This is a genomic window from Marinomonas sp. CT5 (assembly GCF_018336975.1).
Classification (GTDB): domain Bacteria; phylum Pseudomonadota; class Gammaproteobacteria; order Pseudomonadales; family Marinomonadaceae; genus Marinomonas.
This window is the reverse complement of record NZ_CP025572.1, coordinates 2,520,003-2,576,592: the sequence shown is the minus strand read 5'-3', so window position 1 is coordinate 2,576,592 and position 56,590 is coordinate 2,520,003. Positions and strand designations below refer to the sequence as shown.

Genomic DNA, 56,590 nt, shown 5'->3' with positions numbered 1-56,590 from the left:
TCCTTCAAATACATGGCCGAGGTGGCCGCCACAGTTGGCGCAGACAATTTCGGTACGTCGACCATCGGCATCGGGAACGCGTTTAACGGCATTGGGAATTTCATCATCGAAGCTTGGCCAGCCGCAGTGTGAGATAAATTTATGCTCTGAAGTGTACAGCGGTGCTTCACATTGTCGACAGACATATAAGCCACCTTCCATTTTGTCGGTGTATTCTCCGCTGAACGGACGTTCTGTACCTTTATTCAGAATGACATTGGCTTCTTCTGGGGTCAGCTTGTTGTATGGTTTGCTCATAATACTTGTCCTCCTGTCACTATGATGACGGTTGTGATGCTCAATTATGACATGTCTTATTTGTGCAGACTAAGACAATACATTGCACGTAGAGTTCGATTGATGAGTCTTGGTTTGTTGTGCGTCTGTTTTGTGGGGGAAATACAATGCGCATTTTAGAGTGAATTTTTGCTTGGTTATTTATTGGGTTTGAAACTATACTGTATATTCATACAGTATTTTGGTGTTTTGCTATGCGAGTGACTTATCTTGGGGCTTCTAATTCTGCTGCTTTTATTCCTTCTAATAGTGTTCAAATTCCGCTTTATGTTGAGTCTGTGTCGGCTGGGTTTCCTTCGCCAGCACAGGATTTTGTTGAGCGAACGTTGGATCTTAATGAGCTTTGTATCCCGCATCCTATGTCGACTTTTTTTGTGCGAGCGCAAGGAGAATCGATGGTCGATGTAGGGATTTATTCGGGTGATGTGTTGGTGGTTGATCGGTCTTTAACGGCAAGACATGGTGACATTATTATTGCCAGTATTCATGGGGAAATGACGGTGAAAATGTTGGAGTTGAAGCCTGAGGTTTTATTGCGTCCAAAGAATAAGGCGTATGCCGCTATTCCAATTACTGAGGAGTCGGAGTTTGAGGTTTTTGGTGTTGTAACTAGTGTGGTTCGTCGTTTGGATCGTGCTGGATGAAAACGGTGTTTGCTTTAGTGGATTGCAATAACTTTTATGCCAGCTGTGAAAGGGTGTTTCGGCCAGATTTAAAGCATAAACCGATTGTCGTTTTGTCGAATAATGATGGTTGTATCATTGCTCGATCCAAAGAGGTAAAAGCGCTAGGGGTTAAAATGGGAGGCCCATTTTTTACCTTGCGAGATGAAATTGCACGACATGGTATCGTGTGTTTTTCATCGAATTATGCTCTATACGCAGATATGTCTAATCGAGTGATGACTTTGTTAGAAGAAGAGGCGCCTCAGGTGGAGGTATATTCTATTGATGAAGCGTTTTTAGACTTAACGGGTGTGGAATGTGTTGTTGATTTGTTGTCTTTTGGCCAGCGGCTGAAGCGTAAAATTGATCAGTGTACTGGGATTCCTGTTTGTGTGGGTATTGCTCCAACTAAGACGCTGGCTAAGCTGGCGAATCGTGCGGCGAAAAAGTATTCAAAAACAGGTGGTGTTGTCGATTTAACTGATCCTGCCCGACAGCGTAAGTTATTAGAGTTAGTTGATGTTGGTGATGTTTGGGGTGTTGGGCGTCGGATTTGTGAAAAATTAAAAGCAAGAGGGATTTATACGGCGCTGGATTTGGCTGATACGGACGCAAAGTCCATACGCAGAGAGTTCTCTGTCGTACTGGAGAGAACAGTTAGAGAATTGAATGGTGTTGCTTGTTTGGATATTGAAAGTGTCCGGCCTGTGAAGCAGCAGATTATTTGCAGTCGTTCCTTTGGTCATCGTATCACTACTCAGCAAGAGCTACGGGAAGCTGTTGCGAAATACACCGCTCGTGCCGCTGAAAAATTGCGTGCTGAAAAGCGCCTTTGTCGCGTCATAAGTGTGTTTATACGCACTAGTTCACATGTTCCAAAAGAAGGGCGTTATTCGAATTCTTTGTCAGTAGAGTTACCATGCCCAACGGATGATACTCGAGATTTACTTGATGTGGCGCAGGTGATTTTTGGTCGGCTTTGGCGCTCTGGTTTTCGCTATATGAAAGCGGGCGTTATATTGGCGGATTTTTATGAGCAAGGCGAATATCAGGAAGATTTGTTTCAGGCTGATTTATCTCCTACGAATATTTTTGAGTTGGAAAAACGAAAAGCAAGCGCCAGCAATTTGATGAATGTGGTGGATCAGATAAATAGTAGTGGCTTAGGGAATGTGTTCTTTGCTTCTCAAGGTGTTTCGCCGCAATGGTCGATGAAGCGAGAACATTTATCGCCTGCTTATACAACGAGGTGGAGTGATTTGCCGAAGGTTTGGTAAGTATATAATGAATTTTCCACATGTTTATCATGAAGGTCTTGAGTTTCATTCCTTTTATGGCTTGGTTAGGATGACGACTTATTTCAACGTCAAAGTAAGTTATTAAGAGGTGTTTGCCATGGAATTTATTCCTTTCCGTTCTGATGTTGTGGGCAGTTATCTTCGCCCTGAGTGTCTTCATCAAGCTCGTCGTGACTTTAAAGAAAATAGACTATCAAGAGCGGAGTTAACCGCGGTTGAGGATCGTGCTATTACCGAATTGGTTGCGCAACAAAAAGACGCTGGCTTGAAAGTGATTACAGATGGCGAATTTCGTCGCAGCTTGTGGCATATCGATTTTTTAGAGAATCTAAATGGTATCGAGGGTTATGTGCCAGAATCGGGTTATAACCAGCGATTTAAGGGTAAAGCGGCACCATCTTATAATATTCGTGTATCGGGAAAGGTGTCTTTTAATCCACTGCATCCTTTTTTAACGCATTTTGATTTTCTAAAAAAAGCCGCTGAGACTGGTGATGGCTGTGTTGCTAAGGCGACAATTCCAAGTCCAACTATGATTCTTCGTCAAGAAATTCTTGCTAATGACGGCTCGTCAAGATTGGGTGATATTTACGAAGACGTGAACGAGTTTTATAAGGATTTAGCGCAAACCTATCGTGATGCAATTCAGGCTTATTATGCTCATGGTTGTCGCTACTTGCAGTTTGATGATACGAATTGGGCATTCCTTGTTGATGCTTCTAAGCGAGAATCATTGATAACCAGAGGGATTGACCCCGATGAAGTTAGTAGAATCTGTACGGATATTATTAATCAGTCTTTGGAAGGGAAGCCAAAAGATTTGATTATTACAACGCATATTTGCCGTGGTAATCACGCATCATCTTGGTTGTTCTCTGGTGGTTATGAATTAGTGGCCGAGGCTTTGTTTGCCACTCACTATGATGGTTTTTTCCTTGAATACGATAATGATCGAGCAGGGGATTTTGCTCCCTTACGCTATTGGCAGAATAATGGTAGCCGTGTGGTGTTGGGTTTGGTGACGTCTAAGTTTCCTGAGTTGGAAGAGCCAGAAGCCATTAAAGAGCGAATTAAAGAGGCCACAAGCTATGTGCCTTTAGAAAGCTTATGTGTTAGCCCACAATGTGGTTTTGCTTCTACGGCGGAGGGGAATAAGCTAACGATTGACGATCAGTGGAATAAGATTGGTTTGCTAAATGGAATTGCAAAAGAAGTGTGGAATGACTTTTAGATAAGGTTGGCTCAGATTAAGCGCAAAAATAAGGCCCAATGAGAGGGCCTTATTTTTTGTAGATTCAAACCTGGGTGAGAATCTATTCGCCTTTGAGCATTTCTGCCAAGATTGGGTTCACTAGACCCGGGTTGGCTTTGCCTTGTGACGCTTTCATTACTTGGCCGACAAAGAAGCCAATCATTTTTTTCTGTTTGTCTGCATCTGCTGCACGGTATTGCTCAACTTGAGCGGCATTGGCATCTAGAATGGTTTGAATCATGGCTTCGATTGCACCGGTGTCGGTCACTTGTTTTAAGCCTTTATCTTCAATTATTGTATCTGCAGAGCCTTCACCGTTCCACATGGCTTGCAGTACGTCTTTTGCTGTTTTGCCATTGATGGTGTTGTCTTTGATGCGAACTAATAGTTCACCAAAAGCTGTCGCATTGACTGGCGATTGGGTGATGTCCAATTGTTCTTGATTGAGAAGCTTGCTTAGTTCTCCCATTACCCAGTTAGCGGTAAGTTTGGGGTCTTTGGCAATGTCGTTTGCTTGTTCAAAGAAATCAGCCATGGCTCGCGACGATGACAATACGTTGGCATCGTATTCGCTTAGGCCATGTTCACTTTGAAAGCGAGCGGCTTTTTGGTTAGGTAACTCTGGAAGATTGGCTTTGATTTCATCTACATATTCTTGCGTCAATACGACAGGCAATAAGTCTGGGCATGGAAAGTAGCGATAATCGTTGGCATCTTCTTTTGAGCGCATGCTACGAGTTTCGTTTTTTTCAGGGTCGTACAAGCGAGTTTCCTGAATAATACGGCCGCCATCTTCCAAAATATCGGCTTGACGTTCAATTTCTGTATAAATGGCTTTTTCGATGAAACGGAACGAGTTAACGTTTTTAATCTCTGTACGAGTGCCGTATTCTTTCTGGCCTTTAGGGCGTAGTGATAAGTTAATATCGCAACGCATAGAGCCTTCTGCCATGTTGCCATCACAAATGCCAAGATAGGTGACAATAGAGTGAATCATTTTTACATAAGCCACTGCTTCTTTTGCGGAGCGGATATCTGGCTCGGAGACGATTTCAAGTAGTGGGGTGCTTGAGCGGTTAAGGTCAATACCTGTCATGCCTTGGAAATCTTCGTGCAGGGATTTACCTGCATCTTCTTCTAGATGGGCGCGAGTTATACCAACACGAGATGTGGTGCCATCCTCTAGAGTTACATCTAAGTAACCTTTGCCGACAATAGGGTGATCCATTTGGCTAGTTTGGTAGCCTTTTGGTAGGTCTGGATAAAAATAGTTTTTGCGAGCAAAAACCGATGTCATGCCAATTTCTGCATTTACTGCATGGCCAAACATCACCGCCATGCGCAAGGCTTCTTTGTTGAAAACCGGTAGTGCGCCGGGCATACCAAGATCAACTAATGTTGTTTGGGTGTTTGGTTCTGCGCCAAAGCCAACTGCGGCACCTGAAAATAATTTCGATTGAGTAGAGAGCTGAGTATGAATCTCAAGGCCAATAACAACTTCCCAGTTCATGCTTATGCTCCTTTTGCCATCGTTGGTGTTTGTAGGTGCCAATCGGTGTGTTGCTGATACTGATGGGCGACGTTAAGTAGCTTAGCTTCGGCAAAATAATTGCCCATGATTTGCAGGCCAACAGGCATACCATCAACAAAGCCTGCTGGTACAGACATAGCAGGAATACCTGCAAGGTTGACAGACAATGTATAGATGTCTTCAAGGTACATGGCAACGGGGTCATGAGTTTTACTGCCAATGCCAAATGCAGTTGTTGGGGCAACAGGCCCCATGATGACATCGACTTCGTCAAGCGCTTTAACGAAGTCTTCTTTTATGAGGCGACGAATTTTTTGTGCTTTTAAATAGTAAGCGTCGTAGTAGCCCTCGGATAGAGCGTAAGTGCCAACCATAATGCGTTTTTGTACTTCTGTGCCAAAACCTTCGGCGCGAGTCCGCATATACATATCAAGCAAGTCTTTAGGGTCTTCACAGCGATGGCCGAAACGAACGCCGTCAAATCGGGATAAGTTAGAAGACGCTTCCGAAGGAGCGATCACGTAATAAGAAGGGATGCTTAGTTGTAGATTTGGTAATGAAATTTCTTTTACTGTCGCACCGAGCTTTTCAAATTCTTTTACTGCAGCCATTATGGTGTCGGCTACTTGTGAATCCAAACCGTCGCCAAAGTATTCTTTTGGTAGGCCAATTTTTAAGCCGGTAAGGGGGGCTTCTAAACCACTAACATAATCTTCAGTAGCTGTTTCGGCTGAGGTGGAGTCTTTTTCATCAAAGCCCGCCATCGCCTGAAGAAGATGCGCGCAATCTTCTGCGCTTTTTGCCATTGGACCAGCTTGATCTAAGCTCGATGCATAGGCAATCATGCCGAAGCGCGATACGCGTCCATAGGTCGGTTTGATGCCCGTGATGCCACAGAATGAGGCGGGCTGACGAATCGATCCACCAGTATCTGTCCCCGTCGCGGCAACAGCTAATCCTGCTGCGACGGCTGCAGCAGATCCACCAGAAGAGCCACCCGGCACTTTATCAAGATTCCATGGGTTTTTTACCGCGCCATAGAAGCTGTTTTCGTTTGAAGAGCCCATAGCAAATTCATCCATGTTGGTCTTACCCAACATAACCGCTCCAGCTTGTTGGATTCGATCAGTAACGGTTGACTCGTAAGGGGGGATAAAGTTGTGAAGCATTTTTGAACCGCAGGTCGTCAATGTTCCTTGGGTACAAAAGAGGTCTTTGTGAGCAACAGGGATGCCCGTTAGGCTTGTTCCTTTACCGCTGCTAAGTAGGGCATCGGCGGCCTGAGCTTGCTCTAAGGCTAGTGTATCACTGATGGTGATGTAGCTATTTAATTGAGGGTCGATTGTTTTGATGCGATCTAAAAATAGACGAGTCAACTCGACGCTAGATATTTCTTTATTGCGCAGCTTTTGCGCCAGTGTAGCAATGCTTTGTTCAAACATAGTTGGCTCTCGTTATTCAATCACTTGGGGTACTAAGAAAAGGCCGGCTTCGGTTTGTGGTGCGTTGGCTAAGAAAGCATCGCGTTGATTGCTTTCTGTAACGACATCTTCTCTTAATCTCTGGGTCATTTCGAGCGGGTTTGAAAGTGGTTCAACGCCATCGGTATTGACCGACTGCATTTGTTCGACAAGAGATAAAACACTGGAAAGTGAATGTTGATATTGGTCAGCGTCTTCCTCGGTAAGGGCGAGGCGAGCCAAGTGAGCAATTTTTTGCACGTCTTGTTTGTCTATGGACATGTTCCACCTGATATTTTGATTATCGTAAATGTTTCTTATTGTATATCTTCGTTGGTAAGCCATAAAGTGAACATGTTGAAAAATAGGGCTTATTTTGTGTTTATTAAAATTTTTTTAGTAAACAATGATGTGCATTTGAAGTTTTTTAATATTTACGCTGAATCAACTTGCCCAATTGCCCCGTGATTGTTACATTTTGACGCTGTTCGTATCGTATTATCAGGGTGTAAGAATTCATGTTTAAGAAAATCAGGGGAATGTTTTCAAGTGATTTGTCCATTGACTTAGGAACGGCAAATACCCTTATTTACGTTCGTGGCCGAGGGATTGTGCTTGATGAGCCATCTGTTGTTGCCATTCGTCATAATGGAAATCAGAAAACAGTAGCGTCAGTTGGTACTGATGCGAAGCGTATGTTAGGCCGGACTCCCGGTAATATTACGGCTATTCGCCCGATGAAAGATGGCGTTATCGCTGATTTTCATGTTACTGAAAAAATGCTGCAGTACTTTATTTCCAAGGTTCACGAAAATAGCTTTTTAAAGCCAAGTCCAAGAGTTTTAGTCTGTGTTCCTTGTAAATCCACTCAAGTTGAGCGTCGAGCGATCAAGGAATCTGCTTTGGGAGCCGGAGCACGCGAAGTTTATATTATTGAAGAGCCTATGGCCGCTGCAATTGGTGCGGGTTTACCTGTTGCTGAGGCGTCTGGTTCTATGGTGATTGATATCGGTGGCGGTACCACTGAGATTGCAATCATTTCCTTGAACGGTATTGTGACATCAGAATCCATTCGTGTGGGTGGGGATCGTTTTGATGAAGCGATTACGACTTATGTTCGTCGTCAGTATGGCAGCTTGATTGGTGATGCAACAGCAGAGCGAATCAAAACGGAAATCGGTATGGCTTACCATACAGGTGAAGAATTGCAGATTGATGTTCGCGGTCGCAACCTTGCTGAGGGTATTCCCCGTTCCTTTGTTCTAAGTAGCACGGAAATATTGGAAGCGCTACAAGAGCCATTAGCGCAAATAGTTCAGGCTATCAAAGGTGTGCTTGAACAGTCTCCACCAGAATTAGCGGCAGATATCGGCGAAACAGGTTTGGTATTAACGGGTGGTGGCGCTTTGTTGCGTGAAATTGACCGTCTAATTAGTGAAGAAACTGGTTTGCCAGTTATTATCGCAGATGATCCGTTAACCTGTGTGGCTCGTGGTGGCGGTATGGCACTAGAACTAATGGATAAGCATGCATCTGAACTATTTACTGCTGATAATGAGTAAAGGTTAGGAGCGCACCATTAATAACTCGCTTCATTTTAGTGGCAAGGTATCCAGCACTAGATTTATTGTGTTGGTTGTTTTGTCGATAGCTATGATCGTTGCCGATGTTCGCTATGGGCTTTTTTCGCAAGTAAGGCCGTATTTGACTTTACTTGTTACGCCTATTCAAGTCGTTGTGAGTACTCCCCAGAAAGTGTTCAATTGGGCGGGTGAGCATTTGGCAAGCCGAGAAGGCTTGGTAAAAGAGAATCAGTCCTTACAAGCTGAAATATTGCTGTTACGTAGTCGTCAACAACGTCTTGACTCATTACAAGCTGAAAACGTCCGTCTGCGTGAGTTGTTGGACGCCTCTCAACGGGTGGATGAGAAAATTGTGATGGCTGAAGTGATTGGTTTTGACCAAAATGCTTATAGCCATAGGCTGATGATTGATAAAGGCTTTTCTTCTGGTGCTTATGTTGGGCAACCTGTCTTAGATGCAACAGGTGTACTTGGTCAGGTGGTAGAAACATCGGCTTATAGTAGCCGTGTTTTGCTGATTGCAGATGCAAGTCACTTTGTTCCTGTTCAGTTAGCCCGAACGGGTTTTCGGGGGGTGTTGAGGGGAACAGGAAGCCTTAAAAGCATGGAGTTGATGAGTGTCCCTCGATCCGTTGATATCAAAAAAGGTGACGTGTTAACAACGTCAGGTTTGGATAAACGTTTCCCTAGCGGTTATCCCGTTGGTGTCGTCAGAAGTGTGAAGTATACCCAAGGAAAGTCTTACGCCGATGTTGATGTGGTGCCTTTGGCACAGCTGGGACGTAGCCGTCATGTGATGCTAATTGATAAGCCAAAGACGGGGCGATAATGAAAGCAATTTTCGTATTTTGTATTACTCTTTTAACGGCCTTAATGCTTGAAGCTGTGCCTTTTCCAGAAGACTTAGTCTGGTTTCGTCCAGAATGGGCTCTATTGGTTATTCTATATTGGGTTATTGCACTACCATTTAGGGTGGGGGTTGGCTTAGCTTGGTTTTTAGGCTTTATGGTTGATTTACTACAGGGCGGTATAATCGGTCAACATTCGCTAACTTACGTCATTATTGCCTATATTTGCGCCGTTTTTTATAAGCGAATTAGAATGTATCACCGCTGGCAACAAGGCTTTTTTGTTTGTGTGTTGGTGAGCGTTAATCAGCTTGTTGATTTCTGGATAGATCATTATCTTGGGCACGCAGAGCCTTCTTTGATGATTTTTATGCCGGCTGTCATCACTGGGCTTTTGTGGCCTTGGGCATTTATTATTTTACGTAGTGTACGCCGTATTTATGCGATCCGTTAGATCGATTATTAGGGAAATATTATGCTTGTTTTGGCGTCAGCTTCACCGAGAAGAAAAGAGCTGCTTAGCCTTTTGGTGAAAGAGTTTGAGGTTTTGCCTGCTGACATAGATGAAACCCCTTTTTCTTTTGAGGGGGCGAAAGAGTACGTTATACGAATGGCGGTAGAAAAAGCTAAAGCCGCATCATTAAAGTACACATACAAAGCGAGCGTTGATGATGTCGCTTTTTTTATTGCCTCAGATACGAGTGTTGTCGTCGACGGTCGTATTTTAGGAAAACCTTCATCTCTTGAAGATTCTAAGATTATGCTAAGGCTGCTTTCTGGCCGTTCCCACCAAGTCCTAACCTCGCTTTGTATTTGTGATCTTAAAGGTGATCATGTTGCCACGGATTGTGTTGTGAGTGATGTGTTATTTCGCGAGATAACGGATGTTGAAATTGAGCAGTATTGGAAAACAAATGAGCCGCAAGATAAGGCTGGATCATACGCAATACAAGGTTTAGGTTCTGTTTTTGTTAAAAATATGTCAGGGTCATACTCTGCTGTTGTTGGCTTGCCGCTATATGAAACTGCGCAATTGTTGGCGCAGTTTGGAATTCATTCGTTAGAGGAAATGTCCCATGAGTGAAGATGTACTCATTAATGTTACTCCCATGGAGATTCGAGTTGCTCTAGTTGAAAATGGCGTTTTGCAAGAAGTGTATATTGAGCGCTCTAGCCGTAAAGGAATTGTTGGTAATATTTATCAGGGAAAAGTAGTACGCGTATTACCTGGAATGCAAGCTGCATTTGTTGATATCGGTTTAGAGCGAGCGGCTTTCATTCATGTCTCAGAAGTGGTTGACCGTGATGCGGTTAACCCTAGTGATCAAATAGGTGATTATTTGCGTGAAGGGCAGTCTCTTGTCGTTCAGGTTACTAAAGACCCAATTAGTTCCAAAGGGGCTCGTTTAACAACACACCTTTCCATTCCTTCTCGTTATTTGGTTTATATGCCGGATCAAGCGCATGTGGGAGTGAGTCAGAGAATTGAGGATGAAGTTGAGCGTGATCGTTTAAAATCTTTGGTTTCCGAGGCGCTAACTGATGCCGATGAAAACAGCGGTTATATTTTGAGGACGGCTGCCGAGCGGGCGGGCGAGGAAGAGATTCTGGCTGATATTAAGTTTCTGACGCGCCTGTGGCAATCGGTTAAACGTCGAATGCAAAATGCTAAAGCGCCTTCAGTAATATATGAAGATTTGCCATTGCATCTGCGCACTATGCGAGATCTTGTGAGTTTGACAACAGAAAAAATTCGCATTGACTCCAAGGAAAACTATGCAAAGTTGCGCTCTTTCGCAGAAGACTTTATACCTGAGTTGAGGGATCGTATTGAGTACTACCCTGGTGAACGACCTATTTTTGATCTGTACAGTGTAGAAGACGAAATACATAAAGCATTAGATCGAAAAGTGCAGTTAAAATCAGGTGGTTATTTATTGGTTGAGCAAACGGAGTCTATGACCACCATTGATGTTAATACCGGAGCCTTTGTCGGTAGTCGTAATCTTGAAGAAACCATATATAAAACCAATCTCGAAGCTGCGACAGCCATAGGGCGGCAGTTAAGACTGAGAAACCTCGGTGGTATTATTATTATTGATTTTATCGATATGGAAGATGAGGAGCATAAGCGACAAGTTTTAAGAATGCTTGAGAAAATACTTGATACGGATCATGCTAAAACCAAGATTACAGGGGTTTCCGAGCTTGGTTTGGTTGAAATGACGAGGAAAAGAACGAGAGAGAGCTTGGGGCAAACATTATGTGAGCCATGTCGTTCATGCCGTGGCAGCGGTTTAGTGAAGACTCCAGAAACCGTTTGTTATGAAGTATTTCGAGAAATATTAAGAGCTGATCGTGCATATGACTCTCAAACTTATACCGTATTGGCAGCAAGTACTGTGGTTGAGAGGTTTCATGATGAGGAGAGTGCTGCGGTTGCAGAGCTGGAGGCTTTCATTGGTAAAACTATTCGCTTTCAAGTTGATTCCATTTACACGCAAGATCAATACGATGTTGTGTTGCGTTAGTGATAAAAGGCACTAATATGTTGTGGCTATTGCGTAAACTGGTTTTGCTTAGCTTTTGGGGGGCGGTAGCTTTATCGGTTTTGCTTGCTATTTTCTCAGTCAGTATTGGTAAGTTGTTACCTTATTTGGATCATTATCGCCCACAGATTGAATCTAATTTACAACAAATAACCGGCTATCCGATTACTCTAGACCGTATTGATGGTTATTTAGAAGGAGTTGATCCGACTTTTTCTGTAAGTGGTTTCAAGTTGCTTGCTGGTGGTCAATCTGCTATCAGTATCGATGAAATGCAAATACGATTAGATACGATTAAATCTATCGTCAGCCTGAGTCCACATTTTACTTATATTCGTTTCGTAAGCCCTTCTGTCAATTTAAGAGAAGAGGCAAATAAATGGCGACTGGCCGGAGCGAAGCCATCTAGTGAAGTAAAGAATGAAGTTGGAGTTGAGCGTGTTTTTGATTACTTGTCTGCTCAGCAAAACTTTTCTATCTTTGATGCTAAGGTTCGTATTAATAGTGAGCGATTTGGTCGGCATGAACTGATTGCACCTCATACTTATCTTTTCAAAAAATCGTCCGAATCTTTGTTAAGTTCCAATATTTATTTAGATGATGTTGATTCTCCTGTTGAGCTAAATGCCCGCATAGAGCAGATGCATCCATTGCTTGGCGATTATCGCGTCAAGGCTTCCATTAAAGTACCTGTTATACCTATGCCTTTGCATAGTTTTTTAGAGGATAAGCAGTTTTCATTATCCTCTTTACAATTTGGTGGGAATCTTTGGGTCAATGCTTTGATTGGCAAGGAAGTGGAGGTTCGAGCCGAGTCTACAGTGCTTGATGTTTCTTTTGATGACGGTCAGCGTTATCAATCATCGCCTTCTATAAAAATTCGTTATTCACAGAATAAACCAAATTTACGAATGACGGTTCATAATTTCCGCATCAGGGATGAGGTTAATAATATTTATCCAAGTACGGATTTTATCTATGACTGGTCGTCTGTTACAAAACGTTCAACGGTTAGTTTTAATCAAGCCGATTTGGCGATAATTAATAAAATATCTGCGCATTTCCTGCCAGCAGAAAGCAATGCGGCGCAAATTCTAGGTGGCTTAAACCCGACTGGCATGGCAAAAAACGCTTCTTTAGCATGGTCGCTGGAAGGTGATGATGTGTCCTTTGAATTTCTCAGTAATTTTCAGTCGGCTTCTGTTGATGGATACAATGGCATTCCTGAGGCCAGTAATATCGATGCTGTTTTTAGTTTGTCTGATAAGGGCGGATACATTAATTTTCGAGGCAAGGAAAGTAAGTTAGGGTTTGAGGATTTGTACTCGGCTCCTTGGAAAACAGATTCCCTTGCTGGTCGTGTAAGTTGGCAAAAGCAACAAGATGTTTTCTTAATAAGTGGTCAAGATCTTATTGTTAAACGAAATGGCTCAGATATTACGGGTGGTTTTCGGTTTGAGGTTCGTCAATCTAGACCGGATTGGATTGCATTGGACTTGCATGGGCAAAACCTGACAGTAGTAGATCGTTTAACTTTTATACCTACTGAAGTACTAAGTCGAGATATTCGATCTTGGATTAAGGATGCATTTACCGGAAAAGGAGATATTAAAACAGTCGATGTATTGTTGCAGACTGAGTTAAATAAAGGCTCGGATCCACATGTTCGGGTGCAAATGGCGGTGGATAATGCTGATGTGGATTTTGACAAGAATTGGCCCGCAGTCTCTGAAGTAGATGGTTTTTTTGCGTTTGATGAAGAAGGTGTTTCAGTAAAAGTTGCATCAGCAAATTTAAAAGGGATGCCTGTTCATGATCTTTTAATCACTGTGCCAATTAAGCGTGGCAATGCAGACTGGCTTAATCTAAAAGGAAGTGTCAATGAAGAGGCGTCCATTGTCTTGTCTACATTAAGATCGACGCCTTTGAATGATTTAGTGCTTAAGCCTTTTGCAAATTGGCAGTTGAGTGGCGATATTGACTCCGATTTTGCTGTGTCGATTCCTTTTGTAAAAGACACTGAGCCAAAAGTGCAATTAGGAATAAGGTTTGAAGAGAATAACCTTGTTATAGGTGATATTAACCTTGCTCTTGATATTGAGGATGGAAATCTTAACTACAGTTCGGATCAAGGTATTGCGGATTCAGAGTTTAGTATCCAGGCATTGGGTGGGGCCTCTAACTTGACTTTATCCTCTATGACAACGCCAAGCGGTGAATTTGCTGTGATGGGGGATTTGTCTGGTGAAGTAGGTATTAAGGACGTCGCCAAATGGAGAGAGCTTCCTGAGGGTATGCTGAGTGTTTTATCCGGTAAAGCGGCTTATACAGGAAATTTATCCGTTAATAAGTCTCAGGAAGGTCAGGTTGATTTGGTTGTGGAAAGTGATTTAAGTGGCGTTGGTATTGATTTGCCTAGTCCTGCCGGTAAAACAATAGATGAGGCGAAAGCGCTACGGGTTAAGTTAATGCAGCATGAAAAAGATATTGTCGTTGATGTGGATTATGCTTCTTTTTCCCAAGCTAGGCTTTTATTGCAAGACAGTGCGTTTGTTGGTGGAGAGTTACGGTTAAATGGTAAGGCGAATTCGTCTTTTGCAACTCAAATTCCGAAAGGGTTGGTGTTGACTGGAAGTTTTGAGCGAATAAATATTCCCGATTGGCAATCGACAATGACAGATGTGAATGGTTCGCCAAAGAGTTCCGATGACAGTTTTGAAGTACCAAAATTACCCAAATGGTTAAGTCGAGTAGATTTAATCGTAGATGAAGTAAATGTTAATACTGAGAATACTTGGCACAATTTTAAGGTTTCATATAATTCATCGGCTGATAAGTTGCTCTATGTCAGCTCGGATGAAATGAATTTTTCATTGCAAAATGTAGATGATAAGCCAGATTTGCACTTTGGTTTTTTAAGTTGGAATACGGCGAAAGACAATGATTCTGGTGCAACGAAAGCCAGTTCTAAAAAATCACCGATCTCAGTTAGGCAAATTCCTAATATGTCATTGTCCATAGACCAACTGTATTTTAATGGTAATCCGTATGGTGACTGGAAACTGAATGTTTCCCGTGATGGTGATCTTGTTCAAGTTGATCCAATATCAATGAAATTAAAAACAGGAAGCTTTCTGGGGCGTTTATCTTGGTTAGATAAAGGGGAAAACTCTAAAGTTGATTTGTCTCTTACTGCCAAAGGTGAAAATCTGGCTGAGCTGACGCATAAGTTTTCTAATGAATCGATTGTGTCTTCAAAAAGCTACAATATTGATGTTGGTTTGGGCTGGAAGGGTCATCCTTTTTATTTTGATAGGCAGTCTGTATCTGGGCATATTGATTTCTCGGCTAAAAATGGCAATTTCAATAAGGTAGATGAATTGCCAGCTTTCTTGAAGGTGTTAGGTATATTTAATATTGGAGCATTGAATAGGCGATTGCTGTTGGACTTCTCAGATGTTTATGAGCCGGGTCTGACATACGATGAATTTAAAGGAAAACTTAAGCTTGATAAAGGAATCATAAACACTGCTTTGCCTATCACTATCAGTGCGCCATCGGCTGAACTTGTGGTGGCAGGTAAGGCTGATATTGTTAATGAAACGTTAGATGAAAAATTAACGGCAACTTTTCCTTTATCTGGGACACTCCCATTAGCAGGTCTACTTTGGGGAACTCCTCAATTGGCTGGTCTTTTGTATATTACAGATAAATTAATTGGTGATCAGTTGTCAAAAGTCACAAGTGTCCAATATACCGTGAAGGGACCTTTTAGTGATCCTGTTATGACACCTGTTCAATACCGACCACTAGAGAAAAAAGATTGATGAATACATTACCTGTTGCTGCTATCCAATTAACCAGTACCAAGGATTGGCGTGATAATTTATTGCAGGTAAAGCAATTAGTGGACTCTGCAGTCAAGGAAGGTGCTAAGTTAATCGTCTTACCAGAAAATGTTTTTTTGTTTTATGGCAAAGGTATGAGGGCGCTGGCGCAATCAGATGAACAAGATATTCTACTAACGGAGATATCTGAGCTTGCCAAAGAGTATGAAATTTACCTTGTGGTAGGATCTCATCCTGAATTGTTAAGACCGGATGGATCAGTAGTAGCTAATGGGAGAGTTAGGCAAACTTGTTGGGTTATTGGTCCTGATGGTGTTTTCCTTGAGCGTTACGATAAAATTCATCTATTTGATGTAATGGTTGATGATAAAGCAGCATCTTATAAAGAGTCAGATTTTATAGAGGCGGGTGAACTAGCATTAAAGGTGATTGATATCGAGGGTTTTAAAGTTGGTCTCAGTATTTGTTACGATTTGCGGTTCCCTGAGTTGTATCGAGAGCTTGGAAAATTAGGGGCGGATATATTGTTGGTCCCTTCGGCGTTTACTTATGTGACGGGGAAAGCTCACTGGAATACTTTGCTATCAGCGCGGGCGATTGAAAATCAATGTTATGTGCTAGGTGTGGATCAATGTGGTTGGCATAACGAAACTAGGCAAACTTTTGGCCACAGTGTCTTGTACTCACCTTTTGGTCGTGAGCTAGTAGGCTTGCTAGAAGAACCGGGCTATTTTGTATTTACAATTACCAAGCAGATGCTTGCGGACTGCCGGCAGAAAATGCCTTGTTTAACTCATAGGCGAATGTAATAAGAAGCCTGTGCTCTAAGAGCAAGTCAGTGGAGCACAGGCTTAAAATTATTCTGTTAGGCCAAGGCGTTTTTCTTCTGCTTCACGTAAAAAGCGAAACAGCTTTTTACGGTTTGTTGTATTTCCTCCCTGGGAAACTTCTTTTTGGGACTGACGTATTAATTGTCTTAACAGCTGAATATCTTCGATTTCAGGATTTTCGTCTAAATATCGAGACAATTCTTCTTTGCTGTTCTCACCAATTAGCGCATCTCGCTTAATTTCTAATTGATGAAAAAGCTTATTGTATGCTGCAGATGTGGTGTCAAATAGAGCGACACGCTGTGCAATGGCTTCATGGTCTTCAGTACGCATGATCTTGCCAATGTATTGTAGGTGTCTTCTCATAGCTTCGTGCTTTTTAATGCGATCTGCTTCGGCAAATGCTTCGCGCAAAGTGTCTGACATTTCTACTTTTTTAAGCTGGTTTTTGCTTAGACCTAGCAGTTTTTTTCCAAGATCTTGCAAGGCTTCCATTTCACGCTTGATCTGGGTTTTGCTCTTAGGGATGTCTTCTTCGTTTTCAAATTGATCAAAGTCTGTCATGGGAACCTATATTAGAAAGATAGTGGCGAGACCGAGGAAGGATAAAAAACCAACGACATCGGTCACGGTAGTCAAAATTACGCTGCCAGCAAGCGCTGGGTCGATGCCAAGTTTTTTCAGTAAAATCGGCAGAAGTGTACCAGTGGTTGCTGCAAATAGCAGATTTATTATGATGGCGCCCGCAATGATATAGGCAATCTTGATGTTGTCAAACCAAAGTGCGGTGAGGACGGCAATAACCGTCGCCCATAAAAGGCCATTGAGGAGGCCAACAATCAGTTCTCTATTGAGCAGCCAACCGGTGTTGGTGGAGCCGATTTGATTGAGCGCGATACCACGAATAACTAGGGTGAGTACCTGTGAGCCTGCAATGCCGCCCATACTGGCGACAATGGGCATAAGGATCGCTAGAGCGACAACTTGGTCTAATGTGTCTTGGAATAAACCTATTACATAAGAGGCTGTGAAAGCGGTGATTAGGTTTATACCAAGCCATACTGCACGCCGCTTGGTGGTTTTCATGATGGGAGCGAAGGTATCTTCGTCATCGTCGAGACCCGCCATGCTTAGCATGGAGTGCTCCGCTTCATCGCGGATAACGTCTACCACGTCATCGATGGTAATACGGCCGAGAAGTTTTTTGGTTAGGCTATCAATAACAGGGGCAGACACTAGGTCCATTTTTTCAAAAAGCTGAGCGACATCATTGGCTTTAGTTTCGGCTTCTATCACCGTGTATTCCGTTTCCATAATGTCTCGGACGGTGGCATTAGGGTCTGAAACTAATAATTTGGTTAGGGGGAGGGTGCCAAGAAGCCGATCGGATCGACTAACAACTAAAAGATTGTCAGTCATGTCGGGTAAAGAACTGTGGCGGCGTAAATAGCGAAACACAATGTCGACAGAGATATTTGGACGAATGGTGATGGTGTCCGTATTCATTAAGCCGCCAGCAGAATCTTCTGAATAGCTTAATAGTGCCTCGACCCGCGTTCTATCTTGTGCGGTCATTGAGGCAAGGACTTCTTTAACGACTTTTTCTGGTAAGTGTTGAAGTAAGTCGGCTAAGTCATCGCTCTCAAAATGTTCGGATACGGCGATAAGACGCTCTGTATCCATGTCTTTCATGAATTGAATACCAATATCTTCGCTTAGATATTGTAGGACTTCACCTTCGTTTTTGTCCTCGATTAATTCCCATAGGAGTTTACGTTCTTTTGGTGGGGAGGATTCGAGTAGTCGAGCAACATCTTGAGCAGGCAAAGCGCCGTTAAGTAAATAACGGATTTGCATCGTCGCACCGGATTCTAACGATTCGGTGACAGTTTGGAGATGATTAAGTGTGTTTTGCTCTGACATGAGGTGTATTACTCATCTTCGCCGAAACGATTGTTAATAAGCTCAATGATGGCTTCAATCGCTTCTTTTTCGTCATCTCCATTAGTTTTTATGTGAATTTCAGTGCCTTTACCGGCGGCCAGCATCATCATTGCCATAATGCTTTTGCCATCAACATTTCGTCCTTCTTTTTCAATCGTAATATCACAAGAAAAACGAGATGTTGTTTCAATGAGTTTGCCAGCTGCACGAGCATGAAGGCCAAGTTTGTTGATAATAATTACGGACTCTTCCTGCATGCTATTTTCCTATATAAGGGATTCAAAAATACTTAATAACTCTTCATTAGTTTGTGCTGTACGTAACTTGTCCAACGATTCAGCGGATTGAGCAAGTTCTGCTATTTTCGCTAACGTTGAAAGATGTTGGTCACATTCGTTGGGTGGAACGATAAGTGCGAATATGAGATCAACTGCTCTTTTATCAATCGAATCAAAGTCAATGGGGGTTTGTAAAGACATAACAACAATGGCTGTGTGGTTTGCTGTTTCAAGGCGGCAATGGGGGATGGCTATGCCATTGCCTATTCCCGTACTGCCAAGCTTTTCCCTCCCCAGAAGGGCATCATAAACGTCTTCGTTATTGCAGTGTAGGCGATTTGATGCAACATCAGCGATATTTTCTAAAACACGTTTTTTGCTAATAATGTCTTGCTTTGCAAGTACGAGTTCAGCTTTTAGTAATGATTTCAAGGACATGATAAAATGCTTTCCGTTTAGATCAGTCGTTTTCGTTCATTGGAAGGAGGGATGTTCATCGCCTCTCGATATTTTGCAACTGTGCGTCTAGCGACCTGTATGCCTTGATCTGCAAGGATGGCGGCTAGCTTATTATCACTTAATGGCTTTTTAGCTGGCTCATCAGCAACAAGTTTTTTAATCATAGCTCGTATAGCGGTAGAAGAGCATTCTCCACCTGAAGCCGTGTTGACGTGACTGGAGAAAAAGTACTTCAGTTCAAAAATACCTTTTGGGGTATGCATGTATTTCTGTGTTGTAACCCTTGATATGGTCGATTCATGCATGCCCACTTCTTCCGCAACATCATGAAGTACCATGGGTTTCATAGCTTCTTCACCTAATTCAAAAAAATCGATTTGACGACTTACAATACAACTGGCTACTTTGAGCAATGTTTCGTTACGACTCTGTAGGCTCTTCATAAACCATTTCGCCTCTTGAAGAGAGGTCTTGATGTATGTTGCATCTTCTGACGATGTGGTGGAACTTGCCATAGCCGAATAGGTTTCATTGATTTTTATCGGAGGAAGGGCATCATTATTGAGTTCAACTTGCCATACATCATTACGCTTTTTCACAGAGACATCAGGAATAACATAGTCTGTATCATCGGCATCAATAACTGAACCTGGGCGCGGGTTAAGTTGCTGTATTAAATTAATAACTTCTTTTAACGCTTCGTCTTTTAGTTTTGTTTTGCGCGTTAATTGAGCAAAATCACGATTACCTAAAAGAGGTAAATAATGATCAATCAGGTTGTAAGTGCTTTTATATAAAGGGTGGTTTTGGAATGCTTCGAGTTGCACAAGCAAGCAATCGCGTAAGTCAATTGAGCAAACACCAACAGGATCAAAACGCTGCAGTCTATGTTGGACGGCGATCACTTCTTCTAGGTCTAAGTCTTCAAGTTCGGTGCTAAGAGACTCACAAATATCTTCGGGCGAAATGCTTAAATAACCATCGGGCTGAACACATTCGATAATGGCGTAAGCGATTTCTATATCTCGATCCGAAATGTGTGTCAGATTTAGTTGCCAGATTAAGTGGTCTTGTATGCTTTCTGCTGGTGCATTACGGCTTTCAAAGTCGCTTTCACCCTCAAAACTATTATGGTCACTAACAGCGGCAGAGCTTTGGTAAGTATCGTCCCAATGACTATCAATGGATAATTCTTCAGGGATACTTTCAGTCCACTCAGATTCAATGCGTGGTTCTTCGCTGTTGTCGGCTGAAGTATTGTTATCCGCTGCGGCGCTTTTAGATTCAATGCTGGGTGTGACGTCGACATGAAGTTGTTCATCTTCATCGAGCTCTAAAAGAGGGTTTGATTCAAGAAATTCATGGATTTCTTGTTTTAAATCCAACGTTGAAAGTTGCAGCAAGCGGATAGCCTGTTGCAACTGCGGCGTCATAGTCAGCTGTTGGCCGAGCTTTAATTGTAAAGACTGCTTCATAGAGCAACTCTTTCTATTTGAATGAATTGGAATGAGTTATGCATACTACTCCCTTTCTACTGCAATGATAAGGGGTTACAAACGGAAGTCGTCACCTAAATAGACCTTTTTTACCTGCTCATTGTTGATGACGGTGTTGGCGTCGCCTGATGCAATGATGTACCCATTACCTACAATGTAGGCTTTGTCGCAGATGTCTAATGTTTCTCTTACATTGTGATCGGTGATAAGGACACCGATACCACTTTCTTGCAGATGCTTTATGATTAGCTTGATATCACCCACTGAAATAGGGTCAACACCAGCAAAAGGTTCATCTAGAAGGATGAACTTTGGGTTCATGGCTACAGCGCGAGCAATTTCAACCCGACGTCTTTCGCCACCAGATAATGCCATACCTAAGTTAGTTCGAATATGAGTTATATGGAACTCTTCTAAAAGCTCTTCTAATCTCTCTAGTTTCTGTGCTTTTGACAGCTTTTTGCGAGTCTCTAAAATCGCTAAAATATTATCTTCGACGGACATTTTCCTAAAAATAGAGGCTTCTTGAGGTAAATACCCAATTCCCTTTTGAGCTCTTGTGTGCATGGCATCATTAGTTACATCTAGTCCATCAATAAATATACCGCCAGCGTCGTTGGTTACCATGCCTACGATCATATAAAAGCAAGTGGTTTTGCCTGCTCCATTGGGCCCCAGTAGGCCAACAGCTTGCCCTGACTCTACAGCAATGGATACGTCTTTTACGACTTGGCGCTTCTTGTAGCTTTTGGCTAAGTGTTTTGCTTCGAGTGTTGCCATTTATTTCTTGGCCTCAGGTGCTGAGTTAGACGTTTGTGGCTGGAGTGTCATTTTTACTCGACCAGAATCTTTTTTCTCTGCGGTAAAGGTGCCGTCTTGAATCATATAAAGAATATAATCGGCAGAAATTGAATTCTGCATTCTAGTAAGGTTGCCGTTGCCAAAAATTTCTAGCTTAGATTCGGTCGTAGAATAGTTGATGCTATCTCCTTTACTGATGACAAAGTTGCCACTCCAGTCAATTTGTTGACTGAATTTTGCTGGTTTACCTGTTGCTTTGATACTGCTGAACTTTTTAGTTTGAGTGTCTGTTGTGATTTTTAAATAGTCGGCATGAATTTCAATTGACCCTTGTTTAACAAAAACATTGCCTTTGTATATCGCCTCACCGGAGTTTTGGTCAAACATGGCTTCGTCTGCTTGTACTTCAAGTGGTTTGTTGATGTCATCAGGTAATGCATAAGTGTATTGGGCAAATAAAACTGAGGTAATTAATACACTTAAGTTAATGAATTGTTTCATATTTTCCTCGTACCGACCCTGTCATTAGGACTTCTTCTGAGTTTATAAAAGTTTTAATCGTGTTAGCCGATGTTTCGCCCTGTGTTGAAATAAGGATAGGGTTTCCATAGCTAGTTAATGACTGATCTTTGTCTAAATAGTGGATGCTAGCAGCATTAAGTTTAATGTCTTCAGTTTGAAGGTAATTTTTCGTTGCCTTGGCATGTCCTGTTAATAGGATATCATTACTTCCATCTTCAATAAGCCCTTTATCTGCTTCTGCACTCCAATAACCTGCTTTCGACTGGCGCTTAACATTCGGGCTTTCCAGTATTGTTGTTGATTTTTGAATGTAGTGTAGCGTTTTTCTGGCATCTAGTGTTTCGATTAGTTGTCCATTTTTATCGAACTCTTTTACTTTTACATTAGTAATGAAATAGTCTGGAGAACTGTTGAGAGAGTCCGTTTGAACAAGGTTTATTGTTGGCGACGTGCTAACCCAGAACGTGGCTACCATGACCAATAATACAGCGGTCAGTAAAAGTAGTTTTTTTCTTTTGCTCGATTCTCTTAATATCGGCATTATATCGAACCGTTTGTGCTTATCATAAACAAATAAATTCCATATGAAGCGATTAATGGAAGACCAACCCATCGAGGGATGCTGCTTGTTTTTGATTTTCTGAACATGAAAATGGCCAAGGCTAAGGCGAGTGTTAGGCCTAAAACCCAAGGGAAGTCTCTGTGTATTACATTAGCATCAATGACTCCAGGGGCAAGTAATGCCGGTAGTGGCAATACTGTCGCTAGGTTAAAAATATTCGACCCTAATATATTGCCAATGGCAATGTCATGGTGTCCCTTTCTCACACTACTCACGGAAGCTGCAAGTTCAGGTAGGCTTGTGCCAACGGCAACAATGGTTAAGCCTATTACTAGTTCGCTAACGCCAAGGGCCGTTGCAATACCTATCGCCCCCCAGACCAATAATTTTGAGCTTCCTATCAATACAGCCAAACCGACTAGAGATATCATTAGTGATTTTTGGATTGATGCGCCATCGTCTTCAGGTAAATCTGCTTTAAGGTCGTTTTCGAGGTCTTTACTGCCTTTTAGTAAAACAGTCAAAATAATAATGAATGCAATTATTAAAATAATGCCATCCCATACACCAAGGGTTTGATCATACATCAAGAAACCCGCTAATAGTGTAATGGCAATTACAAGAGGGACCTCTTTTGTTGACAGGCCAGAAGCAATTGGGATGGCAGAAAACAGTAAAGTAACGCCAAGAACAAGAGCTATGTTGGCGATGTTCGAACCAAGTACGTTGCCAACAGCAATTTCAGGTGCATTATCAAGCGCAGCAATAGCGGAAACTACCATTTCAGGGGCAGACGTGCCAAAAGCTACCAATGTAATGCCGATGATCATTGGGTTGACGTTCATTTTTTCGGCGACAAGAGCTGAATGTTCTATAAATTTATCAGAGCTTAGAACCAGAAGAACTAGCCCTACAATTAGGGCAGCGGAAAACAATAGCATGATGTTGAAATTACTCATAAATATTTGAGTCACCATTTAATGAGGTTTGGCTATGAAATTCAAGACTTGATCTTATAAACAAAATGGATTTGCGATGCCCTGATTTTAATTATCTAGGGGCAGTGGTAGTATCTTGGAATATTTTGCATGGATAAAAAGGTGCGCTAGTGGCAGAAGCTTATATAAAAGTTCAAGACCTAAGTTTTCGTAGGGGGGATAGAGTTATATATAAAAACGTTTCTCTCACCATTCCTAGAGGAAAGATTACTGCTGTAATGGGTCCGAGTGGCACGGGCAAAACTACTCTGCTGCGTTTGATTGCTGCTCAGCTAACACCGGATTCAGGTGAGATTTTAGTGGATGGTCAGAATGTTCATGCTCTATCACGATCGGACCTTTACAAAGTTAGAAAAAAAATGGGTATGTTGTTTCAAAGTGGGGCTTTGTTTAGTGATATGTCTGTCGCTGAAAATATTGCTTTTCCTATGGAAGAGCATACGAAACTAGACGCGATTGAAATTGCCGATATTGTTGCAAAAAAATTGCATAGCGTTGGTTTGCGTGGTGCAGCAAATTTAATGCCTTCCGAGTTGTCTGGTGGTATGGCAAGACGTGTTGCTTTAGCTAGAGCCATTGCTTTAGACCCAGAATTGGTTATGTATGATGAGCCATTTACAGGGCAAGACCCTATTTCAAAAGGGGTTCTTGTGAAGTTGATTCGTCAACTTAACGATACAGCCAAAATAACGTCTGTTCTAGTGTCTCATGATGTGGAAGAGTCTCTTTCAATTGCCGATCATGTTTGTATTTTAGCGGGAGGCAGAGTGATTGCAGAAGGTACAGCAGAGGAGATTCAAGCCTCAGAGGATCCAGAAGTGAAACAGTTTTTAAATGGAGAGCCGGATGGGCCTGTTCCTTTTCACTATCCAGAAAAAAATGATTCCGATAAGGTGGCATTATGAAGGGGATTACGCTGTTAGGTAGCGCGTTTCTTGATTGGCTTGAAGCGGTTGGACGAGCCGGAATTTTTTTAGCTCAAAGTCTTATAAGATTACCGGTTAGATACAAAGAAGCGATTAATTTATTAATAAAGCAGCTTTACTCGGTTGGCGTTTTATCTTTGGTTATCGTTGTTGTTTCTGGTGCTTTTATCGGCATGGTTTTGGCTCTTCAAGGCTATAGTATTCTTGCAAAATTTGGTTCTGAAGAGGCGGTTGGTCAATTGTTGGCTTTAGCTTTGTTGAGAGAACTCGGGCCAGTTGTTACGGCGCTATTGTTTGCGGGAAGGGCTGGCTCGTCTTTGACTGCTGAAATAGGTTTGATGAAAGCGACGGAGCAGTTATCAAGTTTCGAAATGATGGGGGTTGATCCGCTTCGCCGAGTGATTGCTCCAAGGTTTATTGCTGGGGTAATTTCACTGCCTTTATTGAGTTTGATTTTTTGTGCAACAGGTATTATTGGTGGATTGCTTGTCTCGGTGCACTGGTTAGGTGTTCATGACGGTGCCTTTTGGTCTCAAATGCAGCAATCTGTTTACTTTGATACTGATATCCTGAATGGATTTGTCAAAGCTGTGTGTTTTTCGATTGTTGTTACTTGGATTGCTGTATATCAGGGTTATGAATGTGTACCAACTTCTGAAGGAATAGGTAAAGCGACAACTCGTACCGTTGTTTTAGGTTCATTGGCTATTTTGGCGTTGGACTTTGTATTAACCGCCGCCATGTTTGGAGATTTTTAGTATGGGAAGTAAACGCACTGAATTGTTTGTCGGATGTTTTATTGTATTAGGTATTTTGGCTTTTGTTTATCTTGCTGTGCAGGTTAGTGGTTTGGCCTTTGCTGGTAAAAAAGATACCTACCAAATTGTCGCTCGTTTTGATGATATTGGTGGACTGACGAATCGAGCTAAGGTAACTATCGCTGGTGTAACAGTGGGGAGTGTCGAGTCTATTTCGTTTGATAAAGAGCTATATATGGGATTGGTTACTATGAACATTGACTCAGATGTCAACAATATTCCTACTGACAGTTCAATTGCTATCCTAACAAGCGGTTTACTGGGGGAAAAATATTTGGGTATTTCTATTGGTGCGGAGGATGAAATGCTTAAAGATGGCGGTGAGATTTTTGATACGCAGTCTGCACTTGTATTAGAGACTTTGATTAGTCAGTTTTTATTCAAATCCGGCGACTCGGAGAAGTAGGATATGTTGAAAGCTTTTTTAAATGTTTTTTTAGCTTTTTGGGTGCTTGGGTCTTCGTCCGTTTGGGCTGGTGTTGAAGGGGCAAGAGATGCCGTTGTTAGTATGGTTGAATCCTTTCGAACAGATATAGTTGCGGATAAAGAAACTCTTGCTAAAGATCCGGTTTTGCTAGAGAAGCGTGTGGATAACATATTAAGTAAAATTGTCGATTTTGATGATTTTTCCAAAAAAGTGATGGGCAAATACTATCGAAGAGCAACGCCCGAGCAACGAGTTCGTTTTGCTAATGTGACCAAAGATACTTTGTTAAAAACGTATGGTTCATCTTTGCTTGATATCGATGCTGATCGAATAAATGTGTTGCCGCTTGGGCCGCAAGGTCGAGGCAATGAAACAAAAGTTGAAGTTGACTTTAAGATGGACTCTGGTGGTGAGCTAAATATTGCTTTCTACATGGAAGAGACTAAGTCTGGGGCTTGGATGCTCAGCAATATCATCATTAATAACATTAATTTTGGCCTAACTTTTCGTAAGCAATTTGGCGTTATGATGCAGCAGAATAAAAATAATATAGAAGATGCAATTTCTGCTTGGAAAGAATCGTTAGCTAAAAAGTCTTAAGCATAAAAAAAGACAGTCTCTAGTCATAAAAGAATCCGAATTTATTTAATGAATTCGGATTCTTTTGTTTTTGGCTAAGCGGTTGTGTCAGTCTTGAATAAAATCTTAGAAAACAAGTGTTTTTTTATTCAGAGTTATACATTGAGGTGTTAAGTAGTTGGACTTACTAATGTAGAATACTGTCAATTACATTATTTTATTTATTGGAGCGACTGTGAACGCAGGTGAAGTAAAAGCACTTTTAGAATCCTCTATCAACAACTGTGAAGTGGTTGCCGAAGGAGAAGGTTGTAATTTTCAAATTGTTGTGGTGTCAAGCGAGTTTGAGGGACTGTCTACAGTGAAAAGACAACAGCTTGTTTACTCACATCTTCAAGAGGCTATTTCCAGTGGTGCAATCCATGCCGTGACAATGAAAACCTATACGCCAGAACAATTTAGTAAGCTATAAAAGCGATTATAAGAGATTAAAAATATGGATAAGCTTCTGATTACCGGTGGTGCTCGGCTTAATGGTGTTGTTCGTGCCTCGGGTGCGAAAAATGCCGCGTTGCCAATTCTAGCGGCAACTTTGTTAACAAAAGAATTGATTACTATTAAAAACCTCCCTCATTTACACGACATCACCACCATGCTTGAGCTTCTTGGTTCTATGGGCTGTGGTGTTGTTGTTGATGAAAAGATGAGCGTGCAATTGGATGTTTCAACATTAAATAATTGCGAAGCGCCTTATGAGTTAGTAAAAACCATGCGCGCTTCGATCCTTGTGCTTGGGCCGCTTGTTAGTCATTTTGGCAAGGCGGTTGTTTCTTTGCCTGGTGGTTGTGCTATTGGCAGTCGTCCTGTGGATTTGCATTTACGTGGTTTGGAGGCAATGGGGGCAACCATTTCTGTCGAGGGTGGTGATATTGTTGCCAGTGTTGATGGTCGTCTTAAAGGTGCACGCATCTTCTTTGATAAAGTAACAGTGACAGGAACTGAAAACCTTTTGATGGCAGCTACGTTGGCCGATGGTCAAACTATTTTGGAGAATGCTGCACGGGAGCCTGAAGTAGTAGATTTGGCTGATTGCCTGATTGCTATGGGAGCAAAAATAACCGGACATGGCACCGATACAATCGTCATTGATGGCGTAGAGACTTTGCATGGTACTAGTTACCCCGTAATGCCGGACCGTATAGAGACGGGTACGTTCTTGGTGGCGGCAGCGATTACTGGCGGTAAAGTGAAGGTTATTGATACAAATGTGAAATCTCTTGAAGCTGTTCTTGCAAAATTAGAGGAAGCCGGTGCTAAGGTGACTTGTGGGGAGGACTGGATTGAAGTCGATATGGAAGGGCGCCGCCCTCAGGCTGTCAACATTAGTACAGCTCCATACCCTGCATTCCCAACGGATATGCAAGCACAGTTCGTTGCGCTGAACTCGGTATCTAACGGCGTTGGTCGCGTTATAGAGAATATCTTTGAAAACCGTTTTATGCACGTCGATGAAATGCTGCGCATGGGGGCGGATATAGAAGTGAATGGAAATACGGCCATTGTCCGTGGTTGTGAGCATTTAAAAGGAGCTCCCGTAATGGCAACGGATTTACGGGCGTCTGCAAGTTTGGTGTTGTCTGCTTTAGTAGCGGATGGCGATACTAAGATTGATCGCATTTATCATATTGACCGTGGTTACGAGTGTATTGAAGAGAAGTTCGGTTCATTGGGTGCGAAAATTTCACGGGTTTTAAATTGATATGAGTAAAACATTAACGATTGCGCTGTCGAAAGGGCGCATCCTTGGTGAAACGTTACCGCTTCTAGAAAAGGCAAATATCGTTCCAGCTGAAGATATTAGTAAAAGCCGTAAATTAATATTTGATACCAACCATGAACATATTAAGTTGGTTATTTTGCGAGCGACAGATGTGCCGACTTATGTTGATCATGGTGTGGCAGATTTTGGGGTTGCAGGCAAAGATGTGTTGATGGAAGCATCAACCAAAAACCTTTACGAGCTGCTTGATCTTAAAATTGCAAAATGCCGTTTGATGACGGCGGGCGTTGTTGATCAGCCACTGCCAAATAGACGTTTGAAAGTCGCTTCTAAGTTTATAAAAACGGCAAAAGCGTATTTTGCTGAGCAAGGTGTTCAGGCCGATGTGATTAAGTTATACGGCGCAATGGAGTTGGCTCCTATTATGGGGTTGGCCGATCTGATTGTGGACATCGTGGATACAGGTAATACTCTAAAAGCAAATGGCCTTGAGGCTCGTGAGTTGATTGCGCCTATCAGTACGCGTTTAGTAGTTAACAAAGCCGCATACAAAACAAAATACTCTGAAATTGAGCCTATCTTAGAAATGATAAGACGTGCGGTTGAAGAAAACGAGGGTAAATAATTGAACCTTAATATTCGAGAATTCACTTCTAGCTCTGCTGGTTTTCGCTCTGAGTTAGAATCTTTGCTTGCATGGGATTCTGTATCCGATGCCGGTGTACAAAAAGCAGTAGCAGACATTGTTGAACAAGTCCGTTTAAAAGGCGATGAAGCGGTTATTGATTACACCAATCGCTTTGATCGTCGGCAAGTTTCCTCTTCAGCAGAGTTAGAAATCTCTCGGGAAGAAATGGCGCTTGCTAAAGACCGTGTTAGTGCTGAGTTGGTCGCTAGCTTGGAAGCGGCGGCCAAACGAGTTAATGATTACCATGAGCACCAAAAGCAGCCATCTTGGCAGTATAGAGAAGACGATGGCACGGTTCTTGGTCAAAAAGTAACGCCTTTAGATCGTGTGGGTGTTTATGTGCCGGGTGGTAAAGCGGCTTATCCTTCATCCGTATTGATGAATGTGATGCCAGCTAAAGTGGCTGGTGTAGGCGAAATTATCATGGTTGTTCCAACACCAGATGGTTTGGTAAATGATATCGTGCTCGCTGCGGCCTATATTGCGGGTGTTGATCGTGTGTTCACTATTGGTGGTGCACAAGCGGTTGCTGCTTTGGCTTATGGCACACAAAGTATTCCTAAGGTCGATAAGATTGTGGGGCCGGGTAATATTTACGTTGCTACCGCTAAGAAGATGGTGTTTGGTATTGTCGGTATTGACATGATTGCTGGCCCTTCTGAAATCTTGGTTGTGTGTGACGGTAAAACCGATCCTGATTGGATTGCTATGGATCTGTTTTCTCAAGCAGAGCATGATGAAGATGCGCAGTCTATTTTGATCTCTCCTGATTTGGCTTTTATTAAAGAAGTAAAAGCATCGATGGAGCGTTTGATTGAAACGCAAAGTCGTAAAGATATTATTAAGTCGTCGTTGGAAGGTCGTGGTGCTTTTATTCATGTTGAAAACATGGATGAAGCTATGGAAATTGCGAATATAGTCGCGGCTGAGCACCTTGAGTTATCAATGGATGAGCCTGAAAAATGGGCGGAAAAAATTCGTCATGCTGGTGCGATATTTATGGGACGTCATACTCCTGAAGCGTTAGGGGATTATTGTGCGGGCCCAAATCATGTGTTGCCAACATCGGGTACGGCACGTTTCTCTTCACCCTTGGGTGTGTATGACTTCCAGAAGCGAAGCTCTGTGATTAACTGTTCTCCTGAAGGCGCTAGTGAGTTGGCTAAAGTGGCTGCTCCTTTGGCTCGCGGTGAGTCACTAGAAGCACATGCTATGTCGGCAGAATATCGTATTCTGAAGGATTCTTAATGGCGAGTAATACATCGCATCCCGCCGCGCTGTATAAGTTAAGAAAAATAACTCGTATCGCGGCGTTAGGGATTCTGCTTTTGGTCGTGGTTGGCTTTTTTATGCCGACCGATTATCGCGTGGAGCGTAGTGTTATTATTGATGCGCCTCGTGATGTAGTGATTAAGCAAATGTTTCAAGGTGAGCGCTTGCCAAATTGGATGTATATTCAAGATGGCAAGATTGCTTCATTCGAGGGTGTTCTAGCGGAAGGTGATTCGATTGCTTTGCTATATGATAATTCGGATGAGCCAGGTGTCTTATCTGTGACGGCCTCATCTAATGATGTTGTGCGCTTTGATGTCCGTCCTAAACCAAAGGTAAATTTGGTGCATAATCAAATTGAGCTACAACAAGCAAAGGGTGGCACCTTGGTTAAATGGACTATCGAAGGTAACCTGAGTGCAGGTTTGTTAAGTCCTTATCTTGCTATGTTTGCTAATGATATAGCGGGCAGCAATTTTGAGCGAAGTCTACAAAAACTGAAAGAGCAAATTGAGCTACAAAATAATTAGCATGGGTTAATAAGTAATGCGTTGCATGGTGGGTTGTTTTTCTAACATGATGTTGGTCTGATAGGATTGCTGCCCACGAATACCCACCAAGGAAATGCGTGTTCCCGGTTTGAGTGAAGCGATCAAGCGTCTTACTTGAAAAGGGTCTTCACTTGGGGTGTTGTTGATTTCAAGAATAATATCCCCAACTTCTATGCCTGCTTTCTCTGCAGGGCTTTCTTTTGTTATATCGTTTACTAAAAGGCCGTGATTTGTTGGCAGTAATAAGTTCTTTGCCAAAGACTGTGTGACCTTTTGTGCATCCATGCCTAAATATCCTCTTACGACTTCTCCGTATTTAATAATGTCGGTCATGATGGCGAGAGCATCGTCTACTGGTGTGGCGAAGCCTATTCCTTGTGAGCCGCCTGTGCTTGAATAGATAGCAGAGCTGATACCAATAAGCTCACCTTTTAAATTAACTAAAGCGCCACCTGAATTACCAGGATTTATAGCTGCATCGGTTTGAAGGAAGTTCTCGTAAGTGTTAAGTCCTATACTGTTTCGCCCTTTGGCACTGATGATTCCAGCGGTGACCGTTTGTCCTATGCCAAATGGGTTGCCTATTGCAAGGATTTTATCGCCTACGGAAACGCTGTCGCTGTCACCCATTTTAATGTTTGGGAGGTTTGGGAGATTGATTTTTAAGATGGCTAAGTCTGTGGACGGGTCTGAGCCGATTAGCTTGGCCTTCACGCGTCGGTCGTCGTATAAAGCAATAACGATGCTCTGCGCATTTTGAATAACGTGGTAATTGGTTAGTATGAAGCCATCTTGTGTGGCGATGACGCCAGAACCGAGGTTGACACTATGTTTTGCTTGGTTTGATTCGCTTAGCCCTTTTTGTTGTGTAACTTGCGTATAGATGTTGACGACCGAAGGTGCGGCTATTTTAACGGGAGTGGAATAGCTGTCATCGGAAATCTTTTGTTTCTCCTGAATGAGTAGCACGGCTAGGCCTATACAAGTGCCAGTGAGTATGGAGATAATGGTCGGTATCCAGAAGTTTTTTTGATTCATAAATGTATAAGGAGTTGTTTTGCTACGCAGTGATTTTGAGTTATTGCTTAATAAAATATTGAGCCCGAGTCGATTCAAGGATTATGCGCCCAATGGTTTGCAGGTGGAAGGAAAAAAAGAGATTAACCGGGTGGTAACCGGGGTCACTGCAAGCCAGGCGCTAATTGATGCGGCTGTTGATTATAATGCAGATGCCGTCTTTGTTCATCATGGTTACTTCTGGAAAAATGAAGATCCTCGGATCGTAGGTATGAAGTATCGACGTATTGCGGCTTTAATTAAAAATGATATTAATTTGTATGGCTATCATTTGCCGTTAGACGCCCATCCAACTTTAGGGAATAACGCTGGTTTGGCTGATGCGTTAGGTCTGATGAATAGAGTTGGTTTACAGGCTGGTGTACCAATTGAAGAGGCTATTGGTGTTGTTGGTGAGCTGGCAGAGCCTGTCACTTCTGAGCAGTTTAAAAAAATGGTTGAGTCTGCAGTTGGTAGAGAGGTGCTTTTTGAGTGCGTCAATGAGCAAAAGATTCAACGTGTTGCTTTGTGTACTGGTGGTGCGCAAGGTTACATCGAGCAGGCTGCCATGATGGGAGCGGATGTGTTTATTACGGGTGAGGTTTCTGAGCAAACTATCCATATCGCGCGTGAAATGGAGATTCATTTTATTGCGGCTGGCCATCATGCCACTGAGCGTTTTGGTGCTCGTTCAATGGCGGATTACCTCGCTAATGAGTTTGGTTTAGATGCCGTGTTTATTGATGTGGACAGTCCTGCATAACTTATCGATAATGCTAAAAAAACGGGCTTCAAAGCCCGTTTTTTTTAGATTGTTCGTTTGGGTTCTAGGATGGTTGAATTGTCATCTAATCCAAAGTTTTCACTTAGCATGCCAGGTTCTTTGTCTTTCTTGAGAGCATAGTCTCTAGGCGGCTCAAATGTCGTCGTAGTATCTACCTCTTCCGTTGAGCGGTTTGCTAGGCTGCTGTCAACTTTTACGTTGCTTAATTGATTAGCGTTGTCGGCAAGTGTATTTCTAAGCTCAGCTAAACGTTTTTCAACAGACATTAAGTGTTCGTTGCTGTCAGTGAAGAAGTTGTCGATGATAACTTGTTTGTTATCAAGCTCTTGTTGCAATGACTTCATAGTAATGATGTTTGAGTTTGATGCTGTTTGCTTACTGTTCTTTGAACTGAAATTTTTAATGATAAGCGTGGCAATGCAACCAACAATAATGCCAGTTATAAATATAATAATGTTGAATTCTTCTAAGTTCATGACTTTCTCCAAAAAACAGATTCCTTATTATAGCGAAACCATCTCTACGATAACAGCTTGATAGGTGTTGTTTAAGGCGCAATTTGTTAGAATGCGCGCAATTAATTTATTGGAACGAAAAGTGCTGATGACTCCTATTACACGTTACAAGCAAGATTTAACTAGAGCTGACTTTAATTATGACCCCGCTCAAGAAGAAGCGGTAGAGGCACTTCAGGATTTATTTGATCGTTTAGTGGCTAGACAAAATGATAAATCTACAGATGGGTTTATTGGTCGTTTTCTTAAAAAGAAAAAACCTGCGGTTGAGCAAGGTTTGTATTTCTGGGGAGGCGTCGGGAGAGGGAAGACGTATCTGATGGATACTTTTTTTGACTGTTTGCCGACGGATAAGAAGATGCGCCTGCATTTTCATCGTTTTATGCAGATGGTGCATCAGGAGATGCGAAAGCTGCATGATGTAAAGAATCCTCTTGAAATTGTTGGAAAGCAAATATCATCTAAAGCTCAGGTGTTATGTTTTGATGAGTTCTTTGTCACAGATATTACCGATGCAATGATTTTAGCAGGGTTGCTTGAGGTTCTTTTTGAGAACGGCACGACCTTAGTGGCGACATCAAATATTGAGCCTGATGGTTTGTATAAAAACGGTTTGCAGAGAGCTCGCTTTTTGCCAGCAATCGCTTTAGTAAAAAAATACACCAAGGTAATGAATGTTGATGGTGGTGTGGATTATCGACTCAGAACATTAAAGCAAGCCAAGCTTTATCATTACCCGTTAAATAGGGAAGCAGATGAGGCTTTAAATGAGCGTTTCATGAGTTTAATTACGGATGCTTCTCATATTGTTGAAGGTGGTGATGCTGAAATCGAAGGTCGTAATATTCCTTTGGTTCGAAGCTGTGAGGGGCTTGCTTGGTTTGATATCAAGGCGTTATGTGATGGGCCGAGAAGCCAAGTGGATTATATTGAGCTAGCGCGCCTTTATAGTACGGTAATTATTTCTAACTTGCCGCAAATGGATGCTTCGCGAGATGACCTAGCAAGACGTTTTATTAATTTGGTTGATGAGTTCTACGATCGTCATGTTAAAGTAATTTTTTCTGCTGAGGTGGCTATTCCAGATATTTATCAGGGAACGAGATTGGCGTTTGAATATGATCGGACTGTAAGTCGACTTTTGGAGATGCAATCTGAAGAATATTTATCTTTAGAACATCGCCCTTAAACGTAATCTAGCTTTTATATTCGACTGTCTTGTTGTATACTTCGCTCGCCTTTTTAAAGGTAAGTGTACGTTGATCAGGTAATTTACTACTTGGCCAACCAATAATAATAGGTATAGCGTGTCATTGAACACGTGTATTGAAAGGGTTTTTTGATGAAAACTTTTACAGCTAAACCTGCTGAAGTTCGCCGCGACTGGTTCGTGGTTGATGCTGAAGGCAAAACTCTAGGCCGCTTGGCTACAGAAATTGCTCGTCGTTTACGTGGCAAGCATAAAGCAGAATACACTCCACACGTTGATACTGGCGATTACATCGTTGTTGTTAACGCTGAGAAAATTCACGTTACTGGTAACAAAGCAGCTGCAAAACAATACTACCGCCATACTGGTTACCCAGGCGGCTTGCGTTCTATGAATTTCGAGAAGTTGATTGATCACGCTCCAGAGCGCGTTCTTGAAATCGCCGTAAAAGGTATGTTGCCAAAAGGTCCTTTGGGCCGTGCAATGCACAAGAAAATGAAAGTGTACGCTGGTACTGAGCATCCACATGCTGCTCAACAACCTCAAGAACTTAACATTTAATACGGAAGATCATTATGTCAGCTACTCAATACTACGGTACAGGTCGTCGCAAAACGTCTACCGCTCGTGTTTTCCTTAAAGCGGGTTCTGGTAACTTAGTTATCAATAACCGTACTCTTTCTCAGTACTTCGGTCGTGAAACGGCTCAAATGGTTGTTCGTCAGCCTCTTGAACTTGTTGATGCTACTGAAAAATTTGACGTTTACATCACTGTCAAAGGTGGTGGTATCTCTGGTCAAGCTGGTGCGATCCGTCACGGTATCACACGTGCTTTGATGCAATACGATGAGACTCTACGTCGTACTCTACGTTCTGCAGGATTCGTAACTCGCGACTCTCGTGAAGTTGAACGTAAGAAAGTTGGTCTACGCAAAGCACGTCGTCGTCCTCAGTTCTCTAAGCGTTAATTTTCGCTTTGGAATTATTATTAAAACGCTTGGTGTGTTCGCCAAGCGTTTTTTTTGCTTGAAATAAAGCCTTTAACGGTATTCTTGCAACAAAATGTTTTTTCTAGGAAAAAACAACTGAAAATGATGTTAGAATAATGCAGCTTTGAAAATCATGGTTTTCATAGGTGTTTTCTGATTTTACTGTGTGTGAGTTACTCACTAGGTTAAACTTGATTGTGCGCAATGCAGTCAATTGTGGGGTGAAACTGCAGCTTTGTTTTCTAAAAGCACACAAGTAATTATTCTCAAAGTTTTGTGTTACTGAGGTAGTGAACTTTTTTTATTGCCTCATGGTCATAGTATAGTTTGTTCCCTTCTTTAAAGGGGATGTTGATGTTTTCAATATAGGGGTTAGACATGGGTGTTATTGCAAAGCGCTCCTCAATGACGTTCTTTTCAGATGGGGAAGATCATTATAGCCATCGAGTTCGTATTGTATTGGCTGAGAAAGCCGTCACAGTGGACATCATAGATGTAGACCCGTTCAACAAGCCTGATGAATTAGCTGATGTTAATCCATACAATGAGCTACCAGCATTAGTAGACCGTGATTTGGTTCTTTATGAGCCAAACGTCATGATGGAATATTTGGATGAGCGTTTTCCGCATCCACCATTGTTACCTGTATATCCTGTTGCTCGTGCTGAAAGTCGATTGTTTATGTATCGTATTCAGCGTGATTGGGCTAAATTGGTCGATTTGATTCTGACTAGTAAAGACAAAGAAGCGGTTGCTCAAGCGCAAAAAGAATTGCGCGAAGGTCTGCTGAATGTATCGCCTATTTTCGAAGAAAAGCCTTATTTCATGAGCGATGATTTTACGATTGTCGATTGCTGTTTGGCGCCAATCTTGTGGCGTTTACCTGTATTAGGTGTGGAAATTCCTAAAGAGCAAGCGAGAGCTTTGCATAAGTATATGGATCTAGTCTTTTCTCGTGAGTCTTTCCAAGAAAGCCTTTCCGAGGCAGAGCAAGAAATGCGCTTAGACTAATCGATGCTGTAATGTCGAGAGAAAAGTAGTAAAAGAGGAGCTTAAAGCTCCTTTTTTTTACCAAACATTTATGAGGTGGGAAAATAATGTTACCGAAGAGATCTTATTTGTTAAATGCTGCTTATTCTTGGGTCGCAGATAATGAAATGACGCCTTACCTTTTGGTGGATGCAGAGCAAGAAGGTGTGGTTGTGCCTACAGAGTTTGTGAAAGATGGGCAAATTGTACTGAACATAAGTATGTCAGCGGTTCGTCATCTAATTATGGATAAAGAAGGGGTATCCTTTGAGGCGCGTTTTAGTGGGAAGCCGATGCAGGTGTATGTTCCTATAAAAGCCGCGCTTTCTCTATTTGCTAAAGAAAATGGAGACGGCTTAGTGTTTCCATATGAAGAGTTTCCTAATGAACCTACACCACCAACGCCTCCTGAACCAAAAAAAGGTTTTCAATTGAAGGTTGTTAAATAGCTACGCTTTTCTCTTATTTTAATGTGCTATGTAAAAAGAGTCGCTTAATAAGCGACTTTTTTGTTTCTGTTCGGCTAAGTGGCATGTCTATTTAGTCTTCGCATCCAAATAGCTGGCGTTCAAGTAAGTCAATTAATATATGAATAACAGATAGCTGGCATTCATGTACTCTAGCTGTGCCAAGAAGATTTATTTTGATCTCTGTGTCGTCTTGAGAGGTGAGTGATGAGACGTTCTTTGCTTCAGGGCTGGTGAGTGCAACTATGCTCATTTTACGCTCATGTGCAGCTTGAATGGCTTGTATGATAGGGGAGGTGTTGCCTCGATTGGCAATAACAAACAGTATGTCACCAGGGTTGCCAAGAGCGGTAATTTGCTTAGAGAAAACGTCGTGATAACTGTCATTATGGGTGATGGCTAGTAAGGTAGAACCTTCACCGCTTAGGTTGATTGCCGGTAATCCAGGTCGCTCTCTATCCATTCGATCAAGCATTAAGGTGCTGAAATATTGTGACAAATGAGAGCCTGTACTGTTGCCTATACAGATGACTTTTCCGCCTGATGCAATGCTTGAAAAAATAACTTTAGCAGCATGTTCGATATAAGGGGGTAAGCTTTCCAGAGCTTGTTGTTGAGCTTCAAAGCTTTGGGCAAATTGTGTGTAGATCGCTTCTTGAAAATCCATATGATTAAAATACTGCTTTTAGCCAAGTTAAATGTTGTTTGTCTATTTTTTCATCGAACAGTATCGCATCAAAGCGAGTTGCACTGTTTGATTTGTTATTTTTTTGCAGCCACAAAGCGGCGCTATTGCGAATTTTTTTAAGTTTGGATTGCCCAATACTTTCAGCCGCACTACCATGATTTTTATTTGCCCTAAAACGAACTTCAATAAAAATATAGGTGTCTTGATCAAAGAAAATTAAATCAATTTCTCCGAGACGACAGAAAAAATTTCGTTCCACAAAGCAAAGCCCCTGACTAAGTAGAAAATCTTCAGCTGTTTGCTCTGCTTTTTCGCCGCTATTTTTCGCTGCTTTCCTTTTGTTCAAAAAATTGATGACTGTCTGCATATACCAAATTCCCTTTTCGGTAAGTCATGATTTCTGGTCGCTTATGAAATATGCCATTTTCGTCCATGGTTATGATGCCCGTATTTGCTGATATTTTCGTTGTTGGTAGTAGGGCGAAAAGTTGATATTTGTTAGCAAGTAGATATGAGTCGGCACCTAGTGCTTGTAATCGACGTAAAATGTTTGAGCTCTGCTTGGGTAGGACATCAAGAGACGAATTATTTGGCGTCAAAGCAGGTAATTCTGTAAAAAGTATTCTTTCAATATCTTCAGGTTTGGTTGATTTTTCAGGGGCGCTGTCATTAAGTGTGCTGCTGGCAAGCATTGGAATTTTGTCAGCAAAGTAAAAATCTAAAAGGGGTCTTATTTGTTTGGCATCATTCAGCTTACCGACATAGTAGACATAGTCTAAATCTTCTCGAGAGCGAGCGAGACCTTCTACCTGTGAGCCTGTCCATTGTTCTACTAATCGTTTTCGTGCATGGCTTTCATTAACCAATAAAAGCTTTTGAATAGCACCTTGTCGCCCTTTTGGAGTATCTGAATAAGATTGATTTGATGTTATTTTGACATTCTCTTTAGTGGCTTGAGCGCGAAATTCATCACTTTGTTTTAGTGCCCAGGTGTCCTGTGTGCTAAGGATCGCAGCTCTTGTAGCTCCTTCCTGTTTGGCAAAGGCGATCAGCTCATGTATTTCGTCTTCTGGGTTCAAAGAAAAGTGATATAGATTTTTAGGATGCAGATTAATATCAAGTTGATTCAGTGCGATAACTGGATAAGGCAGGTCTAGTCGACTGATTTGCGCAACATTGTTTTTTTGTAATGGACCAATGATGACATCAGGCTGTTGCTCGTTGGCTGCCGCTAAGGCTTGTTCGATGTTTTTGTAATTGTCTACATTAACAATATTTACTTGAGGCCTTGCTTCTTTTTGATTGTAAAAAGTTGCAAAAAAGCCATCAATTATTGCCTGAGAAGCTCGCTCTAATTTGCCTGTCATAGGTAGCATTAAGACAATTTTCTTTGGTGCCATTTGCTCAACGGATGCCATGATCTTGAAATCTTGAGGGGGTGTTATGGCCGCTGGGTGGCTTGGGTTTTCGGCTTGCCATTTTTTGAACATCTTCAGTTGTTGTTCAATAGACAGTGTTTGGTTTCTTAGAATACTGCTGATGGTTAACCAACCATTAAGTAGCGGCTTTTCTTGTTGAAATAGTTCATCCACTTCATTTTGAGTCAAATTCTGTATGGCTAACCAGAGTTTTTCTTGGTTTTCTTTGCCCTCGTTTAGCGGCAAATTGTAGGTAAGGTCCATACGAATCTTGACGACTTCCAACCAATTGTCAAAGTGCTCAAAAATAGAGGCCTTAGTTTCTTTAAGCTTATTTTGGTTGTCTGGATGGCGCGCCGCAATTAGCTGATTCGCTTGTTGTAAATAGCTTGTAGCAGCCACGGAGTTATCAAGATAAGACGAAGAAAGTGCGGCCAATAAATAGGCTTCAAATTGAATGGAAGAAGTGGTGTTTAATACTTTACTTTCTAAGACATCAATGGTTTTTTGAAACTCATCTTGCTGATAAAAATTCTTTGCTTTTAGATAAGAGTCAGCCAATGTTTTGGAAACATCGGTGGTTTTTTTAGGATGATAAATACTGGGTGGTAGGGTTCTTTCTTGTGAACCATTTTGGCTTGTTTGAGCTCTGTTTTGTGGCTGTTCCATATTTAAATTCATGGAATTACAGGCGCTTAGCAGAAAAGTACAAAGAGTTAATGATATGATGCGGAAATTAAGTAGGCTCATAAGCTTATAAAATGACAAATAAAAGAGGCAACATGTTACCACATAGTTCTGATGATGCGAGAGGGTCGCTGTACATAGTTGCAACTCCAATCGGCAATCTAGATGATTTCAGTAAAAGAGCGGAACAAACTTTACGCGATGTTGACTATATCGCGGCGGAAGATACTCGACATACGAAACGCTTGCTTAATCATTTTGCGATTGATGCGAAGCTGTTTTCTATCCACGATCATAATGAAAAAGACAAAGCAGACTACGTTGCTACCTTGTTAGATGATGGCAAAAATGTCGCGTTAGTGTCCGATGCGGGAACGCCTTTGATCTCGGACCCTGGTTATCACGTCGTTCATGCACTGCGTGAAAAAGGCCATAAAGTTGTTCCTATTCCGGGCGCTTGCGCCTTGATCGTCGCTTTGTGTGCATCGGGTTTACCCACTGACCAATTCTTTTTTGCGGGATTTGTGCCAGCAAAATCAAAAGGGCGTTGTGATTTATTTGAGTCTTGGAAGAAGCAAACGGGTACCGTGGTGTTTTATGAGTCGACTCATCGTGTTTATGATTCGATTGCGGATGTTCAAAAAGTGTATGGTGATGATGCTAAGCTAGTCTTGGCGCGTGAAGTTACTAAAACATTCGAAACATTTTTGTCTGGAACCGCTTCTGAAATCCTTGCCAAGTTTGATGAAGATGCCAACCAGATGCGTGGTGAATTCGTTGTGATGCTGAGTTTTACCCAAGAAAGCGGCGATGAAGCAGAATTAGAAGCCAAGCGTATTCTGACCATTTTATTAGAAGATTTACCGGTCAAACAAGCCGCTGCAATGGCCGCTAAACTGACTGGTGAAAAGAAGAATGCGCTTTATAAAATGGCGCTGGAAATGCAAGGCGAATAAGTTACCCTCCAGTATGGTAGTAAACACCCATGCTATTTCTGGGTGTTTACATTCCGATAAGACTGAGTATACTCAGCTCTACTTGTCGGAGTGCCATTTGGCTGAGATCGCATAATTAAGTGCGGGATCCGCAGAACCTGATCGGGCTAATACCCGCGTAGGAAACAAGAAAGTCTCTATTTTTCTTATCTGCATCGAATGAACTCCTGATTTTTATGGAATCGATGCTGTCATATTGTTAAAGCCTCCTTTCATATAATCAGGGTTCATGTTTTGCAATAAACGCCCCTAGTGCGTTTGCCTGTAAAGCAGCACCCCAGACAAGCAATTCTCCATTTTAATAATAAGGGAAGTGCTCATGTCGACGAATAACGAAATAGCAACACCATTAACGACCCCATCTAAAAAACAGTCTCGTGAAGCGTCTCGCCAAGCAGCGAAATCTTTTATTGAGTCTTTGCAAGCCAAACCTTTTCCAGCTTCAGAGCGAATCTATTTAACCGGATCCGATGAGTCGATTCGGGTTCCCATGCGCAAGATCAATTTGACTGATACGCCTATTGGTTCTGACCCTGACAATTTAACCTTCGAACCAAATGAAGCCATTTATGTTTACGATTGTTCTGGTCCATACGCCGACCCGCAAGAAAACATTGATGTCTATAAAGGTCTTAAGCCAATGCGTGAGGCCTGGATAGAACAGCGTGACGACACAGAAATATTATCAAGTGTCTCTTCTGAGTTTGCGCAGTCCCGTTTAGACAATTCTGCTCTCGACGAGCTGAGATTTAAAGCGTTACCAAAAGTCCGTAAAGCGCGCCAAGGTAAATGCGTTACGCAAATGCATTACGCTCGCCAAGGGATTATCACGCCAGAGATGGAATACATTGCCTTGCGTGAAAATCAGAACATCGATGCCATTCAAAGTGAGTTGCTATTAAAGCAGCACCCGGGGCAAAGTTTTGGTGCTAACTTGCAGACGCGTATTACGCCAGAGTTTATTCGTGACGAAGTGGCAAGAGGCCGCGCCATTATCCCGAATAACATCAATCACCCTGAATCTGAGCCAATGATCATTGGTCGTAACTTCTTAGTAAAAGTGAATGCCAATATTGGTAACTCTGCGGTGACCTCTTCTATTGAAGAAGAAGTAGAGAAACTGGTGTGGTCGACTCGTTGGGGAGCCGATACGGTAATGGATTTATCGACAGGTAAAAACATCCATGAAACTCGTGAATGGATTTTACGAAATTCTCCTGTGCCGATAGGAACCGTGCCTATATATCAAGCATTGGAAAAGGTAGATGGCGTTGCTGAGGATCTAAACTGGGAAGTATTTCGCGATACCTTAATTGAACAGGCGGAGCAGGGGGTAGATTACTTTACCATTCACGCGGGTGTTTTGTTGCGTTATGTGCCTATGACGGCAAAACGTCTAACAGGAATTGTTTCCCGTGGTGGTTCTATTATGGCGAAATGGTGCTTGGCTCATCACAAAGAAAGCTTCTTGTACGAACGCTTCCGTGAGATTTGTGAACTGTGTGCAGCGTACGATGTGGCTTTATCACTGGGAGATGGCTTGCGCCCAGGTTCTATCATGGACGCCAATGACGAAGCGCAAATGTCGGAGCTTCGTACTTTAGGGGAGCTGACTCAAATTGCTTGGGAATACGATGTACAGGTGATGATTGAAGGCCCTGGGCACGTGCCGATGCAACTGATCGAAGAAAACATGACGGAGCAACTTAAGCATTGCCACGAAGCGCCGTTTTACACTTTGGGGCCATTAACTCAAGACATCGCACCTGGTTACGATCACATTACCTCTGGTATTGGGGCTGCACAAATTGGTTGGTACGGCTGTGCCATGTTGTGTTACGTGACGCCAAAAGAACATCTCGGTTTGCCTAATAAGGAAGATGTTAAGGAAGGTTTGATCACTTATAAAATTGCGGCTCATGCGGCGGATTTGGCAAAAGGTCATCCGGGAGCGCAAATTCGCGATAATGCGTTATCGAAAGCCCGTTTTGAATTCCGTTGGGAAGATCAATTCAACTTGTCATTAGATCCTGAAACGGCTCGTTCTTACCATGATGAAACCTTGCCCCAAGTCTCAGGAAAAGTGGCTCATTTCTGTTCTATGTGCGGGCCCAAGTTCTGTTCAATGAAGATCACTCAAGAAGTGCGCGACTATGCGAAAGGACTGGAAGACGCACAAGCCATTGACGTGAGTGCTTTAGAGGCAAGCGATGCACAAGCCGGTATGCAGCAAATGTCTGAGCAATTCCGTGAACTAGGTAGTGATGTGTATTTGACGACTGACAAGCTAAAAGAAAAGTCGCTGTAAACGAAGGGGGATTTATGACAATAAAACCTCCTGTTGTTTGGTGCGTGGGTGGATCGGATTCGTCCGCCCACGCGGGACTTCAAGCGGATTTACGTACGGGGCAAGATTTGGCTTGCCACGTACAGACTATCATTACTTGCATCACAGCGCAGAACTCCAAAGAAGTGCGTTCGGTGGAGCCTGTGTCGTTGGCTATGTTTGATGAGCAGTGGCAGACCTTGTTGGATGATGTGCCGCCGGATGCGATTAAGATCAGCTTACTTCCTTCCATTGCTATAGTAAGAGCCTGTTCGAATTGGTTAAGGCTGATTAAAACCTATATGCCTAATGTCCCTGTGATTTTTGATCCTGTGATGGCGGCGAGTAGTGAAGCGGGTAATCAATTGCAACAAAGTGATGTAGCCGCCAACTTATTGGATTACGTCTTACCCTATGTGGATGTTATTACGCCAAATCTGATGGAGTTTTCTATCCTGACAGGCTTGTCGGGTGAACGTCCGGTCGAAGAAATTCAGTCAAAGCTGATGCCTTATTTAGAAGGTGCTGAGCGACACTGGTTAATTAAAGGTGGACACAGTGGTGCTGAAGACGTGGCGACTGATTGGTTGATTGGGCGGAACTCTATCCTAGGTTATGCTTGCCAGCGACTCAGCGTGCATAACACGCGAGGCACAGGTTGCACTTTGTCGACCGCTTTAGCCAGCTTTATTGCTCACGGTTATGACTTATTGGATGCGATGACCATGGCGAAGGCCTATATCACTGGAGCATTAAAAAGTGGTGTGCAGATCGGAGCAGGAGCAGGGCCATTGGGTCGCCCTGGTTGGCCTCTACAAATGGAAAACATGCCAAGGATTGTGACGCCACAGCAAGATATTCGATCGGTGAGTCAAACATTCGTACCAATAAATTCAGATCAAATGGGCTTGTATCCCGTGGTAGATTCCGTTGACTGGCTTGCGTTGGTGCTTGAGCAAGGAGTGAAAATCGCCCAATTGCGTATTAAAGACCCCAATGCAGTGGATTTGGAAAATACGATTCAACAAGCCATTGCTTTGGGTCGTCAATATGAGGCACAAGTGTTTATAAATGACTACTGGCAAGAAGCGATTCGCTTCGGTGCCTATGGGGTGCACCTTGGTCAAGAAGACATAGAGGTCGCCGATTTAGCCAAGATACAAGCAGCAGGCTTGCGATTGGGGATTAGCACCCACGGTTACTATGAAATTGCGCGAGCTCAATCCATTCAACCCAGCTATATCGCTTTGGGTCATATTTTCCCTACACAGACGAAAGATATGCCATCCCAGCCGCAAGGTCTTAAACGACTTAGTCACTATGCCTCCTTATTAAAAGGTGTGTATCCGACGGTGGCAATTGGTGGCATTAATGCCGACCGTCTTCCTGCTGTCGCTCAAACGGGAGTGGACAGTGTTGCCTTGGTTACTGCTATTACCAAAGCCGCAGAGCCAGAACAGGCGACCCGTTCTTTAGTGGCTTTGTTTGAACAAAATGCCCGAGGTGATCAATGAAACTATTAGTAAACGATATGGCTCATGAGTTCTTAGGTGAAACCTTAGAAGACCTGCTTTTAGAGCTAGGGAAAAATCAGCAGGGTATTGCTGTTTCGATTGATCTGCAAGTGGTGCCCAAGAGTATGTGGGCCAGCACGGTGTTGAGTGAGCACAGTCAGGTTTTTATTTTTGAATCCATTGCAGGAGGCTAACATGTCATCACTTATTATTGCTGATCATGAATTTCATTCTCGACTTTTTACCGGAACGGGGAAGTATGCCAGTGCGGATGCCATGATGGATTCGCTAACCGCCAGTGAAAGTGAATTGGTTACCTTGTCTTTGCGTCGCATGGATTTAAAAAATCAATCCGACAACATACTTCAGCCATTGCAGCGACAAGGACTGAAACTGCTGCCCAATACATCGGGTGCACGTACCGCAAAAGAGGCAGTATTCGCCGCTGAACTCGCCAGAGAAGCGTTAGAAACCAACTGGGTCAAGCTGGAAATTCACCCCGACCCACGTTACTTAATGCCAGATGGAATGGAAACTTTATTGGCGGCGGAGCAGTTAATCCAAAAAGGCTTTGTGGTCATGCCTTATGTTCATGCGGATCCTGTGCTTTGTAAAAGGCTGGAAGAGGTGGGGTGCCAATGTGTGATGCCACTAGGTTCACCCATTGGTTCGAATATGGGGCTAGCGAGTCGCCCATTCTTAGAGATCATTATTGAGCAGAGCCGAGTGCCAGTTATTGTCGACGCTGGCATCGGTGCCCCATCGGACGCGTCATTGGCTATGGAAATGGGCGCGGATGCGGTATTGGTCAATACTGCTATGGCTGTTGCCAAACAACCTGCTCAAATGGGTAAAGCCTTTCGTTTAGCGGTAGAAGCGGGTCGCATGGCCTATGAGTCGGGGCTGGGGGAGCGACGTCTACGAGCGCAAGCCACCAGTCCTTTGACAGACTTTATCGGAGCCTTGTCTTGATGAACGAAAATGCTCATAAGATACGCCTGCTAGAACAAAGTCCTGCTGTAAAAGGTCAATTTAGCGACTTTGTTGAACAGGCGGATTGGCAAGCCATGACAGACTTGCATCAAACGAAAACAGAACAAGACGTTCTGCGCGCGCTGAGTAAAACTAAGCGAGATATTGACGACTTTGCAGCATTAATTTCTCATGCAGCAGAAGCCTATTTATTCGACATGGTGGCCAAAAGTGAACAGCTTACTTTGCAGCGCTTTGGTAATACCGTGAGTTTATTTGCGCCTTTGTATTTATCTAACACTTGTGCCAATGAATGCACCTACTGTGGCTTCTCAATGAGTAATGCCATTAAACGTCTCACTTTAGATGAAGGTCAAATTCAAAGTGAAATCCGTGCGATTAAAGAAAAAGGCTTCGATCATATTTTGCTGGTGACTGGAGAGACGAAGAAAGTCTCTATGCCTTATTTTGAGCGCATGTTGCCCTTGTTTAAACCTGCCTTTAGTCAACTTTCGATGGAAGTTCAGCCATTAGAGGCAAGTGAATATAAGCAGCTGCAAGGAATGGGATTGGATGGTGTGTTGGTCTATCAAGAAACCTATCACCGTAAGACCTATCTTGAGCATCATTTAAGAGGCAATAAATCCAACTTTAATTATCGTTTGGATGCTCCAGATAGAATCGGCCAGGCGGGTATTCATAAAATTGGTTTGGGGGTGTTGTTAGGCTTAGAGGACTGGCGTACCGATTCGGTGATGATGGCGCATCACTTACGCCATTTGCAAAAGCGTTATTGGCAAAGCCGGTATAGCGTTGCATTTCCCCGTATTCGTCCTTGTGAAGGGGGGATAGTTCCCAAGTCGGTGATTTCGGATCGTCAATTGGTTCAGTTGATCGCGGCTTGGCGTTTGTTCGATGCCGACTTGGAACTGAGCTTATCTACCCGTGAGTCTCCTGAGTTTCGTGATCATGCCATACGTATGGGGTTTACCACCATGAGCGCAGAGTCAAAAACTCAACCTGGCGGTTATGCCAAAGAGTCACCGCAAGCCTTAGAGCAATTTGAAATCAGCGACGAGCGCAGTGTGGCACAAGTGGCCGCCGCCATTCGTTCACAAGGACGCGAGGTGGTTTGGAAGGATTGGGATGCATCGCTTAACCTTTAGCCAGCTAAGAACATCAAATAGGAGCATAGAGCCTTACAAAGTTACGTTTAACAGAGGATAATCAGTGGTTGGAATAAGTATCAGGTATAAGGGTGATATGAAGTATGCCGCTGATTATTTTTGATTGTGATGGGACGTTAGTTGACAGTGAGCTTCTCTGTAATTTAGCACTAGAATATCAACTGGCAGAATTGGGAGTTGAATGCCAAGCGAAGGAATTGCTGAAAAAATTTCGTGGTGGGAAATTGGCAAACATATTGGTGAGTTTGGAAACGGAGTTTTCTATTCAGCTACCTAAAGCATTTGAGAAAGAGTACAGGTTGAAAGTGACAGACTTGTTCGATAAGCATCTCAAAGCAAATGATGGTGTTAAAGGTATTCTAGAGTCATTGAGCGTACCTTATTGCATAGCGTCATCTGCCCCCCAAGCAAAAATCCAGCAAGCGCTAAAAGTAACCGGTTTAGCTAAGTACTTTAATGAAAATATTTTTAGCTCATACGATGTGGGGTCATGGAAGCCAGAACCTGGATTGTTTTTGCACGCAGCAAAAGTAATGGGAGTAGCGCCCAATGATTGCTGGGTGATTGAGGACAGTTTGTTAGGAGTGGAGGCCGCGAATAGAGCATGTATGAAAAGTATCTACTACGCACCAGAGGTGAATGAAATAAATAAGTTTGGCGTCCAACAGATCCAACATATGTCACAGCTATCAGAACTTATTCTTTAATACCTAGTCGACTGTAAAAAGTTAGTTGGTATGAGAAGCTTGATACTAAAAAGCTACTTTACTGCCTGTTGATCATTCTATTTTGAGTGATCGATTAAAGCGGTTTCGAATACAACTGATTGAAGTTGATATGCGATGAGGGTCTTAGAGTTTGGCTAAAACATTGGATTAAGGAAGGAGCAATGAATACACGCGTGACGCGGGCTTTAGTTTGGCTCAAGCAGATTTTTAGTAGTGAGCAAATTGAGTATCAGATTGTTGGCGGTTTAGCCGCGACTGTTCATGGCGGTAGTCGTGAGGTTGCAGATATAGATCTTTATATCTGCAAGAGTGACGTGAATAAAATTTTGCCTCATGTTGCTCAATATATTTCTAAGCCGTTAGCTCGTTATACGGAATATGGTTGGGATCTTGAATATTTGCAATTGGTTTATGAGAACCAAAAAATTGAAATCGGCTTGTCCGAATACACTAGGATACAGTCACATGAAGATGGCACTTGGCACCTGCTCGACATCCATTTTGCTGAATCGGTTATCAAGCCGTATCAAGGTCTTGAGTTATCAGTTATTCCGATCCATCGTTTGGTCCAGTACAAGCGAATATTGGGGCGTGAAGTGGACTTGATTGATATTGAAGAATTAACTTCGCTCAGTGATTCATTATAAATAAATGGCTCAAATCTGATCAAATTACTCCAGTCGTCCGATCCTAATATAGCGACTCCTTTCTTAATGAATGTTTAACCCTGAGTCCTTTTTCTGAGAAAAAGGACGTAACGTCAATTGAACCAGTCTGTAGCCTAAGAATATGTTCGCGTGTGCGCGGTTGGCAGCAAAAAACGGCGAATGCGCATTCTCCCTTACACTCTCATGACAAGTTGTGCATCTCGATTCACTCTCTTTGATTCGGTTTGACAGATAAATCGACATAATAGATTTCATCCAAACAGGAAAAGAGCTTAAGGAGCTAACTATGTTTAATCGTAAGAAAGCAGGAATTGTTGGTGTGATCGGTTTGAGCGCCGCGATTATAACTGGCATAGCCGTCAATGCGTATGCAGGCACAAAATCACCTGAAGTGGGTGCTGAAAAAGGCCAAGCAGCGCAGCAAGCTCCAATGAATTCTGCCCCAAGCCATGAACAACTTGCTAGCCGCTTGGCTCAGCAACTTGGCTTAGACGAAAAAACACAAGCTAAAGTAGCGGATTTATTTGAGAAAGATGGAAAAGCTATTCGTAAAATTCAAGAGAAGCTACACAGTACTCAAGTTGAAATAAGCAGTTTATCGCCTAGTTCAAAAAATTATATGGATAAAGTTGATGATCTTGCTGAAGAGAGTGGTGAATTAACAGAAGACCTAACGGTTGCTTATGCGAAAAATCGTGCTGGACTTTATGCATTGCTAACACCAAAGCAAATTGAAAAATTGGAAGCCCCAGTTCAGCCTCAGTCTTAATATTTCATTGATACATTTCCCTTTGTATTGAGAGAGCCTTGCCCCAGCAATAAAATGCTGGGGCTTTTTTATCTTCGATTAATGTTTAGTCATAATGTGTCTTACAACTGTGTAGTCTTCTAATCCATACATGGACATATCTTTGCCATAGCCAGACATTTTCATTCCACCGTGAGGCATTTCTGTTGCTAGCAACATGTGAGTATTTATCCATGTGCAGCCATACTGAAGTCGTGCGGCTAGTCTTGCAGAACGGCTGGTATCTTGTGTCCAGATAGACGAGGCTAAGCCGTATTGAGAGTCATTGGCAAAGGTCAATGCTTCATCTTCGTCTTCGAATGGTGTTATAGAGATGACTGGCCCAAACACTTCTCGTTGAACAATTTCGTCATTCTGTTTTGCATCTGCAATAACGGTAGGAGCGTAAAAATATCCATTGCCAGGAATAGGGTGCCCACCTGTGGTAATGCGAATATGCTTCTGCGATTTTGCTCTTTCAACGAAGGCACTTACTTTATCAAAGTGTGCTTTGCTGACTAAAGGTCCCATTTCAGAGTCTTCATCATAAGGTGCACCCACTTTTATTGATGCAACAGCCTGGGTAATTTTGCTAACAAACTCATCGTAAATGTCTTTTTGAACATAAATACGACATGCTGCCGTGCAATCTTGACCTGCATTATAAAAACCAAATGCACGAACACCTTGAATCGCTTCCTCGAAATCAGCATCGTTAAACACAATAACGGGCGCTTTACCACCGAGTTCCATATGGAGGCGCTTCATATTGGAAGCACTAGCAGCCGCGATATTTTGTCCTGTTGCGATGGAGCCTGTTAGGGAAACCATGCTAACTTTGTCACTCGTTGTTAGGTGTGCTCCTACGCTTTTACCCTGACCAAAAATGATATTAATAACCCCAGCCGGAAAAATGTTATTAATTATTTCCGCTAATTTTAATGTCGCAAGAGGTGTAATTTCAGATGGCTTTAATACGACAGTATTACCGGCCGCAATAGCGGGTCCTAGCTTCCACGCTAACATAAGAAGTGGATAGTTCCATGGAGTAATGGAGGCGATGACTCCTATTGGATCACGTCGAATCATTGAGGTATGACCTTCCATGTATTCCGCAGAAGCAGAACCATTCATGCAACGACAAGCTCCAGCAAAGAAGCGGAAAGCATCTGCGATAGCTGGAATTTCATCGTTTAACATGCCGGCATAAGGTTTGCCTGTGTCATCACACTCTAAGCGAGATAGGGTTTCGCTGTTCTCCTCAATTGCATCTGCTAATTTCAGTAGAAGTAGTGAGCGATCTTTAGGTGTGGTTCGAGACCAAGACTTGAAGGCCGTTTCAGCAGCATCAATAGCAGCATCGACTTGTTCCAAGCTGGCTTCAGGGATGCTTAGCAATACTTCTCCAGTCGCAGGGTTGTATATATCAAATTCTTCTCCTTTTCCTGCTATCAGTTGTCCATTAATCAATAATTGATTTGTCATAACAAACTCCTTTAATTGTGTTTGGTGTTAACTGTTTTTATTTACCACTACCGCCAACATCTTCTGCGCCGCGAGTTAGGAGGTGGGCGACTAAGACTGGAATCATGGTGGCCAGCATGACAAAAAGCGCGACAACGTTCGTAATAGGAACGTCTCGTGGTCGGGTAAGCTGATTGAGCAGCCAGAGTGGGAGAGTTTGTTCGTGCCCTGCTGTGAAGGTTGTAACGATTAGTTCATCAAAAGAGAGAGCGAAGGCCAACATGCCACCAGCCAAAAGAGCAGAACCTAAGTTGGGCAGTACAATATAACGAAATGTTTGAAAGCCATCGGCGCCTAAATCCATAGATGCTTCAATTTGGCTGTAAGAAATTCGTCTTAGTCTGGCAATAACATTGTTATAAACCAGCACAACACAAAATGTTGCATGTCCGATCACAATCGTTAAAAGTCCTGGGTCAATATCAAGTCTTTTAAAGGTGCTTAATAAAGCTAGCCCTGTCACTATGCCTGGTAGGGCAATAGGGATAATAAGAACTAAGGTAAGAGTGTCTTTACCAAAAAAAGCTCGACGATACATAGCTGCAGCAGCCATTGTACCCAGAATAATAGCGATAATGGTGGCCATAAAAGCCACTTTCATAGAGAGTCCAAGCGCATCGAAAATGTCAGCGCGCTGCATGGCTAAATCAAACCAATGCAAAGTAAAACCTTTTGGTGGAAAGCTGAAGGCGGACTCTTCTGTATTAAAGGCGTAAATGCCAATAATCATAATCGGGAAATGGAGAAAGAATAATCCTCCCCACGCTAAAGAAGTTAGCCACCAAGGAGCGCGTGTATTAGAGTGCATCGAAAGCCCCCAAACGTTTTGCTAAGCGAAGATAAATGGCAATCAAAATAATAGGTACCATTGTAAAAGCGGCTGCCATTGGCATATTACCAATCGAGCCCTGTTGTGCATAAACCATGTTGCCAAGGAAAAAGCCTGGAGGCCCAACCAATTGCGGAATGATGTAGTCGCCTAAAGTGAGACAAAAGGTAAAAATCGAGCCCGCAGCCACACCTGGAATCGACAGGGGTAATATGACATGTCGAAATGTTTGTGATGGTTTCGCTCCAAGGTCAGAAGAAGCATTGAGAACGGAGTGTGGTAAACGCTCCAATGACGCTTGTATTGGGAGAATCATGAAAGGTAACCAAATGTATGTGAATACAAGGAAACGCCCTAAATGAGAGGTGGAAAGCGTATTACCACCAATGTCTGGAATGTCCAGAATCATTTGTAAAACATGGTTTAGTGCAAGAAAGTTAATAAACCACTGCAATACCCCGTCATTACTCAGCATGAGCGTCCATGCATAGGCTTTTACAATGTAGCTTGTCCACATTGGTAGCATGACTGCAATATAGAAAAATGCTTTGGTCTTGCCGCTTGCATAGCGAGCCATGTAATAAGCTATGGGAAAGGCAATAATGGCGCTAAAAACTGAAACACTAATGGCCATGGTTACTGTACGAACAATGATGTCGTAGTTACCTGGCTGAAAAAGGTTTTTAAAGTTTGCTAGGGTCAAGTCCGGCATGACCGTCATGGTGAAGTCGTCAAACGAATAGAAACTTTGCCAGAGTAAATTGAGCAATGAGCCGATATAAATGAGGCCAAACCAAAGTAGTGGAAGCGACAATAACAAGAGCAAATACGCGTTTGGATGACGGTATAATGTATCCGAGAAACTTTGTAGGATGGATCTTTTGTTACTTGTAAGCTGAGACATGATCTTAGGCTTCCTCATGTAACATAATCATTGAGGATTCAGGCCAGCTGACACTGACAGTACTACCACTTACCAAACTTTCAGATAGGGCATTATTGGGGCGTTGGGAGCTGATTGTTTCTCCCGATTTTAGCTTGATATCAAATCGAGTATTGGCCCCGTGATAGAGAATTTCGCTGATGGTGCCTTCGGTAGTGATGAGTTTTTCATCACTCTTTTCATTGAGCATAATATGTTCTGGCCGGATCGAAAAAGTGCGATTTTGCCCGATTAAAGAATGTGCGAAAGAGCCTGAAATCACATTTGAAGTACCAACAAATTCAGCCACAAAACGTGTTTTTGGCTGATTATAAAGGGCTCTTGCCGAATCAACCTGTTCAATTTTACCGTTATTAAAGACAGCAACTCGATCAGACATAGACAACGCTTCACTTTGGTCATGGGTGACAAAAATGAAAGTGATTCCTAATTTTCGTTGTAATGATTTGAGTTCAGACTGCATTTGTTCTCTGAGTTTTTGGTCTAGTGCACCTAGGGGCTCGTCTAACAGTAGCACTCTAGGTCGATTGACCAGTGCGCGAGCAAGAGCAACACGTTGACGTTGGCCACCAGAAAGCTGCGAGGGTTTACGGTCTCCATAATCATCTAGTGCTACCATTTTTAGAGCTTCTAGTGCTCTGCTGTTGCGCTCTGATCGAGAGACGCCTTTTACCATCAAACCATAAGCGACGTTGTCATGAATGTTCATGTGGGGGAATAGTGCGTAGTCTTGAAAGACCGTATTAACATCTCGCTGGTAAGGTGGCTGTTTGGTTGCATCTTGGCCGTGAATCAAAATGCTTCCGCTGTTGGCTTGTTCAAAGCCAGCTATGAGTCGAAGGCAAGTCGTTTTTCCTGATCCAGATGGACCGAGCATAGAGAAAAACTCGCCTTCGTTGATCTTGATGGACACATCGTTAACGGCTGTCACATCTCCAAATTGGCGACGGACATTAATAAACTCGACAGACGTATTCATTTTATTCCTCATTGATTGATATGCGCCTCTGGTTGTGAATTTGTAGCGTTATAAGTCACAACCAGAAGCGATAAGACGTTTTTATCATTAAGATTGAGAGAAGAGGGCGGCTATCTTCCGCCCATTATTGCGATGTAGTCTTGAGTCCATCTGCTATATGAAACGCACTTTCCTTGGGTCGAACAATTTGATACTGGTGTTTTCCAAAACGACACTTTTTCAAAATCATTAGAGCCATTGCTTTCACAGCCATTTTCCCCTAATAACGCATTGTTTTCGCAGGCTTTAGGTACCGCAGGGACAGAGCCAAACCAAGCCGCTACGTCGCCTTGTACTTTGGGTTTGATAGACCAGTTAAGCCATTTGTATGCACAGATAGGATGTTTAGTGTTGCTAGCTAGCATGGTGGTATCAGCCCAACCTGTAACGCCTTCTTTAGGAATGGTTGTGGCGATGGGTTCTCCTGATGCAATTAAGCTGTTGGCTTGGAAAGGCCAAGCGCTCGAGGCAACCACACCTTCGTTTTTGAAGTCGCTCATTTGAACGTTGTAATCATGCCAATAGCGATGGATTAGTTTATGTTGCTGGCGAAGAAGTTGAAGAACCGCAGCATACTGTGTTTCATTTAATTCATATGGGTCTTTGATTTCTAAATCTGGGCGAGTGGATTTCAGGTAAAGTGCCGCATCGGCAATATAGATAGGTCCATCATAAGCTTGTACTCGACCTTTATTGCTTTTGCCATCAGGAAGAGTCATTTCTTTATAGACAATATCCCAACTGGTTGGAGCGGTTTTAAACGTATTCGTATTGTACATTAAAAGATTTGGCCCCCATTGAAAAGGCACACCATAATGCTTGCCCTTAACGGTATGCCAAGGCGCATTTTGTAAGCGAGGGTCAATGCTCTGCCAAGAGGTGATTTTCGAGGTGTCTATAGGTTGTACACGCTTGCCATAGATCAAGCGCAAAGAGGAGTCGCCGGAGGCCGTAACAAGATCGTATCCACCTTTTGCCATCAGGCTTACCATTTCATCAGAAGTGGACGCCGTTTTGACATTAACGCTACAGCCTGTGTTCGCCTCAAATTGAGTGACCCAATCATAAGCAGGGTCAGAACTGCCGCGCTCAATGTAACCAGGCCAAGCAATAATATCTACTTGGCCTTCTCCTTTTGGTGTGTCTGCAATGGCTTGGAGTGACAGGGGAGCACTGCAAGCTAATAAGCTGACGCAGAGTATCTTTGTGAGTGGTCGTAGTTGTGTCATTTTGAAGGTCCTTTTGTAGATATCTGTTTTTGAGAGCAACCCTCTTCTTGATTCATAGAGGGTTAATATCTAGTTATTTGCACAGAGCAAGGAATGGCGTATTCACTTTTTTATCCTTCATTCTGCTAAAAACAGAATATCGATAGGTAAAAGCTCATAGCAAATATAAAATAAAGATCCTAGCTATCGAAAAAAACGATAATGGTAGTGAAGGGCTTTATGATATATCTGTTAATACAATGAAATTACTAAGGAATAAATGACAGTGGAACCTTCTTTTTTTATTGCTGTTATGGGGGTGCGCTTATGATGTCTCTTCGTCAAATCCGCTATTTCATTGCGATTGCAGAGACAGGGTCAGTTTCAGCGGCTGCAAGCACCGTTTTCATTTCACAATCGACATTGACCATGGCATTGAGACAACTTGAGGATGAGTTGGGTGTTGAGCTTTTTGTTCGTCATGCGAAAGGTATGGAGTTAACGCACTCTGGGCATCAGTTTTTGCGTCAGGCGCATTTGATTATGAGTGCCGTTGATAATGCCAAGCGAAGTCTACAGCAAAGTACCGATGACATCGTTGGGGAACTGAACATTGGTGTGACTAGTCTCGTGGCGGGCTACTATCTTGCGGATCTATTGTCTCGTTTTCAGCGAATTTACCACAAAGTAAAGATCCGAGTAGTGGAAGACGAACGCGAATACATTGAACATTTGCTTGTCAGTGGAGAGCTGGATGTGGCGGTATTAATGCTTTCTAATTTAGAACATCGCTCGGCGTTAAACACGGAAGTATTAACCTATTCTCGTTACCATATTTGGTTGCCTCCGGAGCATCAACTGCTTGAAGAAGAATCCCTTAGTATGGATTTGATTCTAAAAGAGCCGCAGATTTTATTGTCCACAGACGGAATGGAACAACGTATTAGAGATATTTGGCAGGATACTTGTGCAATGCCCGATATTGCCATGAAGAGTAATTCGGTCGAAGCTGTACGCAGTTTGGTTTCTGCTGGTATGGGGGTGGCTGTTATGCCCGATATGACATATCGACCTTGGTCAGTTGAAGGCGATAGGGTTGAGGCCAAGCGTATTTTAGATGTTTCTAAGACTCTGGATATCGGTCTTGCATGGCGCCGCGGAGGTATACGTAATCTGCTTGTAGATCATCTTTTAGAAGTGGCCCGTGAGTCTATGTCCAAACCTTCTTTGCTGAATCAATAGGTTTTTGTAGGAGTTTATTATGAGTGATGTATCGATCACATATTCTAAAGAGTTGTTGATTAATGGCGAATTGATTGCTGGAGAAGGTAATCTAGAAAAAATTGTAAACCCCTCAACGGCAGAAGACTTAGTGTTGATTCATGAGGCTTCTGGTCAGCAGATTGATGCGGGTGTTAAGAGCGCACAATTAGCTGGAAAAATGTGGTCGAAAACGACGCCTAAAGAGCGTGCAAATTATTTGATAAAGATAGCCAATCTTATCGATAAGCACGCTGACTATTTAGCTCGATTAGAAGCGTTAAACTGCGGTAAGCCCTTGCATTTTGTCATTCGTGATGAGATTCCAGCCGCTGCGGATGTCTTTCGTTTTTTTGCTGGGGCAGTCCGATGTAGACCTAGTCCTACGGCGAATGAATACCTGGCGGCAAATACGAGCATGATTAGAATGGCGCCTATTGGTGTTGTCGCAGCCATTACGCCTTGGAATTATCCGTTAATGATGGCGGCATGGAAATTAGCGCCTGCATTGGCGGCTGGTAATACCGTGGTATTTAAGCCTTCAGAGCAAGCGCCGCTGACAACCTTAGCATTTGCTAAGTTACTTAATGAAGTGCTCCCTCCTGGGGTCGTTAACGTGTTGTTTGGTCGTGGAGAAAGCGTTGGCAGCAATATGATTAAGCATTCAGGGGTGAGAATGGTGACCTTAACTGGCGATATATCAACAGGGCAAAAGGTGCTGCAGGCGGCGTATCGAACCGTTAAGCGAACCCATTTAGAACTGGGGGGGAAGGCTCCAGTGATTGTTCTAAACGATGCCGATCTGAATAAAGTCATTAAAAGCGTGACAAAATATGGTTATTACAATGCCGGTCAGGATTGTACTGCGGCTTGTCATATTTATGCAGAAAAAGGAATTTATGAAAGATTAGTAGCGGATCTTGCCGATAGCGTTGCTAAGTTAAAGTTCAATCAGGAAGAGGATAAGCAAAATGATTTAGGTCCGCTTATCAGTGAACGCCAGAGAAACAGTGTTGCTAGTTTTGTTGAGCGAGCAAATGAATTGCCTCATTCAGAAATCCTTGTAGGTGGTGTCGTTCCAAATACGTCTGGCTTTTTTTATCAGCCAACATTGATTGCAGGCGTAAGAATGGATGACGAAATTGTACAGCGGGAAGTGTTTGGCCCGGTTGTATCTGTTACTTGTTGTGAAAACGAGGAGCAAGCAGTGCAATGGGCTAATCAGTCTGAGTATGGTTTAGCCTCTTCGGTGTGGTCTGGCAGTATCAAGCGGGCCATGCGTATTGCATCACAGTTGGAGTTTGGCTGTACTTGGATAAATAACCATTTCCTTTTACCCAGTGAAATGCCCCATGGTGGCTTAAAGCGTTCAGGTTATGGTAATGACCTTTCGATGTACTCACTGGAAAATTACTCCATGATGCGTCACATCATGATTAGCCATGATTAGCATTAATATGTCTTATTTGCTGTGTTTGTTATTTGCT

Annotated in this window: 59 protein-coding genes and 1 riboswitch (1 of these 60 running past the window's edge); of the genes, 36 read left to right on the top strand and 23 right to left on the bottom strand. The window is 42.7% G+C overall.

Going from position 1 to position 56,590, the window contains the following annotated elements; translation table 11 throughout:
* Positions 1–297: the 5' portion of a methionine-R-sulfoxide reductase gene (locus tag C0J08_RS12100; RefSeq protein WP_212652224.1), read on the bottom strand. The gene continues 69 nt to the left of window position 1, outside the view; the window shows 297 of its 366 coding nt (coding positions 1–297); the start codon lies at positions 295–297; its stop codon lies off the left edge, out of view.
* A 233-nt stretch (positions 298–530) separates the two neighbouring features.
* Between C0J08_RS12100 and umuD the strand changes: the two genes are divergently transcribed.
* From umuD to C0J08_RS12085, 3 genes are all read left to right on the top strand, one after another.
* Positions 531–980, top strand: a complete 450-nt coding sequence (gene umuD, locus C0J08_RS12095) for a translesion error-prone DNA polymerase V autoproteolytic subunit (RefSeq protein ID WP_212652223.1) — start codon at positions 531–533, stop codon at positions 978–980.
* Positions 977–2,278 (top strand): translesion error-prone DNA polymerase V subunit UmuC, encoded by a 1,302-nt coding sequence (umuC, locus tag C0J08_RS12090; protein ID WP_283247043.1) that lies wholly within the window; start codon positions 977–979, stop codon positions 2,276–2,278. Before umuD ends, umuC begins: the two co-directional genes overlap by 4 nt.
* Before the next feature lie 118 nt (positions 2,279–2,396).
* A complete protein-coding gene (locus tag C0J08_RS12085; RefSeq protein WP_212652222.1) occupies positions 2,397–3,530 on the top strand; it encodes a 5-methyltetrahydropteroyltriglutamate--homocysteine S-methyltransferase in 1,134 nt (377 codons plus the stop codon).
* 82 nt (positions 3,531–3,612) lie between these two features.
* On the opposite strand, the gene gatB is transcribed toward C0J08_RS12085, so the two are convergent.
* Genes gatB through gatC form a run of 3 tightly spaced genes read right to left on the bottom strand, consistent with a single transcriptional unit; the run spans position 3,613 to position 6,824 of the window.
* The gene (gene gatB / locus C0J08_RS12080) at positions 3,613–5,061 is read right to left on the bottom strand and encodes an Asp-tRNA(Asn)/Glu-tRNA(Gln) amidotransferase subunit GatB (RefSeq protein ID WP_212652221.1); all 1,449 of its coding nucleotides are present in this window, start codon (positions 5,059–5,061) and stop codon (positions 3,613–3,615) included.
* A 2-nt stretch (positions 5,062–5,063) separates the two neighbouring features.
* On the bottom strand, positions 5,064–6,524 hold the full coding sequence (gatA, locus tag C0J08_RS12075) for an Asp-tRNA(Asn)/Glu-tRNA(Gln) amidotransferase subunit GatA (protein ID WP_212652220.1): 1,461 nt from the start codon (positions 6,522–6,524) through the stop codon (positions 5,064–5,066).
* Between the two features lie 12 nt (positions 6,525–6,536).
* On the bottom strand, positions 6,537–6,824 hold the full coding sequence (gene gatC / locus C0J08_RS12070) for an Asp-tRNA(Asn)/Glu-tRNA(Gln) amidotransferase subunit GatC (RefSeq protein WP_212652219.1): 288 nt from the start codon (positions 6,822–6,824) through the stop codon (positions 6,537–6,539).
* Positions 6,825–7,060: 236 nt separating this feature from the next.
* Between gatC and C0J08_RS12065 the strand changes: the two genes are divergently transcribed.
* The 7 genes from C0J08_RS12065 (at position 7,061) to C0J08_RS12035 (ending at position 16,179) form a co-directional block, all read left to right on the top strand.
* On the top strand, positions 7,061–8,104 hold the full coding sequence (locus C0J08_RS12065; protein ID WP_012069640.1) for a rod shape-determining protein: 1,044 nt from the start codon (positions 7,061–7,063) through the stop codon (positions 8,102–8,104).
* 67 nt (positions 8,105–8,171) lie between these two features.
* On the top strand, positions 8,172–8,954 hold the full coding sequence (gene mreC, locus C0J08_RS12060) for a rod shape-determining protein MreC (RefSeq protein ID WP_249344264.1): 783 nt from the start codon (positions 8,172–8,174) through the stop codon (positions 8,952–8,954).
* Positions 8,954–9,427 carry a rod shape-determining protein MreD gene (mreD, locus tag C0J08_RS12055; protein ID WP_212652218.1) on the top strand — a complete coding sequence of 158 codons (474 nt, stop codon included), beginning with the start codon at positions 8,954–8,956 and terminating at the stop codon, positions 9,425–9,427. Before mreC ends, mreD begins: the two co-directional genes overlap by 1 nt.
* A 21-nt stretch (positions 9,428–9,448) precedes the next feature.
* Positions 9,449–10,057 (top strand): Maf family protein, encoded by a 609-nt coding sequence (locus tag C0J08_RS12050; RefSeq protein ID WP_212652217.1) that lies wholly within the window; start codon positions 9,449–9,451, stop codon positions 10,055–10,057.
* Positions 10,050–11,504: a ribonuclease G gene (gene rng / locus C0J08_RS12045; protein ID WP_212652216.1), complete on the top strand. Its 1,455-nt coding sequence runs from the start codon at positions 10,050–10,052 to the stop codon at positions 11,502–11,504. The genes C0J08_RS12050 and rng overlap by 8 nt, the downstream gene beginning before the upstream one ends.
* A 17-nt stretch (positions 11,505–11,521) precedes the next feature.
* On the top strand, positions 11,522–15,349 hold the full coding sequence (locus tag C0J08_RS12040; protein WP_212652215.1) for a YhdP family protein: 3,828 nt from the start codon (positions 11,522–11,524) through the stop codon (positions 15,347–15,349).
* On the top strand, positions 15,349–16,179 hold the full coding sequence (locus tag C0J08_RS12035; RefSeq protein WP_212652214.1) for a carbon-nitrogen hydrolase family protein: 831 nt from the start codon (positions 15,349–15,351) through the stop codon (positions 16,177–16,179). The genes C0J08_RS12040 and C0J08_RS12035 overlap by 1 nt, the downstream gene beginning before the upstream one ends.
* 48 nt (positions 16,180–16,227) lie before the next feature.
* Here C0J08_RS12035 and yjgA read toward each other — a convergent pair whose 3' ends face one another.
* The 9 genes from yjgA to C0J08_RS11990 all read right to left on the bottom strand — a co-directional run bounded on the left by yjgA (position 16,228) and on the right by C0J08_RS11990 (position 23,221).
* Positions 16,228–16,764 carry a ribosome biogenesis factor YjgA gene (gene yjgA, locus C0J08_RS12030; RefSeq protein WP_212652213.1) on the bottom strand — a complete coding sequence of 179 codons (537 nt, stop codon included), beginning with the start codon at positions 16,762–16,764 and terminating at the stop codon, positions 16,228–16,230.
* A gap of 6 nt (positions 16,765–16,770) precedes the next feature.
* Positions 16,771–18,123 (bottom strand): magnesium transporter, encoded by a 1,353-nt coding sequence (gene mgtE, locus C0J08_RS12025; protein WP_212652212.1) that lies wholly within the window; start codon positions 18,121–18,123, stop codon positions 16,771–16,773.
* 8 nt (positions 18,124–18,131) lie between these two features.
* Entirely contained in the window at positions 18,132–18,401 is a 270-nt protein-coding gene (locus C0J08_RS12020; RefSeq protein ID WP_212652211.1) for an HPr family phosphocarrier protein, read from the bottom strand.
* 9 nt (positions 18,402–18,410) lie between these two features.
* On the bottom strand, positions 18,411–18,860 hold the full coding sequence (gene ptsN / locus C0J08_RS12015) for a PTS IIA-like nitrogen regulatory protein PtsN (RefSeq protein WP_212652210.1): 450 nt from the start codon (positions 18,858–18,860) through the stop codon (positions 18,411–18,413).
* A gap of 17 nt (positions 18,861–18,877) precedes the next feature.
* Positions 18,878–20,356, bottom strand: a complete 1,479-nt coding sequence (locus C0J08_RS12010; RefSeq protein WP_212652209.1) for an RNA polymerase factor sigma-54 — start codon at positions 20,354–20,356, stop codon at positions 18,878–18,880.
* 75 nt (positions 20,357–20,431) lie between these two features.
* Positions 20,432–21,157: an LPS export ABC transporter ATP-binding protein gene (gene lptB, locus C0J08_RS12005; RefSeq protein ID WP_212652208.1), complete on the bottom strand. Its 726-nt coding sequence runs from the start codon at positions 21,155–21,157 to the stop codon at positions 20,432–20,434.
* Positions 21,158–21,679 carry a lipopolysaccharide transport periplasmic protein LptA gene (gene lptA / locus C0J08_RS12000; RefSeq protein ID WP_212652207.1) on the bottom strand — a complete coding sequence of 174 codons (522 nt, stop codon included), beginning with the start codon at positions 21,677–21,679 and terminating at the stop codon, positions 21,158–21,160.
* The gene (lptC, locus tag C0J08_RS11995) at positions 21,663–22,241 is read right to left on the bottom strand and encodes an LPS export ABC transporter periplasmic protein LptC (RefSeq protein ID WP_212652206.1); all 579 of its coding nucleotides are present in this window, start codon (positions 22,239–22,241) and stop codon (positions 21,663–21,665) included. Before lptC ends, lptA begins: the two co-directional genes overlap by 17 nt.
* The gene (locus C0J08_RS11990; RefSeq protein WP_249344262.1) at positions 22,241–23,221 is read right to left on the bottom strand and encodes a calcium/sodium antiporter; all 981 of its coding nucleotides are present in this window, start codon (positions 23,219–23,221) and stop codon (positions 22,241–22,243) included. The genes lptC and C0J08_RS11990 overlap by 1 nt, the downstream gene beginning before the upstream one ends.
* Positions 23,222–23,370: 149 nt before the next feature.
* Here C0J08_RS11990 and C0J08_RS11985 point away from each other — a divergent pair, with 149 nt between their 5' ends.
* From C0J08_RS11985 to C0J08_RS11945, 9 genes are all read left to right on the top strand, one after another.
* Positions 23,371–24,165 (top strand): ABC transporter ATP-binding protein, encoded by a 795-nt coding sequence (locus C0J08_RS11985; RefSeq protein ID WP_212652204.1) that lies wholly within the window; start codon positions 23,371–23,373, stop codon positions 24,163–24,165.
* Complete coding sequence (mlaE, locus tag C0J08_RS11980) at positions 24,162–24,944, top strand: lipid asymmetry maintenance ABC transporter permease subunit MlaE (RefSeq protein ID WP_212652203.1); 783 nt, start codon at positions 24,162–24,164, stop codon at positions 24,942–24,944. Before C0J08_RS11985 ends, mlaE begins: the two co-directional genes overlap by 4 nt.
* A 1-nt stretch (position 24,945) precedes the next feature.
* The gene (gene mlaD, locus C0J08_RS11975; RefSeq protein WP_212652202.1) at positions 24,946–25,410 is read left to right on the top strand and encodes an outer membrane lipid asymmetry maintenance protein MlaD; all 465 of its coding nucleotides are present in this window, start codon (positions 24,946–24,948) and stop codon (positions 25,408–25,410) included.
* 3 nt (positions 25,411–25,413) lie between these two features.
* Positions 25,414–26,031 (top strand): MlaC/ttg2D family ABC transporter substrate-binding protein, encoded by a 618-nt coding sequence (locus C0J08_RS11970; RefSeq protein WP_212652201.1) that lies wholly within the window; start codon positions 25,414–25,416, stop codon positions 26,029–26,031.
* A 214-nt stretch (positions 26,032–26,245) separates the two neighbouring features.
* Entirely contained in the window at positions 26,246–26,482 is a 237-nt protein-coding gene (locus tag C0J08_RS11965; protein WP_212652200.1) for a BolA family protein, read from the top strand.
* Between the two features lie 24 nt (positions 26,483–26,506).
* A complete protein-coding gene (gene murA / locus C0J08_RS11960; protein WP_212652199.1) occupies positions 26,507–27,769 on the top strand; it encodes a UDP-N-acetylglucosamine 1-carboxyvinyltransferase in 1,263 nt (420 codons plus the stop codon).
* A 1-nt stretch (position 27,770) separates the two neighbouring features.
* Positions 27,771–28,415 (top strand): ATP phosphoribosyltransferase, encoded by a 645-nt coding sequence (gene hisG / locus C0J08_RS11955; protein WP_212652198.1) that lies wholly within the window; start codon positions 27,771–27,773, stop codon positions 28,413–28,415.
* Positions 28,416–29,726, top strand: a complete 1,311-nt coding sequence (gene hisD, locus C0J08_RS11950; protein ID WP_212652197.1) for a histidinol dehydrogenase — start codon at positions 28,416–28,418, stop codon at positions 29,724–29,726.
* The gene (locus C0J08_RS11945) at positions 29,726–30,280 is read left to right on the top strand and encodes an SRPBCC family protein (protein ID WP_212652196.1); all 555 of its coding nucleotides are present in this window, start codon (positions 29,726–29,728) and stop codon (positions 30,278–30,280) included. Before hisD ends, C0J08_RS11945 begins: the two co-directional genes overlap by 1 nt.
* Before the next feature lie 6 nt (positions 30,281–30,286).
* On the opposite strand, the gene C0J08_RS11940 is transcribed toward C0J08_RS11945, so the two are convergent.
* On the bottom strand, positions 30,287–31,339 hold the full coding sequence (locus C0J08_RS11940; RefSeq protein WP_212652195.1) for a S1C family serine protease: 1,053 nt from the start codon (positions 31,337–31,339) through the stop codon (positions 30,287–30,289).
* A 19-nt stretch (positions 31,340–31,358) separates the two neighbouring features.
* Here C0J08_RS11940 and C0J08_RS11935 point away from each other — a divergent pair, with 19 nt between their 5' ends.
* On the top strand, positions 31,359–32,120 hold the full coding sequence (locus C0J08_RS11935; RefSeq protein WP_212652194.1) for a Nif3-like dinuclear metal center hexameric protein: 762 nt from the start codon (positions 31,359–31,361) through the stop codon (positions 32,118–32,120).
* Positions 32,121–32,164: 44 nt separating this feature from the next.
* On the opposite strand, the gene C0J08_RS11930 is transcribed toward C0J08_RS11935, so the two are convergent.
* Entirely contained in the window at positions 32,165–32,617 is a 453-nt protein-coding gene (locus tag C0J08_RS11930) for a ZapG family protein (protein WP_212652193.1), read from the bottom strand.
* Positions 32,618–32,744: 127 nt separating this feature from the next.
* Between C0J08_RS11930 and zapE the strand changes: the two genes are divergently transcribed.
* The 5 genes from zapE (at position 32,745) to C0J08_RS11905 (ending at position 36,333) form a co-directional block, all read left to right on the top strand.
* On the top strand, positions 32,745–33,845 hold the full coding sequence (zapE, locus tag C0J08_RS11925; protein ID WP_212656298.1) for a cell division protein ZapE: 1,101 nt from the start codon (positions 32,745–32,747) through the stop codon (positions 33,843–33,845).
* 153 nt (positions 33,846–33,998) lie between these two features.
* Complete coding sequence (gene rplM / locus C0J08_RS11920; RefSeq protein ID WP_199467872.1) at positions 33,999–34,427, top strand: 50S ribosomal protein L13; 429 nt, start codon at positions 33,999–34,001, stop codon at positions 34,425–34,427.
* Positions 34,428–34,441: 14 nt separating this feature from the next.
* The gene (gene rpsI, locus C0J08_RS11915; RefSeq protein ID WP_036159384.1) at positions 34,442–34,834 is read left to right on the top strand and encodes a 30S ribosomal protein S9; all 393 of its coding nucleotides are present in this window, start codon (positions 34,442–34,444) and stop codon (positions 34,832–34,834) included.
* A 399-nt stretch (positions 34,835–35,233) separates the two neighbouring features.
* Positions 35,234–35,866 (top strand): glutathione S-transferase N-terminal domain-containing protein, encoded by a 633-nt coding sequence (locus tag C0J08_RS11910; protein ID WP_212652192.1) that lies wholly within the window; start codon positions 35,234–35,236, stop codon positions 35,864–35,866.
* An 86-nt stretch (positions 35,867–35,952) separates the two neighbouring features.
* Complete coding sequence (locus C0J08_RS11905) at positions 35,953–36,333, top strand: ClpXP protease specificity-enhancing factor (RefSeq protein WP_212652191.1); 381 nt, start codon at positions 35,953–35,955, stop codon at positions 36,331–36,333.
* A gap of 91 nt (positions 36,334–36,424) precedes the next feature.
* On the opposite strand, the gene C0J08_RS11900 is transcribed toward C0J08_RS11905, so the two are convergent.
* The 3 genes from C0J08_RS11900 to C0J08_RS11890 are packed head-to-tail and all read right to left on the bottom strand — an operon-like array spanning position 36,425 to position 39,126.
* Entirely contained in the window at positions 36,425–37,018 is a 594-nt protein-coding gene (locus C0J08_RS11900) for an SIS domain-containing protein (RefSeq protein WP_212652190.1), read from the bottom strand.
* 4 nt (positions 37,019–37,022) lie between these two features.
* Positions 37,023–37,406, bottom strand: a complete 384-nt coding sequence (locus C0J08_RS11895) for a YraN family protein (protein WP_212652189.1) — start codon at positions 37,404–37,406, stop codon at positions 37,023–37,025.
* Complete coding sequence (locus C0J08_RS11890; RefSeq protein ID WP_249344260.1) at positions 37,357–39,126, bottom strand: penicillin-binding protein activator; 1,770 nt, start codon at positions 39,124–39,126, stop codon at positions 37,357–37,359. The genes C0J08_RS11895 and C0J08_RS11890 overlap by 50 nt, the downstream gene beginning before the upstream one ends.
* Positions 39,127–39,239: 113 nt before the next feature.
* On the opposite strand from C0J08_RS11890, the gene rsmI reads away from it, so the two are divergent.
* The 9 genes from rsmI (at position 39,240) to C0J08_RS11845 (ending at position 48,303) form a co-directional block, all read left to right on the top strand.
* Positions 39,240–40,100: a 16S rRNA (cytidine(1402)-2'-O)-methyltransferase gene (rsmI, locus tag C0J08_RS11885; protein ID WP_249344258.1), complete on the top strand. Its 861-nt coding sequence runs from the start codon at positions 39,240–39,242 to the stop codon at positions 40,098–40,100.
* Positions 40,101–40,176: 76 nt separating this feature from the next.
* Positions 40,177–40,281, top strand: a riboswitch (TPP riboswitch).
* A gap of 177 nt (positions 40,282–40,458) precedes the next feature.
* Entirely contained in the window at positions 40,459–42,447 is a 1,989-nt protein-coding gene (gene thiC / locus C0J08_RS11880) for a phosphomethylpyrimidine synthase ThiC (protein WP_249344256.1), read from the top strand.
* Positions 42,448–42,461: 14 nt separating this feature from the next.
* Positions 42,462–43,979, top strand: coding sequence for a thiamine phosphate synthase (gene thiE, locus C0J08_RS11875; RefSeq protein WP_212652186.1), 1,518 nt, complete (start codon positions 42,462–42,464; stop codon positions 43,977–43,979).
* Positions 43,976–44,173 carry a sulfur carrier protein ThiS gene (thiS, locus tag C0J08_RS11870; RefSeq protein ID WP_212652185.1) on the top strand — a complete coding sequence of 66 codons (198 nt, stop codon included), beginning with the start codon at positions 43,976–43,978 and terminating at the stop codon, positions 44,171–44,173. Before thiE ends, thiS begins: the two co-directional genes overlap by 4 nt.
* A gap of 1 nt (position 44,174) precedes the next feature.
* On the top strand, positions 44,175–44,951 hold the full coding sequence (locus C0J08_RS11865) for a thiazole synthase (protein WP_212652184.1): 777 nt from the start codon (positions 44,175–44,177) through the stop codon (positions 44,949–44,951).
* The gene (thiH, locus tag C0J08_RS11860; protein WP_212652183.1) at positions 44,951–46,117 is read left to right on the top strand and encodes a 2-iminoacetate synthase ThiH; all 1,167 of its coding nucleotides are present in this window, start codon (positions 44,951–44,953) and stop codon (positions 46,115–46,117) included. The genes C0J08_RS11865 and thiH overlap by 1 nt, the downstream gene beginning before the upstream one ends.
* Positions 46,118–46,221: 104 nt before the next feature.
* Entirely contained in the window at positions 46,222–46,845 is a 624-nt protein-coding gene (locus C0J08_RS11855; RefSeq protein ID WP_212652182.1) for an HAD-IA family hydrolase, read from the top strand.
* 182 nt (positions 46,846–47,027) lie between these two features.
* Complete coding sequence (locus tag C0J08_RS11850; protein ID WP_212652181.1) at positions 47,028–47,513, top strand: MazG-related protein; 486 nt, start codon at positions 47,028–47,030, stop codon at positions 47,511–47,513.
* A 307-nt stretch (positions 47,514–47,820) separates the two neighbouring features.
* On the top strand, positions 47,821–48,303 hold the full coding sequence (locus C0J08_RS11845; protein WP_212652180.1) for a Spy/CpxP family protein refolding chaperone: 483 nt from the start codon (positions 47,821–47,823) through the stop codon (positions 48,301–48,303).
* Between the two features lie 78 nt (positions 48,304–48,381).
* On the opposite strand, the gene C0J08_RS11840 is transcribed toward C0J08_RS11845, so the two are convergent.
* The 5 genes from C0J08_RS11840 to C0J08_RS11820 form a co-directional block, all read right to left on the bottom strand.
* A complete protein-coding gene (locus C0J08_RS11840; protein WP_212652179.1) occupies positions 48,382–49,806 on the bottom strand; it encodes a gamma-aminobutyraldehyde dehydrogenase in 1,425 nt (474 codons plus the stop codon).
* A 37-nt stretch (positions 49,807–49,843) separates the two neighbouring features.
* Complete coding sequence (locus tag C0J08_RS11835) at positions 49,844–50,653, bottom strand: ABC transporter permease (RefSeq protein WP_212652178.1); 810 nt, start codon at positions 50,651–50,653, stop codon at positions 49,844–49,846.
* A complete protein-coding gene (locus C0J08_RS11830; protein WP_249344254.1) occupies positions 50,643–51,578 on the bottom strand; it encodes an ABC transporter permease in 936 nt (311 codons plus the stop codon). The genes C0J08_RS11835 and C0J08_RS11830 overlap by 11 nt, the downstream gene beginning before the upstream one ends.
* Positions 51,579–51,582: 4 nt before the next feature.
* Positions 51,583–52,596 carry an ABC transporter ATP-binding protein gene (locus C0J08_RS11825; protein WP_212652176.1) on the bottom strand — a complete coding sequence of 338 codons (1,014 nt, stop codon included), beginning with the start codon at positions 52,594–52,596 and terminating at the stop codon, positions 51,583–51,585.
* 110 nt (positions 52,597–52,706) lie between these two features.
* Entirely contained in the window at positions 52,707–53,864 is a 1,158-nt protein-coding gene (locus C0J08_RS11820) for an ABC transporter substrate-binding protein (RefSeq protein ID WP_212652175.1), read from the bottom strand.
* A 306-nt stretch (positions 53,865–54,170) separates the two neighbouring features.
* On the opposite strand from C0J08_RS11820, the gene C0J08_RS11815 reads away from it, so the two are divergent.
* Both C0J08_RS11815 and C0J08_RS11810 read left to right on the top strand, forming a co-directional pair.
* On the top strand, positions 54,171–55,085 hold the full coding sequence (locus C0J08_RS11815; RefSeq protein WP_212652174.1) for a LysR family transcriptional regulator: 915 nt from the start codon (positions 54,171–54,173) through the stop codon (positions 55,083–55,085).
* A gap of 19 nt (positions 55,086–55,104) precedes the next feature.
* Positions 55,105–56,553 (top strand): gamma-aminobutyraldehyde dehydrogenase, encoded by a 1,449-nt coding sequence (locus tag C0J08_RS11810; RefSeq protein ID WP_212652173.1) that lies wholly within the window; start codon positions 55,105–55,107, stop codon positions 56,551–56,553.
* The last annotated feature ends 37 nt before the right edge of the window (positions 56,554–56,590 follow it).

Excerpts from the sequence above, each read along its gene's own strand:
- C0J08_RS11830 (WP_249344254.1), bottom strand. The coding sequence starts at position 51,578 with ATGTCTCAGCTTACAAGTAACAAAAGATCCATCCTACAAAGTTTCTCG.
- mgtE (WP_212652212.1), bottom strand. The coding sequence starts at position 18,123 with ATGTCAGAGCAAAACACACTTAATCATCTCCAAACTGTCACCGAATCG.
- hisG (WP_212652198.1), top strand. The coding sequence starts at position 27,771 with ATGAGTAAAACATTAACGATTGCGCTGTCGAAAGGGCGCATCCTTGGT.
- C0J08_RS11910 (WP_212652192.1), top strand. The coding sequence starts at position 35,234 with ATGGGTGTTATTGCAAAGCGCTCCTCAATGACGTTCTTTTCAGATGGG.
- umuD (WP_212652223.1), top strand. The coding sequence starts at position 531 with ATGCGAGTGACTTATCTTGGGGCTTCTAATTCTGCTGCTTTTATTCCT.
- zapE (WP_212656298.1), top strand. The coding sequence starts at position 32,745 with ATGACTCCTATTACACGTTACAAGCAAGATTTAACTAGAGCTGACTTT.
- C0J08_RS12020 (WP_212652211.1), bottom strand. The coding sequence starts at position 18,401 with ATGCAGGAAGAGTCCGTAATTATTATCAACAAACTTGGCCTTCATGCT.
- gatB (WP_212652221.1), bottom strand. The coding sequence starts at position 5,061 with ATGAACTGGGAAGTTGTTATTGGCCTTGAGATTCATACTCAGCTCTCT.
- C0J08_RS11850 (WP_212652181.1), top strand. The coding sequence starts at position 47,028 with ATGAATACACGCGTGACGCGGGCTTTAGTTTGGCTCAAGCAGATTTTT.
- C0J08_RS11895 (WP_212652189.1), bottom strand. The coding sequence starts at position 37,406 with ATGCAGACAGTCATCAATTTTTTGAACAAAAGGAAAGCAGCGAAAAAT.
- yjgA (WP_212652213.1), bottom strand. The coding sequence starts at position 16,764 with ATGACAGACTTTGATCAATTTGAAAACGAAGAAGACATCCCTAAGAGC.
- C0J08_RS12085 (WP_212652222.1), top strand. The coding sequence starts at position 2,397 with ATGGAATTTATTCCTTTCCGTTCTGATGTTGTGGGCAGTTATCTTCGC.
- C0J08_RS12040 (WP_212652215.1), top strand. The coding sequence starts at position 11,522 with ATGTTGTGGCTATTGCGTAAACTGGTTTTGCTTAGCTTTTGGGGGGCG.
- C0J08_RS11900 (WP_212652190.1), bottom strand. The coding sequence starts at position 37,018 with ATGGATTTTCAAGAAGCGATCTACACACAATTTGCCCAAAGCTTTGAA.
- thiS (WP_212652185.1), top strand. The coding sequence starts at position 43,976 with ATGAAACTATTAGTAAACGATATGGCTCATGAGTTCTTAGGTGAAACC.
- lptC (WP_212652206.1), bottom strand. The coding sequence starts at position 22,241 with ATGCCGATATTAAGAGAATCGAGCAAAAGAAAAAAACTACTTTTACTG.
- lptB (WP_212652208.1), bottom strand. The coding sequence starts at position 21,157 with ATGGCAACACTCGAAGCAAAACACTTAGCCAAAAGCTACAAGAAGCGC.
- C0J08_RS12050 (WP_212652217.1), top strand. The coding sequence starts at position 9,449 with ATGCTTGTTTTGGCGTCAGCTTCACCGAGAAGAAAAGAGCTGCTTAGC.
- C0J08_RS11820 (WP_212652175.1), bottom strand. The coding sequence starts at position 53,864 with ATGACACAACTACGACCACTCACAAAGATACTCTGCGTCAGCTTATTA.
- umuC (WP_283247043.1), top strand. The coding sequence starts at position 977 with ATGAAAACGGTGTTTGCTTTAGTGGATTGCAATAACTTTTATGCCAGC.
- rplM (WP_199467872.1), top strand. The coding sequence starts at position 33,999 with ATGAAAACTTTTACAGCTAAACCTGCTGAAGTTCGCCGCGACTGGTTC.
- mreD (WP_212652218.1), top strand. The coding sequence starts at position 8,954 with ATGAAAGCAATTTTCGTATTTTGTATTACTCTTTTAACGGCCTTAATG.
- C0J08_RS11855 (WP_212652182.1), top strand. The coding sequence starts at position 46,222 with ATGCCGCTGATTATTTTTGATTGTGATGGGACGTTAGTTGACAGTGAG.
- rsmI (WP_249344258.1), top strand. The coding sequence starts at position 39,240 with ATGTTACCACATAGTTCTGATGATGCGAGAGGGTCGCTGTACATAGTT.
- C0J08_RS11905 (WP_212652191.1), top strand. The coding sequence starts at position 35,953 with ATGTTACCGAAGAGATCTTATTTGTTAAATGCTGCTTATTCTTGGGTC.
- C0J08_RS11810 (WP_212652173.1), top strand. The coding sequence starts at position 55,105 with ATGAGTGATGTATCGATCACATATTCTAAAGAGTTGTTGATTAATGGC.
- rng (WP_212652216.1), top strand. The coding sequence starts at position 10,050 with ATGAGTGAAGATGTACTCATTAATGTTACTCCCATGGAGATTCGAGTT.
- ptsN (WP_212652210.1), bottom strand. The coding sequence starts at position 18,860 with ATGTCCTTGAAATCATTACTAAAAGCTGAACTCGTACTTGCAAAGCAA.
- mlaE (WP_212652203.1), top strand. The coding sequence starts at position 24,162 with ATGAAGGGGATTACGCTGTTAGGTAGCGCGTTTCTTGATTGGCTTGAA.
- C0J08_RS12065 (WP_012069640.1), top strand. The coding sequence starts at position 7,061 with ATGTTTAAGAAAATCAGGGGAATGTTTTCAAGTGATTTGTCCATTGAC.
- C0J08_RS11940 (WP_212652195.1), bottom strand. The coding sequence starts at position 31,339 with ATGAATCAAAAAAACTTCTGGATACCGACCATTATCTCCATACTCACT.
- C0J08_RS11990 (WP_249344262.1), bottom strand. The coding sequence starts at position 23,221 with ATGAGTAATTTCAACATCATGCTATTGTTTTCCGCTGCCCTAATTGTA.
- mlaD (WP_212652202.1), top strand. The coding sequence starts at position 24,946 with ATGGGAAGTAAACGCACTGAATTGTTTGTCGGATGTTTTATTGTATTA.
- murA (WP_212652199.1), top strand. The coding sequence starts at position 26,507 with ATGGATAAGCTTCTGATTACCGGTGGTGCTCGGCTTAATGGTGTTGTT.
- C0J08_RS11840 (WP_212652179.1), bottom strand. The coding sequence starts at position 49,806 with ATGACAAATCAATTATTGATTAATGGACAACTGATAGCAGGAAAAGGA.
- C0J08_RS11945 (WP_212652196.1), top strand. The coding sequence starts at position 29,726 with ATGGCGAGTAATACATCGCATCCCGCCGCGCTGTATAAGTTAAGAAAA.
- C0J08_RS11815 (WP_212652174.1), top strand. The coding sequence starts at position 54,171 with ATGATGTCTCTTCGTCAAATCCGCTATTTCATTGCGATTGCAGAGACA.
- C0J08_RS11845 (WP_212652180.1), top strand. The coding sequence starts at position 47,821 with ATGTTTAATCGTAAGAAAGCAGGAATTGTTGGTGTGATCGGTTTGAGC.
- C0J08_RS12035 (WP_212652214.1), top strand. The coding sequence starts at position 15,349 with ATGAATACATTACCTGTTGCTGCTATCCAATTAACCAGTACCAAGGAT.
- thiE (WP_212652186.1), top strand. The coding sequence starts at position 42,462 with ATGACAATAAAACCTCCTGTTGTTTGGTGCGTGGGTGGATCGGATTCG.
- C0J08_RS11865 (WP_212652184.1), top strand. The coding sequence starts at position 44,175 with ATGTCATCACTTATTATTGCTGATCATGAATTTCATTCTCGACTTTTT.
- gatA (WP_212652220.1), bottom strand. The coding sequence starts at position 6,524 with ATGTTTGAACAAAGCATTGCTACACTGGCGCAAAAGCTGCGCAATAAA.
- C0J08_RS12010 (WP_212652209.1), bottom strand. The coding sequence starts at position 20,356 with ATGAAGCAGTCTTTACAATTAAAGCTCGGCCAACAGCTGACTATGACG.
- C0J08_RS11835 (WP_212652178.1), bottom strand. The coding sequence starts at position 50,653 with ATGCACTCTAATACACGCGCTCCTTGGTGGCTAACTTCTTTAGCGTGG.
- C0J08_RS11970 (WP_212652201.1), top strand. The coding sequence starts at position 25,414 with ATGTTGAAAGCTTTTTTAAATGTTTTTTTAGCTTTTTGGGTGCTTGGG.
- C0J08_RS11930 (WP_212652193.1), bottom strand. The coding sequence starts at position 32,617 with ATGAACTTAGAAGAATTCAACATTATTATATTTATAACTGGCATTATT.
- gatC (WP_212652219.1), bottom strand. The coding sequence starts at position 6,824 with ATGTCCATAGACAAACAAGACGTGCAAAAAATTGCTCACTTGGCTCGC.
- thiC (WP_249344256.1), top strand. The coding sequence starts at position 40,459 with ATGTCGACGAATAACGAAATAGCAACACCATTAACGACCCCATCTAAA.
- thiH (WP_212652183.1), top strand. The coding sequence starts at position 44,951 with ATGAACGAAAATGCTCATAAGATACGCCTGCTAGAACAAAGTCCTGCT.
- lptA (WP_212652207.1), bottom strand. The coding sequence starts at position 21,679 with ATGAAACAATTCATTAACTTAAGTGTATTAATTACCTCAGTTTTATTT.
- rpsI (WP_036159384.1), top strand. The coding sequence starts at position 34,442 with ATGTCAGCTACTCAATACTACGGTACAGGTCGTCGCAAAACGTCTACC.
- C0J08_RS11825 (WP_212652176.1), bottom strand. The coding sequence starts at position 52,596 with ATGAATACGTCTGTCGAGTTTATTAATGTCCGTCGCCAATTTGGAGAT.
- C0J08_RS11890 (WP_249344260.1), bottom strand. The coding sequence starts at position 39,126 with ATGGAACAGCCACAAAACAGAGCTCAAACAAGCCAAAATGGTTCACAA.